This is a genomic window from Clostridium sp. Marseille-P7770, from assembly GCF_902143525.1.
Taxonomy (GTDB): domain Bacteria; phylum Bacillota; class Clostridia; order Lachnospirales; family Lachnospiraceae; genus Pilosibacter.
In genome coordinates this window covers 1-57,671 of the sequence record NZ_CABFVC010000006.1, presented here as the reverse complement: position 1 = coordinate 57,671, position 57,671 = coordinate 1, and the positions used below count along the sequence as shown (strand labels likewise).

Annotated in this window: 58 protein-coding genes and 1 CRISPR repeat array (1 of these 59 running past the window's edge); of the genes, 6 read left to right on the top strand and 52 right to left on the bottom strand. The window is 47.4% G+C overall.

From position 1 onward, the window contains the following. The 9 genes from FN001_RS14970 to mtaB form a co-directional block, all read right to left on the bottom strand. Positions 1-651 carry the 5' portion of a peptidase U32 family protein gene (locus FN001_RS14970; protein ID WP_118321136.1) on the bottom strand. Its footprint begins 579 nt before the window's first position, so 651 of the gene's 1,230 nt are visible here — the first part of the coding sequence; it begins with the start codon at positions 649-651; its stop codon lies beyond the left edge, outside the window. Positions 652-653: 2 nt separating this feature from the next. Further along, positions 654-1,310: an O-methyltransferase gene (locus tag FN001_RS14965; protein WP_118532889.1), complete on the bottom strand. Its 657-nt coding sequence runs from the start codon at positions 1,308-1,310 to the stop codon at positions 654-656. Next, positions 1,307-1,711, bottom strand: a complete 405-nt coding sequence (locus FN001_RS14960; protein ID WP_118297088.1) for an endolytic transglycosylase MltG — start codon at positions 1,709-1,711, stop codon at positions 1,307-1,309. The genes FN001_RS14965 and FN001_RS14960 overlap by 4 nt, the downstream gene beginning before the upstream one ends. 169 nt (positions 1,712-1,880) lie before the next feature. Further along, on the bottom strand, positions 1,881-3,548 hold the full coding sequence (locus tag FN001_RS14955) for a ribonuclease J (protein WP_118297144.1): 1,668 nt from the start codon (positions 3,546-3,548) through the stop codon (positions 1,881-1,883). Beyond that, entirely contained in the window at positions 3,538-4,023 is a 486-nt protein-coding gene (locus FN001_RS14950) for a Fur family transcriptional regulator (protein WP_118297089.1), read from the bottom strand. Before FN001_RS14950 ends, FN001_RS14955 begins: the two co-directional genes overlap by 11 nt. A 101-nt stretch (positions 4,024-4,124) precedes the next feature. Next, positions 4,125-4,394 carry a DUF1292 domain-containing protein gene (locus FN001_RS14945; RefSeq protein ID WP_118297090.1) on the bottom strand — a complete coding sequence of 90 codons (270 nt, stop codon included), beginning with the start codon at positions 4,392-4,394 and terminating at the stop codon, positions 4,125-4,127. Positions 4,395-4,474: 80 nt separating this feature from the next. Continuing rightward, a complete protein-coding gene (gene ruvX, locus FN001_RS14940) occupies positions 4,475-4,918 on the bottom strand; it encodes a Holliday junction resolvase RuvX (RefSeq protein ID WP_118297091.1) in 444 nt (147 codons plus the stop codon). Between the two features lie 118 nt (positions 4,919-5,036). Further along, positions 5,037-5,300 carry an IreB family regulatory phosphoprotein gene (locus tag FN001_RS14935; protein WP_118297092.1) on the bottom strand — a complete coding sequence of 88 codons (264 nt, stop codon included), beginning with the start codon at positions 5,298-5,300 and terminating at the stop codon, positions 5,037-5,039. Between the two features lie 283 nt (positions 5,301-5,583). After that, positions 5,584-6,903: a tRNA (N(6)-L-threonylcarbamoyladenosine(37)-C(2))-methylthiotransferase MtaB gene (gene mtaB, locus FN001_RS14930; protein ID WP_142412375.1), complete on the bottom strand. Its 1,320-nt coding sequence runs from the start codon at positions 6,901-6,903 to the stop codon at positions 5,584-5,586. A gap of 271 nt (positions 6,904-7,174) precedes the next feature. Between mtaB and FN001_RS14925 the strand changes: the two genes are divergently transcribed. Then, positions 7,175-7,411, top strand: coding sequence for an HPr family phosphocarrier protein (locus FN001_RS14925; RefSeq protein WP_015555013.1), 237 nt, complete (start codon positions 7,175-7,177; stop codon positions 7,409-7,411). Between the two features lie 91 nt (positions 7,412-7,502). Here the strand turns inward: FN001_RS14925 and thiI are convergent, their stop codons facing one another. From thiI to FN001_RS14895, 6 genes are all read right to left on the bottom strand, one after another. Beyond that, a complete protein-coding gene (gene thiI / locus FN001_RS14920) occupies positions 7,503-8,684 on the bottom strand; it encodes a tRNA uracil 4-sulfurtransferase ThiI (RefSeq protein ID WP_118297094.1) in 1,182 nt (393 codons plus the stop codon). Between the two features lie 27 nt (positions 8,685-8,711). Next, a complete protein-coding gene (locus tag FN001_RS14915; protein ID WP_118603274.1) occupies positions 8,712-9,875 on the bottom strand; it encodes a cysteine desulfurase family protein in 1,164 nt (387 codons plus the stop codon). 109 nt (positions 9,876-9,984) lie between these two features. Beyond that, on the bottom strand, positions 9,985-10,740 hold the full coding sequence (locus FN001_RS14910) for a 16S rRNA (uracil(1498)-N(3))-methyltransferase (protein WP_118530814.1): 756 nt from the start codon (positions 10,738-10,740) through the stop codon (positions 9,985-9,987). Continuing rightward, the gene (gene prmA / locus FN001_RS14905; protein ID WP_118297097.1) at positions 10,740-11,696 is read right to left on the bottom strand and encodes a 50S ribosomal protein L11 methyltransferase; all 957 of its coding nucleotides are present in this window, start codon (positions 11,694-11,696) and stop codon (positions 10,740-10,742) included. Before prmA ends, FN001_RS14910 begins: the two co-directional genes overlap by 1 nt. 263 nt (positions 11,697-11,959) lie before the next feature. Further along, complete coding sequence (locus FN001_RS14900) at positions 11,960-13,282, bottom strand: sodium/glutamate symporter family protein (protein WP_142412374.1); 1,323 nt, start codon at positions 13,280-13,282, stop codon at positions 11,960-11,962. Between the two features lie 589 nt (positions 13,283-13,871). Next, the gene (locus FN001_RS14895) at positions 13,872-14,573 is read right to left on the bottom strand and encodes an RraA family protein (protein WP_117484176.1); all 702 of its coding nucleotides are present in this window, start codon (positions 14,571-14,573) and stop codon (positions 13,872-13,874) included. Between the two features lie 226 nt (positions 14,574-14,799). Between FN001_RS14895 and FN001_RS14890 the strand changes: the two genes are divergently transcribed. Continuing rightward, complete coding sequence (locus FN001_RS14890) at positions 14,800-15,750, top strand: LysR family transcriptional regulator (protein ID WP_142412373.1); 951 nt, start codon at positions 14,800-14,802, stop codon at positions 15,748-15,750. A 77-nt stretch (positions 15,751-15,827) separates the two neighbouring features. On the opposite strand, the gene FN001_RS14885 is transcribed toward FN001_RS14890, so the two are convergent. The 6 genes from FN001_RS14885 to FN001_RS14860 form a co-directional block, all read right to left on the bottom strand. Beyond that, a complete protein-coding gene (locus tag FN001_RS14885) occupies positions 15,828-17,339 on the bottom strand; it encodes a tripartite tricarboxylate transporter permease (RefSeq protein WP_142412372.1) in 1,512 nt (503 codons plus the stop codon). 16 nt (positions 17,340-17,355) lie between these two features. Next, a complete protein-coding gene (locus FN001_RS14880) occupies positions 17,356-17,808 on the bottom strand; it encodes a tripartite tricarboxylate transporter TctB family protein (protein ID WP_142412371.1) in 453 nt (150 codons plus the stop codon). 25 nt (positions 17,809-17,833) lie between these two features. Then, positions 17,834-18,874, bottom strand: coding sequence for a tripartite tricarboxylate transporter substrate binding protein (locus FN001_RS14875; protein ID WP_142412370.1), 1,041 nt, complete (start codon positions 18,872-18,874; stop codon positions 17,834-17,836). A 54-nt stretch (positions 18,875-18,928) separates the two neighbouring features. Continuing rightward, on the bottom strand, positions 18,929-19,489 hold the full coding sequence (locus tag FN001_RS14870; RefSeq protein ID WP_142412369.1) for an HD domain-containing protein: 561 nt from the start codon (positions 19,487-19,489) through the stop codon (positions 18,929-18,931). A gap of 157 nt (positions 19,490-19,646) precedes the next feature. Continuing rightward, positions 19,647-20,609, bottom strand: a complete 963-nt coding sequence (locus FN001_RS14865; RefSeq protein WP_243122047.1) for a 2-hydroxyacid dehydrogenase — start codon at positions 20,607-20,609, stop codon at positions 19,647-19,649. 15 nt (positions 20,610-20,624) lie between these two features. Then, on the bottom strand, positions 20,625-21,623 hold the full coding sequence (locus tag FN001_RS14860; RefSeq protein ID WP_118297106.1) for a beta/alpha barrel domain-containing protein: 999 nt from the start codon (positions 21,621-21,623) through the stop codon (positions 20,625-20,627). A gap of 166 nt (positions 21,624-21,789) precedes the next feature. Here FN001_RS14860 and FN001_RS14855 point away from each other — a divergent pair, with 166 nt between their 5' ends. The 3 genes from FN001_RS14855 (at position 21,790) to cptIN (ending at position 24,625) form a co-directional block, all read left to right on the top strand. Beyond that, positions 21,790-22,755, top strand: a complete 966-nt coding sequence (locus FN001_RS14855) for a LysR family transcriptional regulator (protein WP_185911958.1) — start codon at positions 21,790-21,792, stop codon at positions 22,753-22,755. A gap of 122 nt (positions 22,756-22,877) precedes the next feature. Next, complete coding sequence (locus FN001_RS14850; protein ID WP_142412366.1) at positions 22,878-23,906, top strand: hydroxyacid dehydrogenase; 1,029 nt, start codon at positions 22,878-22,880, stop codon at positions 23,904-23,906. A gap of 320 nt (positions 23,907-24,226) precedes the next feature. After that, positions 24,227-24,625 (top strand): type III toxin-antitoxin system CptIN family toxin, encoded by a 399-nt coding sequence (gene cptIN, locus FN001_RS18785; RefSeq protein ID WP_486463527.1) that lies wholly within the window; start codon positions 24,227-24,229, stop codon positions 24,623-24,625. A 184-nt stretch (positions 24,626-24,809) separates the two neighbouring features. Here cptIN and FN001_RS14845 read toward each other — a convergent pair whose 3' ends face one another. The 17 genes from FN001_RS14845 to FN001_RS14770 all read right to left on the bottom strand — a co-directional run bounded on the left by FN001_RS14845 (position 24,810) and on the right by FN001_RS14770 (position 46,609). Continuing rightward, the gene (locus tag FN001_RS14845; protein ID WP_243122046.1) at positions 24,810-25,952 is read right to left on the bottom strand and encodes an amidohydrolase family protein; all 1,143 of its coding nucleotides are present in this window, start codon (positions 25,950-25,952) and stop codon (positions 24,810-24,812) included. Positions 25,953-25,976: 24 nt separating this feature from the next. Further along, on the bottom strand, positions 25,977-27,248 hold the full coding sequence (locus tag FN001_RS14840; RefSeq protein ID WP_142412365.1) for an SLC13 family permease: 1,272 nt from the start codon (positions 27,246-27,248) through the stop codon (positions 25,977-25,979). A 360-nt stretch (positions 27,249-27,608) separates the two neighbouring features. Continuing rightward, positions 27,609-27,776, bottom strand: a complete 168-nt coding sequence (locus FN001_RS18210) for a hypothetical protein (RefSeq protein WP_185911957.1) — start codon at positions 27,774-27,776, stop codon at positions 27,609-27,611. A gap of 252 nt (positions 27,777-28,028) precedes the next feature. Beyond that, the gene (locus FN001_RS14830) at positions 28,029-28,889 is read right to left on the bottom strand and encodes a KilA-N domain-containing protein (protein ID WP_142412411.1); all 861 of its coding nucleotides are present in this window, start codon (positions 28,887-28,889) and stop codon (positions 28,029-28,031) included. Positions 28,890-29,412: 523 nt separating this feature from the next. After that, positions 29,413-29,888: direct repeats of the CRISPR family, unit length 38 nt; unit sequence TGTGTCAATGCCCTGAAAGGGGCGACCTTCATTTCTAC. Positions 29,889-30,536: 648 nt separating this feature from the next. Then, positions 30,537-31,274: a lysozyme gene (locus FN001_RS14825; protein ID WP_142412364.1), complete on the bottom strand. Its 738-nt coding sequence runs from the start codon at positions 31,272-31,274 to the stop codon at positions 30,537-30,539. A 13-nt stretch (positions 31,275-31,287) separates the two neighbouring features. Further along, entirely contained in the window at positions 31,288-31,461 is a 174-nt protein-coding gene (locus FN001_RS18205; RefSeq protein WP_185911956.1) for a hypothetical protein, read from the bottom strand. A 10-nt stretch (positions 31,462-31,471) separates the two neighbouring features. Continuing rightward, entirely contained in the window at positions 31,472-31,858 is a 387-nt protein-coding gene (locus FN001_RS14820) for a hypothetical protein (RefSeq protein ID WP_243122044.1), read from the bottom strand. A 4-nt stretch (positions 31,859-31,862) separates the two neighbouring features. Further along, the gene (locus tag FN001_RS14815) at positions 31,863-40,433 is read right to left on the bottom strand and encodes a hypothetical protein (RefSeq protein WP_142412362.1); all 8,571 of its coding nucleotides are present in this window, start codon (positions 40,431-40,433) and stop codon (positions 31,863-31,865) included. A gap of 9 nt (positions 40,434-40,442) precedes the next feature. Then, positions 40,443-41,888 carry a DUF3597 domain-containing protein gene (locus tag FN001_RS14810; protein WP_142412361.1) on the bottom strand — a complete coding sequence of 482 codons (1,446 nt, stop codon included), beginning with the start codon at positions 41,886-41,888 and terminating at the stop codon, positions 40,443-40,445. Then, positions 41,866-42,069 (bottom strand): hypothetical protein, encoded by a 204-nt coding sequence (locus FN001_RS14805; RefSeq protein WP_142412360.1) that lies wholly within the window; start codon positions 42,067-42,069, stop codon positions 41,866-41,868. The genes FN001_RS14810 and FN001_RS14805 overlap by 23 nt, the downstream gene beginning before the upstream one ends. Further along, positions 42,059-43,183 carry a tail fiber domain-containing protein gene (locus tag FN001_RS14800; RefSeq protein ID WP_142412359.1) on the bottom strand — a complete coding sequence of 375 codons (1,125 nt, stop codon included), beginning with the start codon at positions 43,181-43,183 and terminating at the stop codon, positions 42,059-42,061. The genes FN001_RS14805 and FN001_RS14800 overlap by 11 nt, the downstream gene beginning before the upstream one ends. A 3-nt stretch (positions 43,184-43,186) precedes the next feature. After that, the gene (locus FN001_RS14795; RefSeq protein ID WP_142412358.1) at positions 43,187-44,734 is read right to left on the bottom strand and encodes a hypothetical protein; all 1,548 of its coding nucleotides are present in this window, start codon (positions 44,732-44,734) and stop codon (positions 43,187-43,189) included. After that, complete coding sequence (locus tag FN001_RS14790) at positions 44,709-45,134, bottom strand: hypothetical protein (protein WP_142412357.1); 426 nt, start codon at positions 45,132-45,134, stop codon at positions 44,709-44,711. The genes FN001_RS14795 and FN001_RS14790 overlap by 26 nt, the downstream gene beginning before the upstream one ends. Before the next feature lie 113 nt (positions 45,135-45,247). After that, complete coding sequence (locus FN001_RS14785; RefSeq protein WP_142412356.1) at positions 45,248-45,517, bottom strand: DUF6275 family protein; 270 nt, start codon at positions 45,515-45,517, stop codon at positions 45,248-45,250. A gap of 23 nt (positions 45,518-45,540) precedes the next feature. After that, complete coding sequence (locus FN001_RS14780) at positions 45,541-46,059, bottom strand: DUF2829 domain-containing protein (RefSeq protein WP_142412355.1); 519 nt, start codon at positions 46,057-46,059, stop codon at positions 45,541-45,543. Between the two features lie 14 nt (positions 46,060-46,073). Continuing rightward, the gene (locus tag FN001_RS14775) at positions 46,074-46,205 is read right to left on the bottom strand and encodes an XkdX family protein (protein ID WP_142412354.1); all 132 of its coding nucleotides are present in this window, start codon (positions 46,203-46,205) and stop codon (positions 46,074-46,076) included. Continuing rightward, on the bottom strand, positions 46,202-46,609 hold the full coding sequence (locus FN001_RS14770) for a hypothetical protein (RefSeq protein ID WP_142412353.1): 408 nt from the start codon (positions 46,607-46,609) through the stop codon (positions 46,202-46,204). The genes FN001_RS14775 and FN001_RS14770 overlap by 4 nt, the downstream gene beginning before the upstream one ends. Before the next feature lie 144 nt (positions 46,610-46,753). Here FN001_RS14770 and FN001_RS14765 point away from each other — a divergent pair, with 144 nt between their 5' ends. After that, positions 46,754-47,302: a hypothetical protein gene (locus tag FN001_RS14765; RefSeq protein WP_142412189.1), complete on the top strand. Its 549-nt coding sequence runs from the start codon at positions 46,754-46,756 to the stop codon at positions 47,300-47,302. On the opposite strand, the gene FN001_RS14760 is transcribed toward FN001_RS14765, so the two are convergent. The 14 genes from FN001_RS14760 to FN001_RS14695 all read right to left on the bottom strand — a co-directional run bounded on the left by FN001_RS14760 (position 47,303) and on the right by FN001_RS14695 (position 57,530). Next, positions 47,303-48,169 (bottom strand): collagen-like triple helix repeat-containing protein, encoded by an 867-nt coding sequence (locus FN001_RS14760; RefSeq protein WP_142412352.1) that lies wholly within the window; start codon positions 48,167-48,169, stop codon positions 47,303-47,305. Between the two features lie 12 nt (positions 48,170-48,181). Further along, a complete protein-coding gene (locus FN001_RS14755) occupies positions 48,182-49,147 on the bottom strand; it encodes a hypothetical protein (protein ID WP_142412351.1) in 966 nt (321 codons plus the stop codon). Between the two features lie 49 nt (positions 49,148-49,196). Continuing rightward, positions 49,197-49,502 (bottom strand): hypothetical protein, encoded by a 306-nt coding sequence (locus FN001_RS14750; protein WP_243122043.1) that lies wholly within the window; start codon positions 49,500-49,502, stop codon positions 49,197-49,199. Between the two features lie 9 nt (positions 49,503-49,511). Continuing rightward, the gene (locus tag FN001_RS14745; protein ID WP_243122041.1) at positions 49,512-50,498 is read right to left on the bottom strand and encodes a N4-gp56 family major capsid protein; all 987 of its coding nucleotides are present in this window, start codon (positions 50,496-50,498) and stop codon (positions 49,512-49,514) included. A gap of 5 nt (positions 50,499-50,503) precedes the next feature. Next, positions 50,504-51,409, bottom strand: a complete 906-nt coding sequence (locus tag FN001_RS14740; protein ID WP_142412350.1) for a hypothetical protein — start codon at positions 51,407-51,409, stop codon at positions 50,504-50,506. A 59-nt stretch (positions 51,410-51,468) separates the two neighbouring features. Beyond that, on the bottom strand, positions 51,469-51,807 hold the full coding sequence (locus FN001_RS14735) for a ribosomal-processing cysteine protease Prp (protein WP_142412349.1): 339 nt from the start codon (positions 51,805-51,807) through the stop codon (positions 51,469-51,471). A 3-nt stretch (positions 51,808-51,810) separates the two neighbouring features. Beyond that, positions 51,811-53,778: a portal protein gene (locus FN001_RS14730; RefSeq protein ID WP_142412348.1), complete on the bottom strand. Its 1,968-nt coding sequence runs from the start codon at positions 53,776-53,778 to the stop codon at positions 51,811-51,813. A gap of 13 nt (positions 53,779-53,791) precedes the next feature. Continuing rightward, on the bottom strand, positions 53,792-55,186 hold the full coding sequence (locus FN001_RS14725; RefSeq protein WP_243122051.1) for a phage terminase large subunit: 1,395 nt from the start codon (positions 55,184-55,186) through the stop codon (positions 53,792-53,794). Positions 55,187-55,250: 64 nt separating this feature from the next. Further along, complete coding sequence (locus FN001_RS14720) at positions 55,251-55,772, bottom strand: transposase (RefSeq protein WP_142412346.1); 522 nt, start codon at positions 55,770-55,772, stop codon at positions 55,251-55,253. Positions 55,773-55,870: 98 nt separating this feature from the next. Further along, positions 55,871-56,179: a hypothetical protein gene (locus FN001_RS14715; RefSeq protein WP_142412345.1), complete on the bottom strand. Its 309-nt coding sequence runs from the start codon at positions 56,177-56,179 to the stop codon at positions 55,871-55,873. A gap of 1 nt (position 56,180) precedes the next feature. Beyond that, on the bottom strand, positions 56,181-56,432 hold the full coding sequence (locus FN001_RS14710; RefSeq protein WP_142412344.1) for a hypothetical protein: 252 nt from the start codon (positions 56,430-56,432) through the stop codon (positions 56,181-56,183). 11 nt (positions 56,433-56,443) lie between these two features. Continuing rightward, positions 56,444-56,608 (bottom strand): hypothetical protein, encoded by a 165-nt coding sequence (locus FN001_RS18200; protein ID WP_185911955.1) that lies wholly within the window; start codon positions 56,606-56,608, stop codon positions 56,444-56,446. Positions 56,609-56,852: 244 nt separating this feature from the next. Further along, positions 56,853-57,056 (bottom strand): aldo-keto reductase family protein, encoded by a 204-nt coding sequence (locus FN001_RS14700; RefSeq protein WP_142412342.1) that lies wholly within the window; start codon positions 57,054-57,056, stop codon positions 56,853-56,855. Between the two features lie 18 nt (positions 57,057-57,074). Next, positions 57,075-57,530 carry a hypothetical protein gene (locus FN001_RS14695; protein ID WP_142412341.1) on the bottom strand — a complete coding sequence of 152 codons (456 nt, stop codon included), beginning with the start codon at positions 57,528-57,530 and terminating at the stop codon, positions 57,075-57,077. Between the last annotated feature and the right edge of the window lie 141 nt (positions 57,531-57,671).

Genomic DNA, 57,671 nt, shown 5'->3' with positions numbered 1-57,671 from the left:
ATAGACCGGCATGTACTCGCCCGGTCTTGTCTCCTCGACAACGGAATATTTCCAGCGGCACGGATGGGTACAGGCACCCTGGTTCGCGTCGCGCCCCGTAAAGAAGTTGCTGAGCAGACATCTTCCGGAATAGGAGATGCACATGGCGCCGTGGATAAAGCTCTCGATCTCCATGTCCTCCGGGATGTGCGCGCGGATCTCTTTGATCTCCTTTAAAGATAACTCTCTGGCGGATACGACGCGCTTTGCGCCGAGTTCATGCCAGAAAAGGTAAGTTCCATAGTTTGTATTGTTCGCCTGTGTGCTGATATGGATCTCCATATCCGGGAGAACTCTCTTAGCGATCGTAAAGACACCCGGATCCGAGATGATCAGCGCGTCCGGACGGATCGTCTTTAATTCCTCAAAATATGCCTCCACGCCCGGGAGGTCATCGTTGTGTGCGAGGATATTCGCCGTGATATATACCTTTACGCCGTGGTCATGGGCAAATTTGATCCCTTCCATGATCTCTTCGTTCGTAAAGTTTTTCGCTTTGGCGCGGAGTCCGAATGCCTCACCGCCGAGATATACGGCATCGGCGCCGTAGATCACGGCCGTCTTTAAAACATCAAGGCTTCCTGCCGGAATCAGAAGTTCTGTTTTTCTCATAACTAATCCTTTCCTGACCTGTTTTTTACACTGAGCGCGACCCCATCGCCCACCGGCAGGATCGAAGTCTCAAATTCATCCATATGTTTCAATGTGTACAAATACTCTCTCATTCTCTCATGGATCGTGCGGTCCCGACGCTCCACCGCGTAGCGGGATTCCATGATCGTCCCGTCCTGCAGGACATTGTCAGACATTAAGAGTCCGCCGTCTCTCAGCAGGCGCAGGATATCCGGCAGCCAGTTGATATACTGCCCCTTTGCCGCGTCCATGAAGATAAAATCAAAGGAGCCGGAAAGCCCCGCGAGGATCTCCCCGGCGTCGCCCTCCAGCAGCGTGATCTTTTCTTCCATCCCTGCGAGGCGGAAATTTTCCTTCGCCTCCGGGATCCTTTTTTCATATTTTTCGATTGTCGTGATCCGGCAGTTTTCCGGCATTACAGACGCCATCAAAAGCGCTGAATACCCCACCGCTGTTCCGACTTCCAGGATCCTGGCAGGGGAAACAAGCGTCACCATTGTCTTTAAAAGTGCCGCCGTCTCCCTGCGGATGATCGGAACTCTGTTTTTTACCGCAGTCTCCGCGATCTGTTCAATGAGCTCCCCATCCCCCTGATCCAAGGAATTTATATAAGCCGTAAGTCTGTTTTCCGTGATCATGATTTCGTATCTTCCTTCGCAGCATCTTCCGGACTTTCCTTTAAAATATCGATCAGCTCTTTGGAGTCCTTCGATGTATTTAACTCATAGGTTCCGGCCTTCACCTCGTATCCATAGCATTTTGCCTGGATCGTAAAGGTACGCGGATCACGGATCAGGCCGGCTTTCTTTAAGATCTTTCCGACCTCTTCCACCGACTCGTTTCCGGTGAGCTTCACGCTCTTCTCTGTTCCCGGCTCCGCCTCCATCGCCGGCGCATAGAAGATCCCGTGGCCAAAGGAGTAGGCACTTCTCGCCCCGGTGACGATCAGGATGGCAGCAAGTCCATACAGGATGATCCGTCCGGATGTGCTGATGACAAACAGGCTGATCTTGTTGATTTCTCGTGTTATCTTGCTCATATCATTCCCCTTGCATGTAGCTCCGCCGTGTATCTTCTTGTTTTCATGTGCATGAAAACAAGAAGACGGGGGCGTTCCCCCTATACTGAGCTGTGCCAAAAATTGCTTATGCAAGCAAGCTTGCAACACAATTTTCAGCCCAGCTCAGTGCACGGCTAACTGGGTTCATTTAAACTTCCATGATGATCGGAAGGATCATCGGGTTTCTCTTGATGCGCTTCCATAAGAAGTCGCTTAAGCTGTCGCGGATAATGTTCTTGATCTTGCCCCAGTCGGATACGTGGCGCTCTAAGCAGTCTGCAACAGCCTGATCCACGATCGCCTGTGCCTCCTCCATCAGATCCTCAGACTCACGCACGTAGACAAATCCGCGGGACACGATATCCGGTCCGGAGAGCAGGAGGTTGGAGTGTTTCTCAAGTGTCAGGACAACGATAATGATACCGTTCTGGGCAAGGTTCTGGCGGTCACGGAGAACGATATTTCCGACATCTCCGACACCGAGTCCGTCAACGAGAACGCCGCCGGCCTGTACATGATCGATCACATCTGCGCCGCTCTCACCGATCTCGAGCACATCTCCTGTGTGAAGCATCACAACGTTCTCTTTCGGGATGCCGAGAGAAATCGCAAGCTCCTTCTGTGCCATTCTGTGGCGGTACTCACCGTGGATCGGGATCGCATATTTCGGACGTACCAGAGAATAAACGAGTTTGATCTCCTCCTGGCATGCATGCCCGGATACATGGGTATCCTGGGAAATTACGGTCGCGCCCTTCATGGAGAGTTCGTTGATGACTCTCGATACGGCTTTCTCATTTCCCGGGATCGGGGTAGAACTTAAAACGACAACATCGCGCGGGGTAATGGATACTTTTCTGTGCATGGAGGACGCCATTCTGGAGAGAGCCGCCATGGACTCACCCTGGCTTCCTGTCGTGATGAGGACGGTATCCTCCTCCTTATAGTTCTTTAACTGCTCGATATCGATCAGGGTTCCGTCCGGGATGTTGATATATCCGAGTTCCTGTGCGGTTCCGATGACATTGACCATGCTGCGGCCTTCCACAACGACTTTTCTTCCGTACTTGCAGGCGGAGTTGATGACCTGCTGCACGCGGTCCACGTTGGAAGCGAATGTCGCAACGATGATCCTGTTCTGCTGGTGCTCAGCGAAGATCGCATCGAACGTCTTTCCGACCGTCTTCTCGGACATCGTAAAGCCAGGACGGATCGCGTTCGTGGAATCACATAAAAGTGCGAGCACGCCTTTCTTTCCGAGCTCCGCAAGTCTCTGGAGATCAGTCACGTCACCGAATACCGGCGTGTAGTCGATCTTGAAGTCACCGGTATTTAAGATGATTCCCGCCGGTGTAAATACAGCAAGAGCAGCCGCGTCCTCGATCGAGTGGTTCATCTTGATAAATTCCACGCGGAAGCAGCCGAGATTGATGGACTGTCCGTGTTTTACAACCTTGCGCTTTACGCTGCGCAGCATGTTGTTCTCTTCGAGTTTATGGTCGATCAGTCCCATAGTCAGCTTGGTCGCATAGACCGGCGCGTTCACCATTTTTAACACGTACGGAAGCGCACCGATATGGTCCTCATGGCCGTGGGTGATGACAAATCCTTTTACCTTCTCATAGTTATCTTTTAAGTAGGTTACATCCGGAATGACAAGGTCGATTCCAAGCATATCGTCGCTCGGAAATGCGAGTCCGCAGTCCATCACGATAATACTGTCGCCGTACTCGATGGCTGTCATGTTCATTCCGATCTGTTCCAGTCCCCCGAGAGGGATAATTTTGACTTTACAGTTTTCTGTATCATTTTTCACGTTCTTCACGATTCATAACCTCTTTCTTTTTTTCTTCATTTTTCCTGCACTCACTGCAAAGTCCGTAGAGCTTTACCTCGTGGTTCATCACGAGAAAGCCCAGTTTCTCCATCACTTCCGCCTCCAGGCTGTCTAAAAGGTCCGATTCCAGGGAATACACCTTTCCGCAGCCTGTGCAGATGGCATGGTGATGGCGGTGTCCCGATGCGCTTTCTTCACCGTTCAGCTCATACCGGGTAAAACCGTCATCAAATGTGACTTTGTCGATTACATGCAGATCTAAAAGGACCTGGACAGTCCTGTATATCGTAGCCAGTCCGATCTCCGGGCTGTTTACTTTCGCCAGATCATAGATTTCTTCCGCAGTCAGATGTTCCGCCGGGTGCGACGCAATAATATCCAGCACGATCATACGCTGATTTGTCACTTTTAATCCTGCCTTGCGAAGCAGTCCTTTTACTGTCTCATCGTTCATTTTCTCGTCTCCCAACATCTATCCCGCAAAAATTTACTCAGTCTTATCTCCGTCAGATAAGACCGGGTCAAACGCCCGTTGTGGGCGCGCATTGTCTTATTTTACTGTTTTTCCAGATCCACGTCGTCAAGAAGCTCTGCGAAGATCTTCATGAGTCCTTCCAGCTCGTCCTCATCTTCCACGAACTCATAGAGGGCATCCGCCTCCTCGGCGCCGGACATATCCTTTAAAATATAGCAGTCGCCTTCCTCATCGTCATCTTCCGCATCTGTGACGAGAAGATAGTTCGCTCCGTTTAATTTTGTCTCTTCCACAACGTAAAATTCGAGTGTCTGGTCATCGTCGACCAGTGTGATCTTTCTCTCTTCCATACATATTCTCCTGTTTGCTGCAGCCCACAGCCGGGCCATCTGCCGAGTGTTTCCTGTTTTCGTAGTTACACGTTTCGTTCTCAGTCTTCCTGACGATCTTCTTTCGTCTTTAAGCAGTCCAGATATCCCTGTAAGATCAGGCCCGCGGCAACTTTATCGATCACCGCTTTTCTGTTCTCGCGGCGCACTCCACTCTCCATCAGGATCTGTTCCGCAGCAACGGTCGTGAGACGCTCATCCCAGTAATGCACCGGAAGTCCGGTACGGCGCTCTAACATTTCTCCGAAGGCTTTCGTTTTCTCAACGCGCTCGCCCTCTGTATTGTTCATATTTTTCGGGAGTCCCAGAACGATCTCCGTGATCTCATACTCCCTGATCAGCTCCTCGATCCGGGCACACGTCTTGCGCAGTTTGTTCTCATCCTTGCGCTCGATCGTCTCCACGCCCTGGGCTGTCAGAAGAAGTCCGTCACTGACCGCGACTCCCACAGTCTTTGAACCAAAATCCAGTCCGAGTATTCTCATAAACTCTGTCCTCTGTTATTTTTCCTCATACCAAAACCAGCCGGATATGTTCCTTCCCGGCTGTCTGTTCTGGCGTCGTATCTGTTCAGTACCTGACATCTCATCCTTTGCGGAAAGACTAGCGGAGTCTCGTCTCAATATAGTTCTCCATCAGCTCTTCCAGGATCTCGTCACGTTCTACTTTCATGATAAGGCTTCGCGCGCTCTTATAGCTCGTAATATAGGTCGGATCGCCGGACATGATATAGCCGACGATCTGGTTGATCGGGTTATACCCTTTTTCGGTCAGTGCTTCGTAGACTTCACGAAGGACCTCGCCGACCTCAAGCTTCTTATCTTCCTGTACCGCTTTAAAATATTGTGTATTACTGATATCGCCCATAAATATCCTCACGTCCTCTTGTGCTGATATAAATCAGATTTATATCAACCCTTTTGTTGCTATTCTTTATTCTACTCTAATTTTATCGTTTCTGCAATACAAACTTGCCCGGCTGACCATCGGCGGCGCTGCGTTACGGTACACGAGCATTCCATGCCCGCGCACTGTAACGTGATTTTGCCGATGCTTCGCATTCCGAATCGGCAAAATCTGCGACCACAACGGTATCATACGGAATTTTCAGTTCAGAAAATTCCTATCCGTGAAAAGCAACTCCGCCGCTCTATGAGAGCAGCATGATCTCCTCCGTCAGGAATTCCTTCAAGGTTCCCCTGACAAATGTATTTTTCAGCATCTTCGGATCGCGCCCGTCAAGTCGGACAGCTGCCTTCACATATTCCTTCGTATATCCGGTCATGAAGACCTCGCTGTCGATCGTCACCGGCTCTTCGAGGAGGATCTCCTGCTCCGTCCCGAGGAATGATTCCCGGTATTCCCCGGACATTTTTTTCTCGAGTTTTAAGAGAACGGCACTCCGCTCTTTCTTCACCGGCTCCGGCACCTGGTCAGGCATCCGGTCCGCGCGGGTTCCGGCACGTCTGGAGTACGGGAACACATGCATCTCATAGAAGTGGACCTTCTCAAGGAATTCCCTTGTCGTCTCAAAATCCGCATCCGTCTCACCCGGGAATCCCACGATGACGTCCGTCGTGATCGCCGGATTCTCAAAATATTTTCTGAGGATCGCGCAGCGCTCCGCGTACTCCTCACAGGTGTAATGGCGGTTCATGCGCTTTAAGGTATCATCGCATCCGCTCTGTAAAGAGAGGTGGAAATGTGGGCAGATCTTCGGAAGCTTTGAAAGCTCCTCCGCGAACGTTTCCGTGATCACACGCGGTTCCAGGGAGCCGAAGCGGATCCGCTCGATCCCATCGATCGCATGCAGCCGTTTGATCAGTGTCAGGAAGTCGATCCCCTCATCCTTGAAGTCGATACCGTAGGAAGTCAGATGGATGCCTGTGAGGACAATCTCCTTGTAACCTTCCTCCGCCAGGATCTTTACTTCCTCCTCCACGTCCTCCGGCCGGCGGCTTCTGACGCGGCCTCTCGTGTAAGGGATGATGCAATAGCTGCAGAACTGGTTGCATCCGTCCTGGACTTTGATGAACGCACGGGTGTGTTCCGCCTGCTTTTTAATGTGAAGCTTCTCGTACTCATTGGATCCTGCGAGGTCCGTGATGGACTCTTTGATCTCTTTTCCGGCAAACCAGGCGTCTAAAAGCGGAACGAGATCCGCCTTGCGGTTATTTCCGATGATCAGATCGACAGCGGCGTCCTCTCGCAGTTTGTCCGCTGCCGCCTGCACATAACAGCCTGCCGCGACAACGACCGCGTCCGGATTTTTCGCCTTCGCGCGGTGCAGCATCTGGCGTGATTTCTTGTCTGCCACATTCGTCACGGAGCAGGTGTTGATGACATAGACGTCCGCTTTCTCCTCAAATCCCACGATCTCATATCCAGCGGCCTCCAGAAGCTGTTCCATCGCCTCCGTTTCATACGCATTTACCTTGCAGCCAAGATTGTGAAGCGCTGCTTTTCTCATATTCTATCTCCTCATATTATATAATCAGTTTCTGTCACTATACCCGGATTTTGCCGATGCTTCGCATTCCGAATCGGCAAAATCTGCTGCCAAAACTGTATTGTACGGAATTTTCAGTTCAGAAAATTTCTACCGTGTACAGTACATACAGTAACACTTAAACATTATTCAAGATACCTCTTGACTTTTCATGCATGTCCATTTAGTATGAAAGTAGGTTTTTCTATTTTATCAGAATAACAAATATTCGAGTATTGGGAGGAACACTGACATGAAAACCGTTAAAATTTCTTTAAACTCCATCGATAAAGTGAAGTCTTTTGTAAACGACCTTACAAAGTTTGATACCGATTTCGACCTTGTTTCCGGCAGATACGTCATCGACGCAAAATCCATCATGGGAATCTTCAGCCTGGATCTTTCCAAGCCGATCGATCTGAATATCCACGATGGCGGAAACACAGAAGAGATCCTTACCGTACTTGCTCCGTATATTATTGAAGCATAAGAAAAAAGGGTGTAACTGTAAAGGTACTGAACAGTTACAAGGTTTTAAAAACTGCCGGAATCTTACTTCCGGCAGTTTTTTTGCACCTTTTTTAGATGCAGCGGATCACTTCTCTCGTCTCAAGTGCCGTCTTCATCAGTTCATCAATCTTCTCATCCAGCTTCTTCTCGGAATTTTTGATCTTCTTTAAGCTCGGCTTTGTGACCGGATGCTTTGCAACGAAGATCGTGCAGCAGTCCTCATACGGAAGAACGGATGTCTCATAAGTTCCGATCTTTAAGGAAATATCCACGATATCCTGCTTGTCGAATGCGATGAGTGGTCTCATGACCGGAAGCTCGCAGACTTCATTTGTAACGGCAAGGGACTGCATCGTCTGGGATGCAACCTGACCGATGCTCTCGCCGGTGACGAGTGCCAGACAGTCATTCTCCTTCGCGATCGTCTCCGCGATCTTCATCATATAGCGGCGCATGATAATTGTAAGCTCGTCATGCGGGCACTGATCATAGATGTAGAGCTGGATATCGGTAAAGTTGATGATATTTAAGCGGATCGGACCTGTGTACTTTGCGACAAGTTTTGCGAGATCAACGACCTTCTGCTTCGCGCGCTCACTTGTATACGGCGGAGCATGGAAATAAGTCGCATCGATCGTAACGCCGCGCTTCGCGATCATCCAGCCTGCAACCGGGCTGTCGATACCGCCGGATAAGAGCAACATTGCACGTCCTGCGGTTCCGATCGGCATTCCGCCCGGTCCCGGGATCGTCTCGGAGAAGATGTTGATCTTGTGGCGGACTTCCACACGGAGTAATACGTCCGGTGTGTGGACATTTACTTTTGTCTCCGGGAATGCGTTTAAGATCACCTCGCCGAGGTCGCGGTTGATCTGGTCGGAAACGACTGGATACTGCTTATTCGCACGTCTCGCGACAACTTTGAACGTAAAGTGTTTATCTTCATATGCGTCATCGATATACTTGACCACCTGGGCCTTTAAGTCCTCGTAGCCGTTGTCCTCGATCTGAACCATCGGGCAGATCCCGACGATACCGAATACATGCTGGAGAGCGTCGATCACTTCATCGTAATCGAAATCTTCAGATGCCTCCGCATAGATTCTTCCGGCTTCCTTTGTAACCTCGAACTTTCCTTCCAGGTTCTTTAAACGGTGATGGATCTGTTTTACAAGGGCGTCCTCAAAGAGGTAACGGTTCTTTCCCTTTACGCCGATCTCCGCGTATTTAATTAAAAATGATCTGTATTTCACGGAATTTCCTCCATTGGTTTTCTGTATTTATGCTCTGCGGTATCTCCGCAGCATCGGAACAAGCTCTTTTAACACGTCCAGGCAGTAGTCCACCTCTTCCTCCGTATTGAATGCGCCGAAGGAGAAGCGGAGTGTGGAATCGAGCAGGGAATCCTTCACGCCGATCCCCTTTAAGGTTCCGGACACACCCGGATGGTTGGATGAACATGCGGAACCGGAAGAAACGTAGATCCCTTTATCTTCCAATGCGTGTAAAAGCACTTCCGCTCTCACGCCCTCAAATCCTGCCGCCACGATCTGCGGTGCACTGTCACGTCCGGTAAGTCCGTGGACCGTAACGCCGTCCATCGCCTGCAGGCCTTTCACCATGCGGTCCTTGATCGCGTAGAGCTTATCGATCTTCGCGTCATGGTCTGTATAGACCATCTTTGCCGCAAGACCAAGTCCTGCACAGCCCGGAACGTTCTCGGTTCCGGAGCGCATGCCTTTCTGCTGACCGCCTCCGTAGATGATCGGTTTGATCTTCACGCGCTCATCGATATAGAGGAAGCCGGTTCCCTTCGGTCCGTGGATCTTGTGGCCGCTGGCAGATAACAGATCGATCCCCTGTTTTTTCGGGCGGATCACATATTTTCCGTAAGCCTGAATCGCGTCAACATGGAAGTAGACGGACGGCTTTTTCTCCTTGATGATCTTCGCGATCTCCTCGATCGGCTCCACAGCGCCGATCTCGTTGTTCACATACATGATGGACACCAGGATCGTATCGTCGCAGATCGCCTCGCGGAGTGCATCCAGGGAGACATGTCCGTTGTGGTCGACCGGAAGGTAGGTCACGCGGAAACCAAGCTCTTCAAGAAATGCTGTCGTATTGTAGATGGACGCATGTTCCACGCAGGAGGTAATGATGTGGTTTCCGGCGCGCTTGTTTGCAAGCGCCGTGCCGATCAGAGCCATGTTGTTGGACTCCGTTCCGCCGGAGGTAAAGAGGATCTCCTTGTCCTTTACCTTTAACGTTTTCGCGATCTCCTCGCGGGCAGTCTTAATGTAGTTTTCCGCCTCCACACCTTTCATATGTCTGGAGGACGTATTTCCATAATCCACGGTCATTGTCTCAGCGACGATATCGCGCACCTCATCGAACGCGCGGGTAGTCGCGGAGTTGTCAAAATAAACTTCTCTCTTATCCATGAGTTTTATTACTCCCAGTTTGTCAGCAATAACTCCATGCACACAGTTTTCCTGCTGTCATTTTTCCGTTATCCTGACCATTCTCCTTATTCTCGTATTCCACGTTTCTTCATGATTCCAGCAATAATCCGACCGCCGCCATCACGAACATTCCGGCCGTCTCGGTTCTCAGGATCCGCTTTCCGAGTGTCACCGGTCTCACGCCGGAGTTCATCGCAATCTCCACTTCCCCGTCCGAAAATCCGCCTTCCGGTCCGATAAAGATGGACAGTTTCTGTCCCGGCTTTAAGCTTCCGATCAGCTCTCTCGTGAGCGCCATTCCGCCCGCACCCGGGAGACTTTCCGAATCCTCATAAGGAATGATCGCCAGGTCATCCGTTTTCGCCGCCTCGATCGCCGCCTTGAATTTCATCACATTTCCGATCTCCGGCACGATCATGCGCTTCGACTGTTTCGCCGCGCTCTCGGAGATCCCGTACCAGCGTTTTCTCTTCGCTTCTTCCTTCTTTGCGTCGAGCTTCACCACCGCGCGGTCGGTATCCACCGGAACGATCTTTGTGACGCCGAGTTCTACACATTTCTGGATGATAAATTCCATTTTATCTGCTTTCGGAAGTCCCTGGTACAGAGTCACCTGTACCGGAAGCTCCGTATCGTCCACCTCTTCCGGCAGGATCTTCGCGAGAACCTTGTCCGGAAAAAGCTCCGTGATCTCGCAGAGGCAGTTCGTTCCCTTTCCGTCGCTGAGCAGGATCTTCTCACCCGGCTTCATCCGCAGCACGTTTTTAATATGATTCACATCCGGGCCGGTGATCACGGCCTCCGTCCCTGTAAAAAATTCTGTTTCCGTAAAAAAATGGTACACTATTTCTTCCTCGCTGTAAAGGATACCCACTCGCCCTGTCTTGTCACCTCAAGGATCTCGAACGCTTCGTTTGCCTCGAGAGCTTCGCGGACCGCCTGTTCCTTCATATCAATGATACCGGAGCTGATGAAGATCCCGCCTTTCTTTAAGTGGAACGGAACCTGTTTCTGGATCAGGATGATAATGTCGGCGAGAATGTTTGCCACAACGATATCGTAGCACTCGTATCCAGCTGCGTCCTGGGTTGCCTTGTCGTCGATGATGTTTCCCTGGATCACGCCGAACTTCTCCTCCGGGATCTCGTTCGCAGCCAGGTTTTCATGGACAGCCGTGATCGCATTCTCATCAAGATCAGTTCCGAATACATAATCAGCGCCCAGTTTTAAAGCCGCGATCCCGAGAATTCCGCTTCCCGTTCCGAGGTCAAGGACCTTTACGCCCGGCTTTACATACTTTTCAAGCTGGCGGATACAGAGCTGCGTTGTCTCATGTTTTCCGGTTCCGAAGGCGGTTCCCGGGTCGATCTGGATCAGGAGCTTGTCCTTATGTTCTTCCGGGATCTCCTCCCAGGTCGGCTTGATCAGGATATGGTCCACGGTAAACGGTTTGAAATACTGTTTCCAGTTGTTGATCCAGTCCTTATCATCCGTCTCGGACTCTGTGATCTTTGCGGTTCCGATATTTACGAACTGGCTGATCTCCTCAAGTCCCTCGCGGACTGCTTTTAACTTTTCTTCCGTATCTTCATCCTCATCGAGGTAGAAGCTTACGCGGGCAGTACCGTCGTCCGGCGGGAGTTCCGGGAGAATATCGATAAACATTCCCTTTGTTTCGCTCTCTGTGAGCGGCACGTTGTCCTCGATCTCCATTCCTTCGATCCCGATATCATCGAACATACTTCCGAGATAGTCCACTGCGTCCGTGGTCGTCTCAAGAGTGAATTTCTTCCATTTCATATGCTGTTTCTCCTTTTTTATGATCGCCGGTCAGGACCAATCGTTTTATTCCGTTCTGTCATATCCGGCTTTCCGCACATATGCCTGTATCCTATATGGATGCAGACGAAATCACATGATATCATAACATAGTTTCACAGGCTTTGCAAGGTGGGACTTTACTGCGTCATATGCAAAGCGGGACAGAGCTTTCTGCCCTGTCCCGCGAAGTGAATGCTATGAAATTTTGTAAATGTTCAGGCCTGCTGAATCGATACGAAATTTTATGCCGTCTTTTTGTTCGGACGGACGAATAAGATGCATCCCACGATGATGCAGATCGCAAACATCGCTCCGCCGACGCCCATCGTCATTCCGACGCCTGTCATCGTCCACATCGGAACGAGACCTGCGAATGCTTCCTTCCAGCACATAACTGCGCTGTACACACCGTGGTTATCCGGTGCACTGGAGTTGGAATCCGGGTCAACCGCACGGACAAGTGCAAGACCTGTCGCTGTGTTTCCGGTACCTACGCCGAATGCCATGATCGCTTTCTCGAACCACTCATCTTTACAAAAGAGTTTGCAGAAGCCGAGGGCGATCGCAAGTGTCATTGCACAGCAGATCGCTGTGTAGACAACGATCGGTACGATATATGTACTGATCAAGTCGATATCGAGAGTTGCCATCGCCGTGAGGACAACGACCTCAAGTAAAAATCCGCTGACATGTTTGATCGTCTTTACATCGATGTAACGGTCAAGTTTTACTGCCTTTGCAACGTTCCATACGATCGCGCCGCCGAGGATACCCTGGATAACGCTCGGGAGAACGCTGACGCCCGGCCATACAAGACCGACTGCCTTGATGAGAAGACGTCCTACATAAACAGAACCGAGGAGCCAGCCGCCCTGAAGAGCGAGATGGTTGATACCGATGGAGCTTGTAACCGTGTTTCCGATGGAAGTTTTCTTGTCATCCGGAAGAACACCGCCGTAGTACCAGTCAGGCTGTTTCTGAGCATCTTTTACGAACTTTGTCCAGCCTTTTCTGACACCGATGTTTACAACGATCATACCGACTAACATAGCCATGATCAGACCGAAGGTCGCAAGTACCATACCGATGGACATGTTTCCTGGAATACCAAGGTTCTCATATGTCTGTCCTGCTGCACCGGCATTTCCGTGGCCGCCCTGGAATGCGAACACGCCCATGGTTCCCCATCCTTTCGGGAGACCCGGCCAGATCACTGCGAGCAGAGCACCGAGACCGGCGCCGACACACATCTGCATTCCGTAGATTCCCTGCTCAACGCAGATGTAATCCATGTATCCGACAACTTTCTTTTTGTTGATCGTAACGCCGAATAACAGTGCCGCCATGATCGGAGCGATCAGGACGTTGGAGAACTTGGAGAAAGACTCCGGAATCTCAACAAGGCCAAGCATCTGCTGACCAAGGATCAGTGCCAGAAGTCCTCCGATCAGGGACGCCGGAAGGAACAGCTTCTGGATTGGTTTCACGATTTCTCTTACAAAGAATCCCGCGAGCATGAATACGCCAATGAGGATCATGTCGCTGAATAGTGACGCAACTGTCATATTGTACCCCCGTAAATCATTTGCAGCCGTTCAGGTTTTCACAGCTGCAGGTTTTCTTTTGATAATGGATAGTCAGGGTCAGGTGAGGTTTTGACCCATCTGAAAGCATATTTTTTTGATCTATGGTATTGATCTGATTGGCCCAATCACTTTCTGCGGATATTGTATCTTTGTTCCTTCAAAAACACAAACAATGTATTTCGTTTATTTTAACAAAAATTCTTTGTTATGTAACTATAATTTATAAATATTCTAAATAAAGTTTTCAGTGTTTTCCGCTTTTCAGAACATATCCCGACACATTTTCCGCTCCGGGTACAGCCGCCTACGGCGATCTTCCATCGAAATTTCCTGTTGCGCAAAAAGCGAACAAAGGACAGAATGGGTGTTCTGTCCCTTGCTCGCTTTTCGCAAAATAAGGTTTGGGGTATAACAAACATAAAGTATAGGGGTCTTCATTATGAAATGAACGGAGCTAAATCCTCTCCAGACATTTGACCGCCCGGAAAGGCATGTTCAAGTCAGGCTCACGTGAGAACTGGCGCAATTTTGCCCAGCTCCCAGTGCAGGCTGACAATTATTCTAAGGATTACGGCTCGTAAACGTCGTCGATGATCTCGAACTCTTTTGCTGCGAGAGTCTTCTCGACCCATTCTCTCTTTGCTGTGCCGTTCTTTGCAGCTGCAAGCTTGCTCTCGTCTGCTGCCTGGAACTTCTTCGCATCCTCTAAGATCTGCGGAGCGTCTTTTCTCGGGATAACGATAACGCCATCCGGATCAGCCAGGATGATATCTCCCGGGTTTACGCTGACTCCACCGCAGGATACCGGTACATTTACTTCGCCCGGACCCTCTTTGTACGGACCACCCGGTGTTGTGCCTGTACAGTATACCGGGAAATCCCATTTTCCAATCTCATCGATGTCACGGATCGGTCCATCAAGAACGATACCGGCGATCTTTCTGTCGTAACGAAGGTAAGCCATCATGATCTCGCCCATCAGGGAACGTGTATCATCCTCTTCGTTGGATACAACGATGAAGTCACCTTCCTGAGCGATGTTTAATGCTGCATGAAGCGCCAGGTTGTCGCCGCCTCTTGCCTTAACAGTGAGTGCCGGTCCGACTGCCATCTGCTCTTTCGGCTGACTTACAAGGCGGATTCTAGGATTCATCGCTGCGTTTCTTCCCATTACATCACAGGTATTGGATGCCGGAATGTTCTTAAACTGCATCATAACCTCTTTGTCCGGCATGTGTCTCTTTAAATAGATTCTCTTACCTACTGCCATTTTATAATCTCCTTTTCCTTGGATTTTTATGTGGTTGAGATCGCTTCTTTTGCTCTCTCATCTCTTTCTGACCATATTGTATCGCAGGGCTATGACAATTACAAACAATGTATTTGTTTGCTTTTTACAACATTTTTTTGTTGAGTGCTTTACATCTGATTTCTGCTTTTATATAATGAAAGCGGCGGGCTCATCCTGCCGGATTTTCTTACAAAGGAGTCTTTTTATGAACCTGTTGAGCCTCTATTATTTCGTAGAACTTGCAAAAGAGCTTCATGTCACGAACACCGCCCAGAAGCTCTACATCTCCCAGCAGAACCTAAGCCAGCACATCCAGCGTCTGGAACAATACTACGGCGTCCCGCTCTTTCACCGGAAGCCAAAGCTCGCGCTCACCTACGCAGGTGAACAGCTCTACGCAGTCGCAGTCCGGATCCTCGCCGAGGAACACGAATTCCAGAACCGTCTCGCCGACATCTCAGAAAAAAGCATCGGCAACCTGAAGCTCGGGATCCCGTCCTACCGGGGACAGATCTGTCTCCCAGAGATCCTGCCGCGCTTCTATGAAAAATGGCCGAATATCAAGATCGAGCTCTGCAACGAATCTTCCAGCAAGATGGAGGAACGTCTCTACGACGGCGAACTTGATATTTTCATCGGGATCATGTACCAGGATAATCCCAAACTGGAATCATATCCGCTTTTGACAGACCACATCTATCTGGTCTGTTCCGACGAGCTTCTGCAGAAATATTATCCGGATTCCTGGCAAAGTCTGAAGGAGGAATCCGCCGGCGGAGTCGAACTGGCACGGTTTTCAAAAATCCCGTTTCTGCTCCCGGCTCCTTCCATGAAGCTTCGAAAGACTCTGGACCAGTGTTTCCTGGATGTCAAAGTAAAACCAAATATTTTCCTGGAATCCCAGACCACGGAGCTTTTTGTATCCCTCTATCCTTATAACTACGGAGCATTCTTCTGCACCCAGATGCGTCTCCCGACGCTTTTAGCCGCAAACCCGAACGCAAACGCATTCCCTGTCGCCCTGAAGAAATCGCTCATCAACCACCGCCTCGTCCTCGCCTACCACAAAGAGCGCTTCCTGCCGGACTACGCACATGATTTTATCGAGATCACGAAGGATGTGTTTGGTGAGATCGCGAAGGTGCGGCCGAATTAGATCAACATGCAGAGCACAAAAATCCCCTGAAACTCACCTTTTCATGAGTCCAGGGGGTTTTTTCAAGCTGCCTGATTTTACGCAGTCTTTCTGCTCTTTACTGCCTTCATTGCCATACTGATGATCGGTACAACAACTGTCAGGAAAATCAGTACTAAAAGTACAAGGCTTGCCGGTCTCTGTAAATAATATAAGATTACCGGCTGTCCTTTAGACATCAGGATCGCATTTTTAAATCCTGATTCTCCGGTTGCCTCCAGAAGCATTCCAAGGATGATCGGAGCGGTCGGGAGATCGAGTTTTCTGCAAAGATAACCGATCAGACCAAAGATCAGCATCAGATATACGTCACTGAAGCGATTGTTGATGGAGTAAGAACCAATTGTAGATAAAACAACGATAACCGGGATCAGGATCGCATCTGATACTTTTGTGATCTTTACGACCTGTCTGCAGATCACGATACCGATCAGTCCCATCATGATATTCGCGAGAATAAATCCAATGATGATCGTATATGTCGTTGTAATATTCTTTGTGAACATGGACTGTCCCGGAGTTAATCCATGGAGGATCAAAGCTCCTAAAAGAACTGCTGCCACTGTTGATCCAGGAATACCTAATGTGATGAGCGGAATGATACTTCCGCCTGTAACTGCGTTATTCGCTGTCTCAGACGCGCAGATTGCTTCCAATGATCCATCTCCGAACTCTTCCGGATGTTTTGATGCTTTTTTCGCCTGGCTGTAAGCAAACCATGCACCGATGTCTCCGCCGGCACCCGGCAGGATTCCGACAACCACACCAATGATCGCAGAGCGAATAAAGTTTGGTCCTAACCGGAGCATTTCTTTAAATGATGGAAGGAATTTTCCTTTCATGCTGTTGTCATCCAGTGTTCTGTGGATCCCATTTTTGAAATCCAGATATTTTTCACTTAAAATAAGCGCCTGGGAAATGGAGAACAGACCGATCAGCGCCGGTACTGTAGAAATTCCTGCATAAAGTCCATCAATTCCAAATGTAAAACGAAGCTGTCCAGTCAGTCCATCTGTTCCGATCGTTCCAAGGAACAAGCCAAAGCAGCCCATTAAAAATCCCTTGATCATGGATCCGCCGCCAAGTCCTCCGATAATGGAAAGTCCAAGGATTACGATTAGGAAATATTCCGGAGCACTGAACATCAGGGAGATCTTTCCAAGAAGCGGAGCCAGTGTCAGTAAAGCAACACCGCTGACTGCGCCGCCGAACATGGATGCCACTGTAGACATTCCCATTGCTTCCAGACCGCGTCCCTTTTTCGTCAGTGCATAACCATCACCTGCTGTTGCAGCGGAGGAAGGAGTACCTGGTGTATGGATCAGGATCGCCGTCAATGATCCGCCGTAAAAAGCTGATGTATAAACCGCCATCATCATAATGAACGCGGCATGTGGTGCCATAGAGTATGTGATCGGGATCAAAAGCGAGATTGCCATAGTAGCATTTAAGCCAGGCAGGGCTCCGATAATCATTCCTCCAACAACACCAAGCACGAGAGCCATAAGGCTCTCAATGCTGATTAAATTTGTCAATACCTGCTGCCACATACGATTCCCTCCTGTTTTACGGTAAGCGAGATGCCAGGATAAAGGTAAAGAGTACGTATAAGAATCCTACCAGACCAACCGGCACCAGAATGCACACCACTTTATTGCGGATATGATTAAACCACATCAGCCCTACTGTAAAAACAAGTGAAGGAACAATAAAACCAATCATATCAACTAAAACGATGTAAACTGCTATAAATGCAAACACGACAAGCGGCATCTTGATCTCTGAGAACTTGATCTGTCCTTTTAACTCTGTTCCCTCTTTCTCCGCATTCTGCGTATCACGGATTCCTTTGATCAAAAGACCAATGGATAACGCGATAAATACGATAAGGATAAGGATCGGGAACTGTGCCGCATCAGAACTCATTTTTGTCAGTGCATCAAAGATCATATACACACTGATCGCCAGTAATACCAGTGCGATGTAAACATCCTGACTGCATTTTTTCAGAAAATTCATGAATCCATCTGCCTTTCTTTCAATCTTACTTCCAACCAAGTTCCGGTTTTAAAGCGATGATATCCTGCTCCTGGGATTTTAACATGGTTAAATAATCTTCTCCGCCTACATAATTAACAATAAGACCAAGGTTTGCCATATCAGCCTGATGATCCTCGTTTTCGATCGCTTTCTCGAATACTTCTTCGATCTTTGCTTTTGTTGCCGCATCTACACCCTTCGGAAGCATGTATCCACGGGACGGCTCTGAAATGACACTGCCAAATCCAGCTTCTTCACATGTCGGAACATCCGGAAGTACATCAAGACGCTCTTTTGCGAATACACAAAGGACCTGCACATCTCCATCTGCAAGTACAGATGCAACATCGCCGTATGTAGCGCTTACTGCGTCAACAGAATCGCCAAGAACTGCTGCGTAGTTATCGCTCCAACCAGACTGATGGACCGGAGTCAGAGTAGAACCTTCATTTGCAGACTGAAGCTGAAGTGTTGCAATGTGCTTATTACCATTCGCTCCAACATCACCGACCGTAACGCCACCATCCGATTCAGCAGCCTTCATAAATGCTGCCATATCAGCATATTTTCCTGTTTTCGCTACGAGAAGTCCCGTATCAGTAACATGGTTGCAGATAAAATCAAAGTCATCCATCGTCTCTTTATGTCCCTGCTGCGGATCCAGATAATCGGTAAATAATGCCGGTGTATTTACAAGAGCGATCGTATAACCATCCGGTTTGGAATGAAGCAGCTGTGACCATGCCATCCAGCCATTTGCTCCTGTAACATTCTGCACAACGCAGGAAACACCTGTCTGTTTTTCAATGGAAGAAGCCAGCGATCTGACACCAAGGTCTGAACTTCCGCCTGCACCGAATCCACAGATCATTGTGATCGTCTGTTTCGGCCAGTCAGAAGTGGTATTGGCATCTGCTGCCGCTGTTGTATCTGTTCCCGCTGCTGCTGTTGTCTGCGCTGTATCTGCAGATTTGCTTCCACATGCGGTTAATGATAATGCCATTGCTGCTGCTAACATTGTTGCGACTACTGATCTTCTTTTCATAAAGTAACCTCCTGTGCTTATATAATATCGTATAATTTATCCCAAAAACATTTTCTATTCCGGATTGAAGGCAAGCAGATATGCAAATGCGATGTTGTCTGCGGCACACACGATCTGAGCTGCCAACGTTTTATAAGATGCATTTCCCTCAAATGAATGAGTTGCGATAATATGAACGATCTCATCCCCCAGTCCATGTCTGTCTGCAAGGATCGCACCGCTTAACGGGTGTCTCATGATCTTTGCTCCCGGAGCATATCCAAAACTTCCATCCTCATTCATCATAAATTCCATTGGTTTCCCAAGGTCATGGAGAAGGGCACCTGCAATAACAAGGTCTCTCGGACATCCGTTCATCCCATACATAGATTCCAGATCATCATAGATGGATGCGGCGATTTTTGTCACTACCCGGATATGCTCCACTGCGTGATTCAATTTCGGAACTTTTACTTTTGTTACGGAAACAGGAAGAGAGTCTTTCGTTTCTGCTGTCCATCCGCCATCCTGGTAGGCTTCACACATCGCTTCCGCACATTTTTTACGTAGCCCTTCATCCTGGATCCAGGCAAGTTCCGGATACATATCCCGAATCATTGATTCGTCAATTTGCATATTATTTTCCCCCTTGTCGTTTTCTGTCAGTTGTGTAAATTACTTTTTGTTTGCGTTTTTTTGACGAATTATTGGTAAATATTTACAATAGAATCATATCAAATTGATCGGGCAATATCCAACAGCAAAATTTTCTTTTTTCCACAACATTTTGTTGTTACAGATACTGCTTATTCACCACATACTTTAACTCTTTTCCCTCTGCCAGAAGCTCGATATTCTCCGTGATCATCGGGAACATAACATCAGAGATGTCCGCAGAACCGCCTCCGACATGCGGTGTCACAATGATATTCGGATTTTCAAGGATCGGGCTGCCCGGCTTTGCAGGTTCATCCTCCACACAGTCAATCCCGGCACCGGAAAGTTTTCCGCTGTTCACAGCCTTCACAACTGCCTCATCGTCCATAAGTCCGCCTCTTGCGACGTTGATCAGGATTGCACCATCCTTCATTGTCTCGATCTCCTTCTCCCCGATCATATGGCGCGTGGAATCCATAAGCGGAACATGAAGTGTGACCACATCGCTGGTGCGGATCAGTTCCTCAAGTTCCACATATTTCATCTGAAGTTCTTTTTCTCTCTCCTCCGGCATGCGGAACGGATCATAATACTGCACACGTGCCCCGAATGCCTGAACTCTTGAAGCGACCTGACGTCCGATGTTTCCTCCGCCGACAATTCCGACTACCTTATTATTTAAGGTTCTTGTCCGATTCAGGAAGGTATTTTTGCTCCATTCTCCCTGATGGATCGACCTGTCATGACAGATCAGCTTTCTTCCGACTGCGAGCATCAGTGCAACGGTAAGTTCTGCGACCGCATAAGCGTTTGCTCCCGGTGTGTTGCAGACACGGATCCCGCGTTTTCCTGCTTCCTCCACATCAACCGAGTCAAAACCGGCTCCCCAGCGCATGATCATCTTTAAACCTTTGATCCTTGCGACAACTTCCTTCGGCATCTTGAAAATACGAAGAATGATCGCGTCCGCCTCTGTCAGAGCGTCAAATTTTTCCTGTGTGTCGATCTCCACGACTTCGATTTCCGGATTTCCTGCAAAATGTTCCTCAAATTTTTTATATGTTTCTGCCGGATATGTTCCAACAATTGCTACTTTCATGATATTTTCCTCTTATTATTTAATTTTTTCCGCAACTTCACGCATCAGATCTTCGCTCGGATTTTTCCGGTTGATCTTGCTGACTTCCACGATCAGCTTATAAAGGTCAGCTCCAGTGTCTTTTGCAACCGCTTTGAATGTCTTTCCAAAGCTGGAATGTGCTCCGGATACACCGAGGATCAGGTCATACGGCGGGATCGCATCATGATAGGAATGCTTTTCCATCGCCGGGAGAAGTCTCTGGTCGATTCCGTTTAACATTGCGTAGAGATCGATGTCCTGGAATTCTCCATATTTCTGCATAAACGCAACAGCTGCTTCCGTCGGCAGATTTCCTGCGCTTCTTGCCATTCCCATCAGGCCGCAATCAAGGATATCAGCTCCGCTCTCATAGGCCGCGATCGCATTTGCGGCGGAAAGTCCTAGATTGTTGTGGCAGTGGAATGCTACCGGGATCTTAACTGCGTTCTTGCAGCACTCTGTCGCTCTCTTTACATCGTCCGGCATCATCGTTCCGGCGGAGTCCATGATCGTAAATTCATCGAGACCGATGGATTCGAGAAATTTTGCCTCCTCTGCCAGCTCCTCCGGTGTCAGGAGATATGCCTTCATTGCAGAGTAAAATGCCTTCATTCCACATTTTTTGATTGCTTTCACAGGTTCCTCCGAAATTTTTCTCGCATCACCCGCATCAGCGCCGCAGCGTAAAAACTTCATTCCTTTTGAAGCTGCCAGCTCTACATTCGGCTCACGGAAACGCTTTGCGTTTAAGAACATACCTATCTCGGCTTTATCCAGATACGGCTGGACCAGATCAAGATATTCCATATCAGTCAGAGCGTTTGTAAATCCTGCAACCTCGTAAGCTCCGATTCCGCCTGCATTTCCAAACTCAATGATCGGAACCTTGCTCTCTGTTAAAATATCAAGGACGATCTTTGTGATCTCCTCATCAAATCCTTTACCTACAACATTTGCACCGTCTCTTAAAGTGCAGTCCATCAATCTAACCATATCGAATACTCCTTTTTCATCATTTTTACTATGAAATGTACTGGATTTCTTGTTGGTTTTATACTATCATACAGATGTAACAGTTTTCCAACAGTTATAATATCTTTTTTTAACAGTATTTTGCTGTGTATCTTTTCACACATATCATACGTTTATGGAGGTATTTATGAATTTAAAAACATGCCAGTATTTTATAGCACTTGCAGAAGAAATGAATTTTACGAAGGCGTCCGAAGCTCTGCATATCACACAACAATCCCTCTCAGGTTCAATCAAACGTCTGGAAGAAGAATATGGGATCGAGCTGTTTCAGCGGAAACCTTTCCTGAAACTTACGCCTGCCGGAGAAACCATTCTCTTTTATGCAAAACAGATCGAACGCAACGAATCCCAGATGATGGCCTCCTTGGCGGATCTTTCCGCCGAATGTTCCGGGCATCTCGTGCTCGGCATGTCCAGACAGCGGATTCAGGTGTTTTTCCCCGGGATCTGGGAACGGTATCATGCTGACTATCCCAATGTTTCTCTGAATCTTCGCCAGTCTTATACTTTGAAAATGGCAGACGAGATCCAGGCAGGAAAGCTTGATCTTTTTGTCGGCGTCGATGTCCCGGCTGCTTCCAATCTGACAGCTGTTCCTCTCGCATCAGAATATATCTTCTGCCTGATCCATGATCAGCTGTTGAAGACGTACTGTCCGGATCACTGGGAAGAACTTCTGAACAAGAGCAGCGCAACCGGTCTCGATGTATCTGACCTGAAGGATTTTCCGATCCTGCTCCTCGCATCCGACAACCGGATCCGTTCCGTCCTTGACCGCGCATATGACCGCTGCGGGATCATGCCAAAGACATCGCTGGAAGCCTCTGACCAGAACATCATCTACCAACTTGCCTGCTCCGCGCAAGGTGCAGCCTTTCTCCCTCCGATGATCCTATTTGATCACAAAAAAGGGATCATCTCATGGCCGGAAGACTGCCACTGTCTTCGGATGAATCATTCTTTCTCAAAAATAGATATTTCCCTGATCTATCGAAATGATTTGATTCTTCCGCACTATGCGGACGGTATGAAAAAAGCCATCATGCAGGAATTTCAATCCTACGCGATGGCCATGCAGCAGATTGCTTAACAACATTTCCTTTTCACCTCGACAAGAACAGATTGTTTTATTTTGTGAACAATACCGACTATAATAAAGACAGTCCAAAAACACTGAACAAAACAGATATTTTATCATAGGAGGTATTATCAATGGGTTGGAAAATTTTACTCCCGCAGGAAATTATGTCCGAGGGTCGCAAGCTTCTTGAGGATTCAGGTCACACAGTTATCGACGGACGCGGCTTTGAGACAGAAGACGTTCTCGCTGATTTCAAGGAATATCAGCCGGATGCGATGATCGTTCGTATCACACCGATCACTCGCGAAGTAATCGAGTCGAATCCGAACTTAAAAGTAATCGTTCGTCACGGCGCTGGTTTCGACGCTCTTGACGTAAAGGCTTGCCATGACAACAATGTTCAGGCTCTCTACGCACCGGTTGCAAACAGCACATCCGTTGCAGAGACTGCAATGTTACTCATCCTCGAGTGCAGCCGTAACGTAACGGTTCTTCACAAGACATGGGTTGACGATTTCTACAAAGCAAAATTAAAAGTTCGCAAGAATACATTAAACGGTAAGACGATCGGCATCATCGGCTGCGGCAACATCGGAAGCCGCGTTGCAAAACGCTGCCTCGCTTTCGAGATGAACGTTCTCGCATACGATCCGTACAAACCGGCATCTGAGTTCCCGGACGGCGTTGAGGTTGTCCGCGACCTTGACCGCATCTTCAAAGAGTGCGACTATGTTTCCCTTCACTGCCCGAACACTCCGGTTACCAAGAACATGGTAAATAAAGAGCGTCTCGCAATGATGAAACCGACAGCATTCCTGATCAACACCGCACGCGGCGGCTGTGTGGACGAGGATGCTCTCTACGAGGCATGCAAGAACGGCATGATCGCAGGCGCAGGTCTTGACGCGATCAAGAAAGAACCGGTTGATCCGGCGAACCCGCTCCTCACACTTGACAACGTGATCATCTACCCGCATATCGGCGGCAACACAGTAGAGGCTGCTCACCGCGCTTCCTACTTCGCTGCTATGGGCGTTCAGGAAGTTTACGAAGGCAAGAAACCAACATGGCCGATCAACGATGTAGACTACGCAACAGCAAAGACCTACACAGATACAAAGAAACCGGATACAAAACCGGCTGGAATGTTCGATTTCTAATTTCTTACAACATTTTCTTTTCTCATAAAACTATAAAGGCAGGCAGGACTTATCGGATGATAGGTTCTGTCTGTTTTTGTTATACTGTTCCAGATACAGTTAAAAGATTTTCGGGATTGTTTACAAATTTTGTTTACGAAATTTGTCATCTTTCCAGTTGACATACATGCAGGAATTGAATATACTTCTACATACAGATTGCGTATTTGTATTCAAGGTTGTTCGCTGCCGGTCATGCGAATCATAAATAGACCGTGGAAACGTTGTTCGCTGCCAGCCATGCGAATCACAAATAGGCCGTGTAAAAGTATTTAAGCCTTCTGAGAATCTTCAGAAGGCTTTACTCATATCATGGAGGTGATCTTATCGTCCCAGACTCTGGTTCTCTATATTTCATTTCTGATGAATTTTTCTCATTTATCCAGGATCCTTATCTGAAGATCAATCATTCAGATTCCAAACGACCACATTATTTCGCTTTCAGGGATCCTGATACAGGACTTTACTGGATGGTCCCCTGCAGTTCAAAAATCGAAAAATTTGAACAGCTAATCATAAATAAGCGGTTAAAACACAAGCCCACTGATTCTATCTGCATTGTCAAAATCTTTGGGCACAAATCCGCTCTCCTTTTTCAGGAATTCTTAATCTATTACATCATGGTGTATTTTTCACACCAACTCAGCCAGATATCAATCGAATCGAAAGTATTCTTTTAACAGCTTTGAATGACACTGACTTATTATAGCAATATGAATTTTCCTTTTTTACAGATACGCACCTCTATTGCCATATATTTCTGCTGAATCTACATTACACAAGTTTGTAATGAGAGCAGCAAAAAAGTCACCATCAACCCTGTTCCGATTGTTGGTGACTTTTTATACACTTCATTGATCAAACTCAGTCATTTGCGTGAAAAACAATTTCTCCGCTTCGGATCGTCGTCTGAACTTTCAGCTGCCGATCCCCCATCCGGCGGTTTCCATCCGAATCTTCGAACGGAACAGCGCCTTCTTCCATCCGGCAGAGTACGAGGTCTGCATCATAACCCGGAGCGATCTTTCCAATCCGTTCTTCCATGCCAAGACACTTCGCCGGTGTCTCCGTCACTGCGCGGATCACTTTATGGAGCGGCATTCCCAGGAAAAGGAATTTTGACATTACAAACGGCAGATCCCACATCGCCGGAGACTTATGGAATGTTGCAGGAGTCGAGTCACTGCTGATGATATCCGGCCACAGACCAGCGGCAACGGCCTTTTCAGCAACCAGGAAGTTAAAGTTCACTTTCCCGTTTCCCACTTCCATGAGAACGCCCCGCTTCTGTGCCTCCAGAATTCCTTCCTGAACACTTCCGCCTGCATTGAGAATGGTGTTTCCCTTTCCATGGTAGGTATGGCTGTAAATGTCGCCTGGGCGGAGAATTGCAGCTGCCTCCGAAGCTTCCTCAGGCGGATTCGTCGTATGGACGCACACCGGGATTCCCAGTGCTTCCCCGGCTTCTACTGCTCTGCGCAAAGGCTGCAGCCCCAGCTCCCCTACAATGGGACGGCTGATCCGGACCTTAACACCGGCGATCTCTCCCGGATACTGTTCCATCATTTCCTGCATCTTTTCGATGCTGAGGACATCATCTCCAAGCGGTTCATTGATCCCTTTTCCAGGCTGTCCGATCGGAGACAGATTCAGAAAGCTTTTCAGACGAAGCTTCTTTCCTGCAAGATCACACTGATGCATGGCAGCAAAGTTCGCATAACCTGCGCTGCCCATATCTACCGCAGTCGTCACACCTGCACTCAGCAGACGGTCTGCGTCCATTCCAAAACCACTCCCGTGCTGAAACAGGTGAACATGCGCATCGATCAGTCCCGGAAACAGATAGGATCCCGCAGCATCCAGTTCCTTCCGCGCATCCGACTGCGCCGTTCCGGCGGGCTGAACAAACACGATACGTCCTCTCTGAATTCCAACATCCGAGCACATCTCCACACCAGTTTCAAGGTCCAGCAATGCTGCATTCCGGATCAATAAATCCATCTTCATAACAGATATCCTCCTTTTCGAAACTTAACCGTACAGCGGCCAGAGCATCGGGATCAGCATGATGCAGGCAACAAGGAAGAGAAGTACCAGCCCAATGTTGCTCTTGAGATAATCCGAGAATTTGTAACCGCCGTAAGAATAAATAAGGTTCGCAGGCGGGCAGGCAATCGGGCTCAGGATACTCATGGTAGAAGCAATACCAAGAACCATAATCATCGCAGACGGCACAACGCCGATTTCATTTGCAACAGAGATAACGATCGGCATCAGCAGGGTAACGGTAACTACATTCGACATGAACTGTGTCATAACAGTTGTCAGTACAAAGATCACGATTGTAATGAAATAAACATTGGTAGAATTGCCAATAATCTTAAGCAGCAGGCCTGCAATCATATCCGCTGCACCGGTGCTCTTTAACGCAGTCGCCAACGGAGTCATACCTCCGAGGAGGATGATCGTCTTGATGCTGACAAGCTTATAAGCCTGCTCTTCTGTAAAGATACCTAAAAGAACGTCTACCACAGCACCGATGATTGCAACAATATAAGAAGGAATTCCCGTCTCATTTTCGAAGATCATACCGATGAAGACCGCAAACAGGACAACTACAGAAGCAATCTGTTTCCACTGCGGAACATCCTTAGGTGCTTTCTTTTCAAACAAAGCATCGTCAGCATTGCTGATCTTAATGTCCGGAAGGAACTTATAACCGATTAGGTAGATATACAGAGCCATGATGATAGTCAGCGGCACACCGATCTTACTGATCTCGAAAAATCCAAACGGATATCCCAGCTCTTTGATCTGGTCACCGATGAGAACGTTGATGGCAGCATCGCCCACCAGGGTGAGTCGGCCGCCGGCCATGGAACCAAGAAAAGCAGCCATCAGAAGTTTTGAGCGGCTGAAGTTCGTGGAAGCACAGATCCCCATGATGATCGGGATGAAAACAGCAACCGTACCAGAGTTGCTCAAGCCCGCAGACATGATGCTGGCCAGGATCAGGATCGCAGTGATCATCTGTCTCTCTGTCTCGGCAAAACGAGTAACCTGAGCAGCTACCTTGTCACAGACACCCGTTTCAAACAGGGCACTTCCGACAATGACAACGCCGATAAGCATGATGATCGTAGTGCTCGCGAATCCGGAAATCGCTGCTTTCGGCTCTACGAGACCGGTAACGACTAACACCAGCATTGTCAGCATAACCGTCATATTGACCGGGATTTTTTCCAACAGGAACGAAATCACGGCACAGATCAGGATGATGATTGTAAGTATTGCAGGATTCATATAGAGTCTCCCCTTCTTTTTGTAAATTGGATATAGTTTTTGTTTAATCTGTACAGAACCGTTTTCTTAAAACTATTACTTTTTGTTAACAAGTTCATTCTATCATGGATTGTTTCCAAAATAAAACAATGTAATTTTCTATTGTTGACAAATTTTCGTTGTTGACTCTATCAAAATATCTTTTGCTGATTTTCCATCCGACGGAAACTCCTTATTTCTTCCTTCACCTGTAACTATTCCCGGATTTTTATATAAAAAACGCATGTCCTGCCGCAGTTCCTGACTGGGCGCAAAACATTCGTTTTCTAATGTTAATTTCAAATTTTCATACAAATTTTATCAGGTGCGTTCGCTCTTCGGTCACTTTTTCGACTTTAATTCTTCCCAGATTTTCTCTACATCATAATCCGGCGCAGCTTTCACGACTGCATCATATACCTCTTTCAGCTGATCTTCCGGTTTTTCGAGGGCATCTGCAATCTGTTCCAGCGACTGACCTTTCCGAACCTTTTTAATGACCAATTCCATTTGTTCTCGTATACGTATACGTCCCTCTTCATATCCACATTCCCTTACATTCTTCAGATGCAGTTCTTCGTTATATTCCGTCAATACCACACGTTTCACCTCCGCCCTGTTTTTCCTTAAAAGATTTTTCTATTCTGCCTATATAAGCTAATGTTATCATTTTATTATCGCTGTTGATAAAACTTGCTTAAGCAACTGTGGATAATAGCAATATGTTCCGATGCAAATTAAAAGCAACTTTGCCCCAAAAAATCAACTGTTTGTTTCCGTATCTTCAATAAGATTTTTCTTCAATGCTTCCATCGTATCTTGATTCTTCCTCAAAAGTTCTAATTGTCTGTATGCCTTTTCCCTCAATATCTTCAATCGCTCGATTTTAGGAACTTCCTGTCGTATCAGATCGGCGTTTGTATCTTCCAGATTGATAAGCACGACCAATTCTTCCGCAGAAGCAACATCTCTGATATTGGGAGTCTTCCCTTTTATCCCTTTTTCGCTTCTCCATTGGGATGCTGTTTTTCCAAACAAAGCCATATTTAAAATATCCGCCTCAGAAGCATATGTATATGCCATTTCCTGTGGAGATAGCGTTGGTGTAATCAAAAACTCCTTCACCGCATCCGTATGAATACGATAGTTTATTTTTGAAAGTTCTCTCTTTGCATCCCATCCAATCGCTAAACGGTTTGCTTCATCTTTCTTTAGACGCTGATAATCCTTGATAATATACAACTTAAATTCCGGTGAAATCCAAGATGCAAATTCAAAAGCAATGTCCGTATGAGCATAAGTACCACCATATCGACCTGATTTTGATATGATACCGATTGCATCTGTTGATTTTATCCACTGCTGCGGTGTCAGTGTAAAGGCATTATCTCCTGACTCTGCTTTAAACCTATCGAATTCGATAGGTTTGAAATTTGGATTATGGATTTGTTCCCACAAGCCCAAAAACGAAATCGTTGAATGATTACGCATCCAGTTTGCTACCACGATAAAAGCATTGTCTGGATTTTTATACTTTGCAATATCTGTGAGCGAAATATAAGCATCTTCATTAACAACATCGCCCATTACCCTTATCTCCGTTCCATTGGCGTCTATTTTCATGTTTTTCAATCTTGCATTTCCCCCTTCTACAATGTGAATACTCTTTTTCCTTTATTTATAATCGTCCAGCTCTAGGGCGTTTACACACCACATAAGCAAGAAAGAACAGAACATTCCATTTCAGTAATTCCTCCTTCCCATGAAACACCATTCGAAAAAGACTGTCCTTAAAGTTTCTGTTGACTCTTGTCATAGTTTTCTCCTTTCATTGTACACGATATGAAGTTTTTTTTGCAATTTCGTGGGAATGATTTCAGAACTGAAGTCAGATACCACAGACACCCGGATTCACGGGCAATGATCTCCAGGAAAGAGACCGTTTGATGTGTTTATATTAGCATATTTATTTTATAAAGGGAAGCTCTTTCTATACAACCTTTAAAGTGTGCCATTACACTGAAACATTTCTACACAGGTAACGCATTGAAGAATCTGTATGTAGTAGGTTTTGCATCAGCGCCTTGATAGGGACAACCTTCATTTCTACCTGAGAACATCACTTCTGAAAACAAGGATTCTTTCATGTGTCAATGCCCTGAAAGGGGCGACCTCCATTTCTACGAAAGCCTGTTTTCGAAAAGTGAAAAGGATCAGTCAATGTGTCAATGCCCTGAAAGGGGCGACCTTCATTTCTACGCTACTCTCAAACCGGGAGTTTCTTGTCCGGATTCTGTGTCAATGCCCTGAAAGGGGCGACCTTCATTTCTACCAGATAATGTGGTTGCAATGGTGGTTGTTGGAGGATGTGTCAATGCCCTGAAAGGGGCGACCTTCATTTCTACGAAATAAACACATCTTCTTAGGAACTATTAACTAAATGTGTCAATGCCCTGAAAGGGGCGACCTTCATTTCTACAAATTACTATGACCCGAAAAGGGAGAAATGGAGATTGTGTCAATGCCCTGAAAGGGGCGACCTTCATTTCTACAATTTTATATGATCCGCAAAGCGGAGAAGGAGTGTGTCAATGCCCTGAAAGGGGCGACCTTCATTTCTACCCTTGCCTCCGGAAACCCGCATAAATAAAGGCTTTGCGGACCCGTTTTTGCAAGTATTTTCCAGAATATTCTGAAAAAGGCTTTTTTGAAGGTGATTTTTGGCATGTTCACAGTTTGTTCATATTTGTCGCAGAAATGAAGGTAATTTCTCGCTTTCAGCTGCCCCCATTATAACAGACTTCTTCAGGTTCCACAAGCAGATTATTTCCCATTATTGTGACCCATTATTGTGACCATTATTTGTGATCCCGCCATCTCCCAGCGGTGAGCTTCCGGACAGGAGTGCATGATCCGGGGAGCTGGCTTCCTCTTAGCTCGCGGGTGACTGCGTTGGAGAACAGCGGACACTTGTTTGAGCGAAACGAGTTGTGTCCCAGTACACAGGCTTTCTTGCCTGCGCACTGGGACAGGATTTTGCCGATGCTCCGCATTCCAAATCGGCAAAATCCGCAGCCTCAACTGTATCATACGGAATTTTCAGTTCAGAAAATTCCTATATGCCCATAGCAGCTGTCTCCACGTTCTCCGCCCTTAGCAGCCGCCCGGGAGGTTAGCTAACCACTTAATTTACTCATATTTCTTTGCCTGCAGAAACAATCTACGTCAACAACAATTTTAGGTGGTCCTGTTCTTCAGGTGCCACCTTTTTTATAAATAAAGGGCTCCTCTGCTATTTGTTTTAAGTTTAATCTCGCCCTCAAGCATAGCTCCATCTGGTCCGAACGCAAATGCTTCCTTACCAATCAGCATCACGCAGGATTTTACCATAGCTCCATCTGCCCCGAGATAATACCACTTTCCATTTTTCTCTCGCCAATCATCTGCAACCATGTATCCCGCCGCATTGAAGTAATACCATGATTTTTTCCCGTTCCACTCCAGTTCTTTCCAGCATCCGACTGGATAACTGCCGTCCTTCTGCTGATACCACCATCCGTATGAATCCTGCTGCCATCCTTCCGGAGCTGATACTGGGGTCAGAAATAATGCTCTTTCAGCTTCTCTCCTGCGGCTAAGGCCGGCAAGAACTTTCCCGCCGCCCTTATTGTACTGAAGAATTTTCTCTGCAATCGTGGCGCGATCACGTGTTCCTTTCGCCGTCAGCTGATCGATGTTCCCCACGTTATACGCAAAGCTCGTGAGCGCGTCAAATTCATTCTGATTCCATCCATAACGAGATTCATATCTGGATACAATCGCCTCGTATGCCGTCAGATCCGAAAGCAACAGCTGATCTGCCTGTACCTGTGAGATTGTCTGACCCGCTTTTACATTTCCAGTATGTCCCCATCCAATGGTCCAGACCCCTGCAGGGCACTTGTACGCCTGCAAGCGGCAGCCTTCAAAGCTTTTGATAAGATTTAATCCATTGTTGCTTATCTTCATCTAATACCTCTTCCTACTCTTTCTTCTGCGCCTGTGTTCCAAAATAAAACCCTACGATCATGATAAATACGGAAAGATACTGATCTCCAGGAATCTCTCCCGCACATGTCAGACCGATAAATCCTCCTGTTAATACGAGAGTCATAATACTTTTTACATCGATCAGCTTTGCAAGTTTCTCTTTCATCTTCTCCACCTCACTTTACATACTGTGACATCATATTGATCAGCCCTATTGCAAGTGCTCCGGCCCCGGCCCCTACCAGAGTATCGAGTACTTTGTGTTTGACTCTTCCCCACGTTTCTCCAGGTTCGGCCTCCAGCTTTGCCAGGCGTTCTCCCTGATTCTTCTGTTCCTCAATCATAGATTTCATGGAGATTGCAAGCTCCTGTACGGAAAGTGCCAGGCTATTCAGAGTTTTTCCCTGCTCCTCCTGACGATCCATACGATGCTTTAATGATTTGATCTCATGGTCATGTCCTCCCAGTGTTACCGCAACTTCTTCATCTGTCACCGACTGGCACCTCCCCTCTTTTCCCACATTATAGAAAATGCCGTGATGGGATTGCTCCCACCACAGCATGATCTCATTTCTTCTTTTTTGAATTTTTGATCCAGTTCTTAAAATCCTCATCCGAATACAGCTGTTTTCCATTGATCCGGACTTTATACAAGGTGGTACGAATCTTCTGGCGTTCTGCTTGACTTCCATTTACATATGATTCCTTATATGTTGATGTCAATTTGGATTTAAGACTGCTCGTTACATTCTTTTCATCAAAGATCTTTCCTTCCTTTTTTGCCTCCTCCTTTTTCTCCTCCACGATCTTCTTATATACTCTCGTATAATCCTTTCCATTCTGGATCGCAGTTACCATATCATTCATACTGTATGTACTTCCGCTCTGAAGATGGGCATCCTCCTGCTGGTTGCCTACTCCAACAATCGCTTTCTGCACATACTCGCTGTCATAGCCTGCCTTTTCAAGTTCTGCAATGAGCTTTTCATATGTTGCATAATCGCCTTTCAGACGCGCGTCTGCTGCCAGCTGAACTCGTTCGTCTTCTTTGAGGATTTTTACATACTTATTCTTAATCTTCTCATCGATCTTATCCATCTGGGTGTCTTTGAGATCCTGGATGATCTGGTTGCCAAGTTCCTCGTTTCCTTCCGCGTACTGTTTCATTGCAAGTGCTACATAGTTTGATACGTTGCTCTCGTTTTTGATATCACGGTAAAAACGATTCTTTGCATAATTCATATCAGAGGATCCCACCGACTGAATGATCGTATTGGTAAGCGCTTTCAGGTCTTTCATCGCATTCCCGACCGGAATACCTGTTAAAGTGCTCAACGGCTTTGCTGTGTCAATCAGAAGTGCCGGATATGTGAGATCCGACTCCCCATCCATCTTGCTTTTCCATTTTGAAACTGCATAATACAGTTCCTGAAATGCCGACAGATCTGTACGTTCCACAGAGTATCCGCTGAAAATTCCCTCGATATCTTTGATAACCGGCAGGATACCTATCGGATCAATATTATCCGTAAGGTTCTCCGCCAGAGCATCCTCGTATTTTTCCAGGAATTTCTTATCTTCCTCATCATTTCTCATTGCGTCGACCACTGCGGCCGCCAGAGATGTCGCCGCTGCATTCGCTACATACACGGCCAGCACCCGCCCAAGTTTCTTTTTAGAATCTTTTGACGGATTCACAGCTACATCTCCGATTGCACGGTAAAGCATATTGTATGTTTTCGTCGGTTCAGACATAAATGAGGTATACATCTGCTTCAGACCATCTTTTGACTTCATGAGTTTACTTCTATGGAGAACAGAATCTACCACCTGGGTTTTATCGATCAGCTCTGAAAAACGTTTTCCGCACTGATTATAGTATTCTTCGCTTCCTTCCTTCAACTCCGGATGCAGATCCTGTGTCTCCTCCTGTACAGCCATCCACAGCCGTTTCCACGCAACTTCATCTCCTTTTCCTGCCAGCCACATAGAGTCTTCCACAAGCTTTTCCTTAAAGCTATCCGCACCCATAAGGATATTCTTCATGGATCTTCCTGTGTTGATATCAAAATACCCCCAGTCTTTCCACTGTGCGATCGGTGCATACTTCTTACAGTTTTCCCATTCCGCATCGCTCACATGCAGCTTCAATCCCTTCATCAGATATTTCGGACTGATTTCTGCAGCGGCACGAACATAAGCCGTAGGCTGCTGAATTGCCGTTCTGAGGTTTGCACCAACCGCGGCCGCCTTCATGTTTCTGGTTAAACCTGCAACAAAATTTTTCTCTCCGGATGATGTTCCGTTCAGATCAATCATAAGACTCTTGATATAGTTCAGTCCATCAGATCCGAATGTCCTCTCAATGGATTCCTTTACGCTTCCGACTCCCAGTTCCTTATAGTTCAGAACTTTCTGAAGATCCGCAAGCGGCCGCACGAATGCGTGATAGCTGCTCATCTGATCCGCCTGTCTGGTGTACACGTCAAAAATATCCTCGATGATGATCGGATTATTGGCATGAGGAACTGTGTGCTTGGTAGACCCCATATTCCGGAGTGTTGTCAATGTGGATCCGATTTCTGATTCTCTGGTTGCAATATAGTTCTTGTCTGACACAATCGGGAAATAATTCTTTGCATTGAATTTCTTATATCCATACATATCCATGGATACCTCATTTCCCCACTGGCTGGTCACTGTCGTAAAGAATTTGACTACCGAATCCGCGATTTCCTTCTGCTGAGGAGTTAATGTATCGGTAATCTTCTGCACATCCAAAGGACTGATCGATACCGGCTCCGTTGTTTTCTTAACAATGTAGGCACGCTTACTTTTATCGTATTCCACTGTCGGAGCACTCTTAATTCCTCCCAACTTGTTGTAGATATGCTCTTTTGCCGCCCCACGTTTATTCAGTTCATACAGGCTCATGATCTGCGCAGTCGTAAGTTCTAGTTCCCCGCCCTGAACATTAAATGTATGCTTTTCCGCATTCTTTCCAGTCCAGGTCTGCAGGTCCTTTGACGAGATTCCCTTATCATTCAGGACTCCCTCCATAAAATCCTGTGCGGTTTTTGTATCACGCACTTTCACGTCGAAGCCATCTCGCTGTTCCCGGTATACCGTTTCCATGGCCGGTCCCATGCGGTTGAACATCGTTCCCGCATCCAGCATGTCCGACCGGAACATGCTATCCATGGATCCCGCTGCTCCTGTATAGATGGTCTTTGTTTCCCTCTGTTTATTCTCTTTAAGAAATTCCCGAGCGACCTGATCCACACGTTCATAGGATTTATTGGCAAAGACTTTATTGGCATCCTGAATGCTATGTTTCATGGAAGCGACCACATCACGCAAGGTTCTAAGAGACTTCAAGTCAAGATTCTCAAGCTTATCAAAATCCTTCACCTGGTCTTCCAATGCTATCATTTTCTCTGCAAGATCCGGATCTACATCCATATACAGGCTCTCACCATCGTCTGTACTAACACCCTCTTTCGCAATCTGATCAAACTGTCTCGTAAGTTTTGTCCACTCTTTTGTTCTCGCTGTTTCTTCTCCCTGTGAATTTGTTCGGTTGGAACTGTAATCAATTCCGGAAAGGAACTCTGCCAATGGTTTCCGGAGAGATTCCGGTACATGTTTCTGATCGGTCGGGGTTGTAAGCCATTTGGCCATCTCATCCACATCTTTCCGGATCTTTTCCCTATGTTTTCTGGATTCTGCTGCATCTCTGCGTCTCTGATACTTTTCTTTTCCGGCCAGGAAATCAAAATCCACCTGGTTATCCAAATCAGTTCTTTCTTTTCGCAAGGATTCCTGCTTACTCCAGTTCTCCTGTTTTAACTTTCTGATCTGCGCCTGTTCCTCCTTTGTTTTTCCTGTCCCATAGGATCGATACTGTTCGGCCAGTTCACTAATCTGCTTAGTGATCTCTGATCTCCGAATCTTTGCTTGCTTCTCCACTTCACTGAAATCAGAATTATACTCACCTTCCAGCTTTTTCTTATAAGCCTCTGTCTTTGCGCGGTACTCTTGCTGCGCGCGGTATACCTGCGCCTGCATCTTATCCGCCATCGTCGGAGGAAGCGCACGGATATTTACCGCTGCATCTTTGATTTCATTTGCAACGATGGTTGTTACCTCGTCCATATCCGCATGATAAGGATTTTTAAGCTGCGGAGAAAATTCATCATAGACCTGCGCAATTCTGAGAATCTGATCGGCCGGATTGATGATCTCCGACGAAAAGAGATTCGGATACAGATTGGACAGTTCTTCATATGCCGTATCCACATCAATTCCATCGTTTCCAAGTCGCAGGCGTCCGAAATACTTTTTCCGGAATGCATCATATCCACCTTCGGAATCAAGTTCCGACCTGTAATTTTCCGGAAGAACCATCTTTGTACTGCGGATCCGCTTCAGAACATTTTTATACTCGTCTGCAACATCATCCTTTAATGTCGCATTTTTTACGATGCTTCCCGCGATTGCCTGTGCCGCCCGGTTGATTTCTCCCATGCTCTGTCCATATCCACCTTCTTCATAGCTATGCATGTAGTTATACAGACTGGACAGATTCTTCACTAAGGTCTCTTTTGAATATTTTGAATGATAATCCCGAAGAAGTTTATTGGCCGTCTTCGTGATATCTTCCATCCGCGGTGTATAATCCTTTGTGAGTGTGAGCTGCTTTTTCAATGCCTCATTAGCCTCTCTCAGCTCCTGATTCTCACGCAAGATCCTGTCAGTTTCCTGATCGGTCTCCACGTTCTGCTCAACATCCTCTAACTGGAACCGGATTCCCTCCAGACTGTTCACCGCTTCCTTTCTGGCATTTTCCTGTGATTCATCATAAGTTACCACCGGAATGCCTTTCTCTTCCAAAGCGCTCAAGATCTGCTGATCGGTATCATTCGGTACCACTGCGGCCGCAATTTCATCATATCCGACAACTCGCTGCGGCTTGGCCTCGAACATATCGACCGGCATTTCCCTGGTTTCATTCACGATGTCTGTGATCTCTTTAATATTAGCATCACTGATTTTCCAGTATGGGAACTCGGAAAAGACTTTTCTGACCGTTTTCTCGGAAAAGTTCTTTTTTCCTGCTGCCTCCTGAATCAGACTTCCCACGTTATCAATAGCTGTGTAGCTTGTAGATCCAGTCCTCTCGACGATGTTGTTTATCACATTCATCAATCGATCATTGAGAATATCCTGTCGCGCAGCAAATTCTTCATCTGTCAGATTCTGAATCTTTCCTTCTTTGGAATGCATCTCATCAATGCTTTTCAGCTCTCCTGATGCTGCCGCACGGAGTGTTTTGATTCCATGGAATCCATCTGTATTTACCTGGTCCCCTTCTCCCTGAGAAAGCATCGATTTTACAATGTTTTCCGCCGTGACATCGTAGTGGGTCTGCTTAAATGTTCGTCTGTTCCCACTCGGTGTATAATACTCTTTTCCGTTATAAACACCCTTTCCTTTTACAACGCCTTTATACAGATCCTTAATCCAGCTTTCATATCCACTTTCATCAACTTGCTCGTTGATTTCCTTGTTGATTCCTGCGGTGTCTCTTTCCGTTTCTGTTGTATACTGGACCCCGTTTTCCTGGAAATCATATGCTTTTAACACATTACTCAAAAGCATCTGCATAATACCTGGGCTACTTTTATATCTTTCTCTGGACATTTCTACATGTTCCGGATTATCCCCTCTTTCCAGTCTTGCATCTGCCCATGCATCTGCAATTTTATCTATATATTTGTCCCTAACGTCTTTGATAGGACTATTTTTAAGCATCCATTTGATATCCGCATTTTCTTCATCTGTCATCCGTTTCAAATAGGATGTATACATTTCTTCCGTCTGTGGATCAATGTCCGGCTTTTGTACCTGCTGAACACGGTCCTTTACCTCGATTCCTTTTGAAGCAAGATAAGCCGCCTTCATTCCCATATTATTCTTGGCCGCCTGAACGATTCCATCTATTCCCTGACGATCTGCGTTCCCGCTTTGTGTCGTGATAAACCGGGTAGCCTCACTGAGAAGATAATTTGGGATCTTCCCCTCCGCTGTATCTTTGACCTGCCTATTTGCCTTATAGTACACGTTCGGATCAACATCATATTCAATCTGCGGGAATGTGGCCGTCCACGCGTCTGCTCCATACACTTTATTCTTTCGGTTCGCTTTCGGATCGATCGTATTCTTTCGGAATACAAGCGAGACATCTCCGAATTTATTCCATCCCTGATCGCCTTTCGTAACTGCAATCGATGGCATGGGAATCCCGTCATATTCCAGTGTCTTTAATAATTTATCTGCGCTGAGGTTATGCACCGCAATCAGAGTCTTTGTCTCATCCACATCCGCTTCTTCCAGCTGGAAACGTCTCAGGATCTTCTCTTTAACATCATTATCAGATTCTTTCAGTGTTTTTCCCGATTTATAGTTATCTGACGCCTGCTCAATACCATGCGCCCACATATCACGGATATTTTCGAAATCCTGAAGGTTTTCATGAAGATATTTCGCCGACTTTGAAATTCCTTCTCCGCTGATGAGAGACTTGATGGAATCGATCATATCAGAAATAAAGTCCATGATCTTCTGGGCCAGCGTTCTGTTTTCCGTTGCAACCTGTTTGATCAGGTTCTCGTCGTTCAACATCATTCCAGTTCCATCGGAAACGATCTCATCCCAGATCTGATCTCTGCTGAGATTCTGTCCTACTGCCTTATAGCGTTCCTCGTAGCTTCTAATAAGCTCATCCGATGTCACTCCATCACGGTTCATTAGGATGTTTGCCGCCATCTGCTTATAGGCCCCGTACTCGGTCGGTGCGTAATCCTGGATAAAGTGAGTCAGCTCATGAGAAGCCGTCTGCAGCATATTTTTGGAATTGATGTTGAGTCGTACCACTCCGCTCTTGGCTTCATAACTTCCGGATGCACGATCGTTCTCAACCAGTTCAAACCTGAGTCCGGTCTTTTTCCCGAGAGCCTGGGCAAGATTCTTCTGTGCTGTGGATGCTTTTCCTGTCAAATCACTCGCAGTACCAACCCTTTCTTTTCCCTGAATATATTCCGGCTGATTTTGCATCGCGCTGTCCCGATCCTGCGCTCCGGCCCGGTATGCTGCAGCTGCCTGCTCTGGAGTCAGGAGTGTGGCCAGTACCGATTTCTCAGCTGTGTCCATCTCAGAGTTATACCGCCCTGCATCATAGTATCTTCCATATGCCGACTGATAATCATCGATGGACAGATTTCCATCGTAATTATTTACAAACGCTTTTCTTCCATTTTCTCCCAGACCTTTTGCATATTCATTGAGTCCTTCATAATCCGTGTCCGGACTCACCTGTTCCATGTTCTGTGTGATCACTCCTGTATCCGGTTGCACCGGTGCAACTCTCTGATTTTCCCGTGCGCCCGCAGCGACTTCATCCGCGAAATCTCTGGCGATTATCTCCTGGATCTGCTCATCTGTCAGATCTGGATTGTACGGATATGCACTCTGATTCTCCTGCTTTTGGGTCTCCTGCGTAATATCCGCCTGATCCTGGATACCTTCATTATCCCGAGTCACCGAAGCTGTCTCTCCACGGATAGGCGCTGTGTCTTCAGAAAAGTCCTTCACGCCACGAATCAGATCATAATAATCCCTCATGAACGCGCCCTGTTGCATAGCCGTTGGCTCTCCTCCGCGTGCTTGAAGAGCTGCATAACTTCTCGCAAGGCTTTCCAGATTCTGTGCTCTCTTTGCATCTTCTTCCGTTTTGTAGCTTGCCGGATCTGTATCAATGCTGTCGGCAATCTCCTGATAGTTATCTAAGGCGTTGGAACGGCCGTAGCGCTGCTGATTGATTCCACTCACCAGCATTCCGCCCCCACCCATGAGTCCACCGGATACCGCGCCCCCAAGACCCGCAAGCCCGATCCGTTCAGCGAGATCCCCTGCTGCCCCCAGCATTGAGCTGTTTTCTTTATCCTGAACCCACTGGGACTTATCTCCCATGATCAGGCGATCTGTCAACGCGTTGGCCGCCTCAGTCGCCATTTCCTCCGATGCTTCCGTTCCCATTTGTTTCGCAATATTTTTTGCGATATCCTTCCAGGAATATACCGGAACAGACTGCATGCTTTTTAAATTTCCCAAGCTGAACTTCTCAAAGAGTCCTTCCGCAATACCCTGTGCAGTACCCTGTGCAAGGGCTTTCTTCGCACTGACGTCCTGATCTAAAGCGTCCTCTTCCGCTCCTGTTGCCGCGGACAAGCCTGCGATTCCCAGTCCGGCATATCCGAATGGGAGTCTCGCTAAGGACTGTGCCATAGAGAGTCCTGTGTCCACCGCAAAATCCATTGCGGGGCTGTCGGCAATATTTTCCCGGGCGGCTTCCTTCAATCCTTCTCTAGTGGCATTCTCGAGTCCTGACAGGCGATGTCCGCCGTTATTCCGATCAATCTCTTTGCCCCGTACTGTATCTGCGACATCCTGCAAATATCCAGCACCGCTTGTCACTGATCCAATAACATTACCGAGGATACCCGTCAGCGGATCATTCTTTCCGACTCTCTTTCCTGTCTCCTCAATGTCTTTTGCGTTCCGCTGTTTTAAGGAGTCGTTGATCTGCTTCAAATAGTTATCGCCAGATTCCAATCCGTATTTTCCCACGAGATAGTAATAATTGTTCTTCTCGTCATCCGTCATGTAGTTGAGATTGTAGTTTTTCCGGTACTTCGCAAGCTTCAGTTCTTCCCCATATCCCTTTAACATTGTGGGAATATCATCCTTTGTCGGATCAAGAACATACGGCGTACTCAGAACACTTTTCTTCTGTTTTCCAGCTTCCACCGCAGATTTCCAGTCCGGCGGTGTATACTGCCCCCTAAACTGATGCTGGTTGCGGAGGGAATTTGCAAACCCTTCCGCAGCCTCCTGCATTGCTGTACGGCGGGATCCGGACGAGCTTGTCCGCCCGAGTCCCGTTGTCATTCCATATTTCTTCGCATAGTCTTCTCTGGAAGCGCCACCACTAGAAGTGTTTTTCTGGGTCTGAACAGTTCCTTCCTGTCCAAGTGTTGTTGCTCCGTATTTCTTTCTATATTCTTCCCTTGTTGCCATGAGTCCTCCTTACCGGCGCCGGAAATACAGATCATTGATATTATTGATCTTCAGATTCTTCTGTACCTCTTCCGCAATCGCCGCATTCTTGTCGATTCCGGCATCCTGAATGATCGCTTCCGCATCATCTACACCAAAGTTGCCCTTTTCCATCTCCTGCATAACCTTTTCCAGAGCATCATAATCGCTAATCTTTCCCTCCGCCAGTTTGGAAGAGAGGTTTGCAGAGAATGGTGTATATCCTTTTTCACTGGTATATCCTGTTCCCTTTGATGTACTTTTCTTTGATGTGCTCTTCTTTGAGGATCCGGATTTCCCTGAAGCTGCAGCCTTTGACTTCTGATATTCAAACTGCTCTCTCTGAAGTGCCATCTCTGCTTCCCATCTTGCCTGCTCCTGCGCTGCCTGATCCTGCTGAAACTGGAACTGTTTTGCCCACTGCTCCGCGGCGACATCGGCCTGACTGCTGTCCCAGTCTTTTCCATACTCCGAGTCATAGCGATTTGCAAGATAGGATAGATCACTGTAATAGTCACTGACTCCGTCCCGGTACTGCCCGTAATCGAAATTACGTTCCGTGTCGTACCGGCCGGACAGGTATGAGAGATTCTTCCAATAATCATCGACTCCATCTCGGTACCGACTGTAATCTGTGTTGTCTAATCCGGTTACCACATTCATCTGGTTGTATCGGTCAGCTTGCTCATTCAGGTACTGTTGGTATGCCTTGTCTCTAAAATCCAGGGCTTTATCATTCAGCTGTGACAAATATTCATCATATGCCTGCTGCCCGGCGGCTGTGGCGTATGTAGATCCATATCCTCCAGTAAGTGCGGCGGCATTCCCCATGGTATCCCGCATGGCTTTATCACCCTGCTTCGTATAGTTCTCCCTGTACATCTGATACAAGTCGTCATTTGCAAGATCATCCGCTGTGTAGCTAAACTTCGGATTGTTCAGAATGGAATCCAGAATGGAGCTGATCTGATCTTCATACCGGCTCTGGAACTCTCCCGGCTTATCTGCTTCTGCCTCCTTCAGGCGGTCATAGTAATCCGTGACTCTGCCTGATTCCTTATAAGGATCCGGCTTGCTGCTCTCCTGTGTCTGAAGCCTTTTATAATAGTTTTCCGTGCTCGGAGATACTTTCATGCTTCCCCGCGCAACGGAAGATCCGGAGGATGAAGCGGATCCAGAAACAGGGCTCTGGGATCCGGATGCTCCAGTTCCAGAAAGAACATTCTGAGACGGCTCCTCCGCCGCCTTTCCTACCCCAGACGCCCCTTCCGGAGATGCCTGGGATCCTTTCTGAAGCTGTGCCAGAAGGTTCATATTCTGCGCCGCCGTGCCCGAGTAATTTGTGATTCCGGCCTGTGCCGCAAGCTGTTTTCTGGCCGCGTAGGAACTGTCCTGCCCCTGCGATTTCAAATAGTCAACGATGCTCGTTATCGCCATTTCCTGTCTCCTCTCCGGAGCTGTCTTTTAAGGCTCCCTTTTTAATTTCCTTACCACTTTCAAGAATCATTTTCACTCCCACAAGATTGCTCATACTCTGCAATCCCGTTACTGTCACGTTATCCAGGAGCTTGAGGATCGCATCGATCTGTTTCTTCTCATACATGATATTAGCTGGCATATGTCTCTCCTTTCATTTCGTTAATCTGCTGCTGAAGGTTCTTTACTGACGATATCAGCAATGGAATATAATTTTTATATTCGATCCGGTACTTTCCACTCCGGCTTTCCAGCCCCACCAATGGATAATAAATCTCCAGCTGATCCTGCAAGGCATCAACTTCCTGGGCGATCATTCCCGCTGACCACTGTCCATCTTTTTTGTATTGAAAAGTGACCGGCCGTGTACCGAGAATAAACTTTAGGGCCTCATCTGGATCAATATCATAGATATTTTCTTTTACAGACTGATCCGATAAATCATCTACTTTTTCCCACAAAGTCTGCACGGTCTCTGTAATTCCGTCCCCGTCCCACCATGACTTACCGAGGTAAACGTCGTAAAAATATGACGATTTTTTCGCAATGTCTCCGTCAAAATAATCTGCGCTAACGCAATATGCTCCCGTAATTTGACCGTTATAAATAGTCATGGTTCCTCGGCTACTCAACCCATTCAGTTCCAATTGAGGATAATATTTTCCATCTCCAGCGTTTTTCTTCATTGTCAGCTTAAAATTTCCATCATTCGAAGCGAATATATTTGAGGCATTAGCCGAAACATAGAAGTCTCCCAGCTGAACGCTTCCGTCCGTATCAACTTCAAAGATTCCATCTCCGATATTGATGGATCCTCCGATGATCGTTGCTCCCCGGATCGTGCCGGAAAACGTAGCATTTCCCGCAGCATCAACGCTAAAGTTCTTGGCTGTAATAAGGAAATGTCCTGTCGTCAGCTTGATCATATTTTCATCTATCAGCAATTCGGAGTTCAGCTGATTTGTAACATCCCCTTTGCTGACCTTCATCTGTATCTGACCATCCATGATCTTAAAGGTCGTCTCAGTCTTGGTCTCCAAATTTCCCAGGCTAATATTCAAGCCATTTACATCAAAAACAAGTTGAGCAATCTTCTTATCTCTCTCAATATATTTCTGTAGTGCATCCGCAGAGTAGTTGTCTTCTGGATCCAGATGAGAGAACATGTACCGCAGCAATTCATTATTCTCAAACAGGTACGATTTGATTTCCTGTAGGGTACCCGTGGGCCCGTTATTGTCTTTATAAACTGCCATTTTCTACCTCCCGGATCCCACAGTATAGGTTTTCCCGAATCCATATAACTTCCCGGGTCCCACGCCAACAAGCTTATACCGATAGTGATTGCAGCGTCTCGGGCGGACAGATATGCGGAATGTCTGCTTTGTCAGCGCCGTGAATGTCTTGAGTCTGGTCCACAGCGGCTCCCCATCGTACTTCAAGTACACCTCGATGTATGATCCTCTCTCCAGATCAAGAAGAAACTGTAACGAGTGCAGTCTCTTCTTATCCAGTGATCCATCTAATAGATCTCCACTCTCTAACACCCACGGGATTTTGCTTTCTTTCTGATCACTGCAAACGGTCCGTATCTGTCCGTCTGCATCCAGGTAATAAAGCTCATTTACCCCAGCGGCCGGCATCTTAAGTACCGTCCCGTCTTCCTTATGCCACAGGCTCTTCTCAGCGTCATACACATACAGGCTGGAGCCTTCCGACCGTTCGAGGGACACATAGTATTTCCCTCTGCACACGCCTCCTGCTGCCCCTGTGTATCCGTTTTTAATGGCCTGTGAAATGAGATATGGCATTCCGCCGTCATACCCGCAGATGCCGTCACAGGACGCATACATCAGCGTTGCGTTTACGATTGCAAGAGATCTCGAACATCCCTTTTTCACTCCTCGTGCCGGGTAGGAATTGATCTGTATGTTACTGGGCTTACTGCCGTAAACCTTATGGATCATGTTCTCTTTAAAGAAAAGGACATATCCCAGATGCGTAGCAGCTCCTGTAAAGTCTCCATCAGATCCTATCGTCGCCGCATACGCATCCGTAGATATGCCTTCGAAGCAGTTCCAGTTACACGGATCCCCCAGTTTGCAGGCGTATACCTCATGGTTTTTACTGCTGCATCCCCACACTCTGTTATCCAGCTCTGTCATAAAATCCATGTCGGGAGCCTTTCGTTTGATCGTCAGCCCGGAATCCTGCATAAATTCTTTTTCAACATCTCCGATCACAACGATGTAATCCGTATCCCTACTCTGGATCACCGCACTCTTATTCATTCCAGAATTTGTGCATCCGGAGATCTCCACACCGTCCCCCTGTGCAAATTCATTTCCTATGCCGGAACACTTGATTTTTATAAAAGTAGAGGCGGAGACCGTCGGCCCGATCGTCGCCTGCGCTGACTGGGTCCAGGATTTCTCCACACTCTTCCATTCTCCCGTTGATGTGTTGTAGATACGCTTATCCGGCCACACGAGTACATATGCTCCCATGCTGCACATCTGCTTTTCTGAGTCTTCCACGGTTCCAACAAGGTTGCCCTTATAGTAAAAATCCGTTCCATCCACCCAGATCAGCCCATTGTTATAATGTGTCCCGTTCGGTTTATTTAACTTCGCTACAACTTCCCCGCGGGCCGGACGCGGACCGATCGCGGGATACAGATCCGATGACATGTTTTTCATCTCCGCGAACTCATTCTCGTTGATCACTTCATTTTCATTGATTCCGCCGAAGGTTCCTATCGTCTTCTTCTGTGTCATCACATCAGTTATCAGCGCTAACCCCGCCACTATCCTCACCTCTCTTCTCCAGTCTCCTACCCCAGATGTCAATGGTCGGGGCTTTCTTCGGCATATGTGTTCTCCTGTACCACGCCGCATACTGCGCATAAGAGGACTGGTGGATTGCTACAGCATTGTTATAGTTTGTTGTTTCATCATCGTAGAGTTCTATCTTTGCCCGGATGTAATGCAGGTAAATATCTGCAAAACGATCCGGAAGCAAGGTCTCTTTTTCCTGATCCGTTTCATAGTCATAGCCTTCAAACTCAATATTATTGCCCTCGGCCCGATTCAGAACTTCGTCCACAATCGTTCCTTCGCACTCTGAAAGCCATTTTGTTTTCATTGACGCGCTGTACTCATTCGGTCTCAGTTCATCAATGGCCGCGATGATTTCTGCTACTTTCATCCAATCACTCCTCTCCATCTGCCTGTATTTTCTCATTTTCCCTGGGCTATATCTCCCGTAACAAACAAAAGAGGAACCGGTCTCCCGATTCCTCTCCGTTATACTTATGTATCTTACTGTTCTACCTTAAGGCAAATATTCTGCCACTTTTTATAGGCATCAAGGTACAGCTCCTGCTTGTCCCCATTGTATGTCAGCTCGTAGTACATGCCATCGGATACTGTGGTACTGAGAAGAGCCTTGTTATTCTGAAGCGTTTTACAGGACCACACTACAAATACATCCTCTTCGGTGATCTGCTTCTGGTCTGTCTTATCAGCATTCTCGTTGAAATATCCTACCACATGCTTCTTACATAAGTTGATGAATTCCTCGTTTCCCACTTCTTAATCCTTCTCGTAGAGTTTTATTTATTTTCCTTTGCAAATACCCAGTCATCGGCAAGCATGTCCGCCTGAGATGCCAACCATCCCATCTGTACGCCGCTGGTGCCAACAAAAGCAATAGCTTTGTTTCCAATGGCTTCATGATCGCAGTTTACAATCTCACCAGATGCGGATTTATAAGAGATTGCTGTTGCTAACTGAATATACTGCTGCTTACCGTTCCAACCCTGTCTTGCAACCTTTAATCCACGCTTCAGATAGCGAATAGCGTCTGCAAATGAAAATGTAGCAATGCCACCCAGTACCGGGCAATTACGCTCATCTGCAATCTCCCAGTCTTCAGACTGCATATTCATGAGTGTATATTCTACACGCTGTGTTTCTCTGATATCCAGGAGATTTCCCTGTCCTGCATCTGACTGCCTGCACTGCATCATAACCGTTTCTTTTTCCGGGTTCCAATACCAGTATCCGTCCCAACCGGGAAGTTTCACCTTTGCCCCAGCTTTCATAGCCTTAAAAGCTTCTGAAAATTTCATATGCACTTTCTCCTTTAATAGTTCTCACCTGTGATCAGTTTATATTCCCCTGCTGTGATCCAGCGGCCAACAGCGGCACGCACACGTTTCTTGTTCCACATCTTGTGATCGTAGTAATACTTTACTTTCTCGTAATTCTCACTCATGCCTGTTCCTCCATCATCAGCAGGTAGTCGATATCCGCCCGGTTCTGCTCTACTTTATTCTCGATTCGCTCCTTACACATCTCAAAGGTAATGATGGTGCCGCGGACCTCTTCGACCTCGGTCGGTGTATTCTCTTCCTCGGCAGCTTCCGGATACTTCACTTCGATGAGGGCATTGGTATCTCGTGTTACCCTACTTCCCATCTGAGTGTATCCTGTCAGCTTCTGTGTGAAGGACTCTCCGATCACTGTCATCGTGGCCGCATTCTCCGCAGTGAACTTTTCATAAATGCTGTCCAAGGAGTCCTCTGTTACCACCTTGATCTGCACCTTCTCACCCAATTCTGCCACGCCATTGATTGCAAGCGTATACTCGGTTCCATCTAAAAGTCTAAGTTTTTCCATGGCCTTCTCCTTTCTTTTATCCTCATTATACTGATCCCGCCGCCGGTATTCTCCCCAAGCCGAGGACATGACCCTCGTTTTGTTGGCGTCAACAAAATCATCACCATGTCCCCGGCCCCGAGAAAATGGTATGTTAATAATAATTTGAGTAAGTGCAATATCGGTTATTCTTATAATGGAACGGATGGAACAAACGCTATCTATACAGCAATTCCGAACGGATCGACTGTGTGGTTTAGCATAAATGGAAATACCAAAGTAGGGCAAGAACTTGGCTTATCACAACAGTATGAAGGCGCAGAAATCATTATATGGAAAAGCTCGGATTGGCGTGGTGGAGCTTTAGCAATAGGTGGAGATGGATCGCCAGTGATGATCGGTCAAAACAATGGTTCGAATTCTATAAAATGGAATCCACTTGCTTTAAAGAGTGATTTGTTTAGCTCAGGGTCTATAACAAATCCAAATACTTGTACTGTTCCATTTTGTCTTGTAAATGGATGGCACTCTGCGATTACTAATGTTCCTGATGCCGCAAAGGGGAAGTATTCAATCTTATTGAACATATGGGAGTACGGACCAAGCAGCACAGGAAATTTAACAAGTAACCATATGCAAGCACTTATTATTGAGAAAGGTGGCGGGATATTTACTCGACTGTACATCAATAGTGCTTGGTCCGACTGGGCATAATTATGACCAGTTTTCGAAGTTACCGTTTTCATACATCCTCGTGTGCACAGTATTATTACCTGTTATAAGAATTTGTAATCTCACTTTTGTCAAATCACCGATATCTGTAGGATAAAGCCAGGTAGTTTGTAAGCTATTCCAAGTGTTTTTTGCGTCATCAGGAACATTTACAAGATCATGACTCCATCCGTTTACAACAGAAAACGGCGTAGTACAAGTATTTGGATTAGTAATCCAGTTGCGTGAAAACAAATCACTCTTTAACGCGTATGGAGATGCTTGCCAGCCCTTCGAGGAATCATTACAGTAAAAATGTTTGCCGCTATAATCAAATGCATGGAGCATTCCCCGTTCGGCAATACCAACAGTATTGTTGGTTGCAGGAGCGATTGGAGATGTGTATGGGATCTCAAACACAAACGACTTACTCCATGCACCAACGTCCATGAGCTGAGACAGCTGAGTGTACCCTTTATCGGAAACATTTATAAATTTGTTACTCAAATTATTATTTACATCTGACATCAGGCTGTACAGAAGCGCCGATGTTGGGACATTCGACGTGCTGTTTACATTCGTGCTACTCATGGCTGATTTCAGCAAGTAGGACGCAAGCTTTTCTGTCAGTGCCTCGTTGCTGACCAGCTTATTTACAATCCGATCCGTGATCGCGTCAAATAGCTTCTGGGCGGTTGTCTTCGCCCCTTTGTCCACGTCTAAGCCCTGTGTGTCTGTGATCTCTGCGTCCGCAATATTTCCAGGCTCCCCCTGCGGCCCGGTCTGTCCGGTTGCTCCGCGTTCTCCGGTATCTCCCTTATCGCCCTTATCTCCTTTTGCATATCCGATAATTACGTCTTTTAATGCCATATTGTACCTCCTTTACTTGCCATCGTCATACTGCCACAGAATCGCACCGTCAGCTTCACGATACTTTATTGGTGGGGCTTCATACAGAGATTCATCATACACGCAGTGAATCGCACAGCTATCCTCCTGATCCGTGTAGATCTGAAGGAGGCTTGATCCCGGGATGTTCACTCCCGAGTCACCCTTCTCTCCTTTGTCACCCTTCGGTCCCTGAGCGCCCGTGTACTCTCCTGCATCCAGCCGTTTGATAAAATCATCTCTGGCGGCTCTCGTCTCTTCTGCTGCCGCTTCTGCGCTTCCCTTCTCGATGTTCGCCAACCTGCAGTATTCTTTCGCGTTGTCACTGTTCTCGCCTGCACGCGTCCCGGTTCCGCCGACAGCATAGCTCTTTGCCGCTGTTGCATAGTTCTTCGCCTGTTCGATATTCTCCTCGAATGTCGAGATCACCTCGTCGGTCTTCCGAGTCCTCTCCTCGTCGGCCGCGACGCGTTCCTTTTCCGCCTGTTCCCGCTCCTGCTCTGCTTTTGCGCGTCCCTGCTCCGCAGAATCTACCGGGTTAAGCTTCTGATCGATATGTCTTTCTAACTCTTCAATCTCCGACAGTCCACCTGCGGACGGCTGAGAAGTAGTCCCTTCCACATACACCGGTGCCTTGAATGACGCCCACTTCACAGTTCCATTATCATCATGGGCCCGCAGGTTGATAAAGCATGTTCCGGGCTGTGCCGTCATCGTTGCCGATATGGTCCAGGTCAGAAGGATCTCATCGTCACGAATCTCTTTTTCCAGGAATGAGGAGTCCGGAGATCCGTCCGGCAACTCCGCATTCAGGCGGAACGACAGGTCAGCCAGGTCCACACCGTCAACGGTGACTCTCTGCAGGCAAAAGGTCCTGCATGCTGCGTTGGTATCTCCCGCCGCGGCGATATACTGCTCTCTATTAGCAAACAGCATCTCTTTATGTTTGATCAGTATCATGCGTTTCTCCTTTTACCAAAAAAGGCCGCTTACTCGGCGGCCCTTTGTACTACTTGTATTTTTCTGATTTCTCCTGGAAATCGCTCTCCATTTCCTCTGTCATCAGCGCTGTCTGCTGGTCCTGCTCACGGGAATGGTCTAAGATTTCCTTGATAGCTCTCGGTACTCTGACGCGGACGCCTCTCTTAATCACGTATACCTTGCCATTTAACGCTACTACTACGTCGTCTTTGTAACGGTCGCTGTCCTTAAAGATCTCGATCTCAACCATATCATCAGTTGCACCGGTGCAACTCTCTGTGGTTTCTGTAGTTTCAGTAGCTTCTACTGCTACGGTTTCTTTCTTTGCTGGCATATGTACCTCCTAGTTTTCTACTCCGTCAGAGAAGCTTGATCCGGTCTCGATCCTGACCATAAACTGTTCAACCAAACGGACTGCTGTCTTTGTTGCCTTCCATCCGGCCGTCCCGCGCTGGTTTAACGGATCCTCTGTTCCACCGGATCCGAGCTGCTTCACGATGGTCTCCAGACCTCCACCTTCGATGTTTGTGGTTCCATAAGCATTTGCGCCTAAAACCAGTGTTGCATAGACATCCTGGTTCGATGCTCCTGCCTTCGCAAAGATCTTCGCCTCTGTCGTTTCCACGAAGCGCACATTTGCAATCTTTCCGATTTCACCCTGGAACATCTTGTCAGAGGTCGTGTATTTGTTCCATTCTTTCCAATCCGGATCATCCTGGATGTCATAAGCGATATCCGGATGGATGATTGCCACATATCCGCCATCGATCTTCGGGGCATTCTGTTTCTTGAGGAAACGTGCAGCGAGGCGGACCGCCTTTACGGTAAGCTTATGCTCTGCTGTTAATGTCGCACGGCTGGAAACCTGTCCCTCCGCATACTGCACGCTTGTACCGCCCATGAGAACCTCACGGGTCACAGTGTCAAGGGTTGCTCCTGCCTGCGCTCCTAAGAGGTCCAATGCCTGTACAAGGTTGTTGTCGATTGCGGTAAGTAACAGCATATCGGTTAACGGTACGAAGTCGCCGTACTGCTTTACAGTTGCGGTAACAGTGGATACCGTTAATGCTTTACCTGCCGGAGTAACGCCCTCTGTCAGTGGAGTCGTTGCCTTCGGAAGCGGCGAATACTTTCTGAATTCGATGGTCTTACCGCCATTCTTCGGAATATTATGCTTCTGTCCAAACTGGTCGTAAACTAATGCTGGCTTTGCATTTTCGATCAGATATTTGGAGTAAAAGGTCTTCATCTCCGCGGTCATTCCCGCAGATCCTGTTGTGTTTAACGGTGTGTCAAACAGTTTTAAGTTCATCATGATTTCCATGCTCATATCTCCTATACGTGACTGAGATCGATGGTCTCTCCGGCCAGGGAGCGGCGGGCAAGTTCTTTGATCTGGTCACCCGTCATGTTCTCGATCGTCTTCACTCCCGGGAAACTGGTGCTTCCTCCTGCTGCTCCTTCAGACGGGCGGTTCTGCCCTGTTTTGATCGCATCGATCTGTTTCTTTGCTACCTGCTTTGCGGTATATGCCATCGCGCCTGACAGGATCTCATCGTGATGCAGTGTCTCAAAAATAGTTCTCATCGGGATTCCAGCTCCGAGGAGCTTCACGAAATCCGGATTCTGTACTTCTGTATTCAGGTTAAAGCCCTTATAAAGTTTTGACAGTTCCTGGGCTTCCTTGTTCCATTTTTCATACATCTGATCCCGCTGCTGCAGGCGCTCCGCATTTTCCTTTGCTTCCCGGAACTGTGCGTTCTCAGCCTCCAGCTTTTTCATGTGCTTATACTGTTCTGTGCTGAGACCTTCCTTGGCCGCTGCCTCTTCCCAGTAAGCATCATCTGCCTCTACAGCCTTCTGGATGGCATCAATATTTCCGTCGATGATTCCGTACCGGTTTCCAAGAATATTGATAAATCCCATCGCTTTGTCCAGCTTTTCCTTGGACTCGCGGCTGCCTTTTAAGCGGCGGTCAATGATACCCTGAACATCTTCCTGATAAAGGTCCTTGTACTGCTCGATTGCATTCCGGTACGCCTGGCGGCGTACTTCGGGATCTTCTGCTGGCTGGTTCGGATCGGCGATTTCCTCCCCTTCTGCCCCCTCAGCGGCGCCCTGAGAGCCCTCTTTAACGCCCGAGTTTGTGCTTTCCGCCGGTGCGGTGCCTGCGCTTCCTGCGGCTCCTGTTGCCGCTCCTGCACCTGCTCCGCCATCAAATAGTTTAAGATTCAGTTTCATGGTAGTCTCCTTTTCCATGGTCTTTCCCACGCGTCTTTCTGCTTTCTGTGCACATCCTATCATTCTGTGCGCATAGATTCTCCCCCCACTATCTGAATCCGTCCTGGATTGCTCTTTTCAAGCATCCGTAAGCCTGTTTCCGTCAGAGCGAATGCGCCGGAAATTTCCGGGTCCGGCTTTGTGGTGCATGCACGAATAAATACGTCTGCGTCTCCGATCCGATCATTGTACTGTGCTATCCGGTTTGATCGGTCCCGGCAGAACTGTACTAAGGCCTGCGTAAGCGCGGACACCGCCGCGCACACCAGGTTTCCTTCTTCTCCCTCTACACGTCCCGCATGCCCAAGGGCAACTAGCTTGTAGTGCCCGGGATCATTTTCGATCTGAATGATTGTCATATCTTATACCTTCGGCGTGGATGCGGACGCCGCCCTTTCTCTTGCCTTTCCCGCCGTGCTGTTCTTACTCTCACGGGCCACATTTCCAAAATCATCCGTCTCCGCTGCCGTTTGGCTTGTCGATGTCGCTGACGGGGTAACAGCCGCTGTCTGCCCATTCTGCATTTCCATTGCATCCATGATCCTTGTGTCTCCTGTGCTGTCTGCAATCAACGCCGCCATCTGCTGCATGGACGCCTGCATCTGCTGTACCTGCTGATACAGGGTTCCATTCTCCGCGATTCTGCGAACGACCTCTTCCTTGCCGTCGAAGTCCATCATGTTGATACATGCCAGTGCCTGATCTGCTAACTGAGGATTGAAAAATCCAAGGTTATACATTTCTTTTGCCAGTTCATTTTGAGCAATCTTCGTGAATGGACTTGACTTCTGCGGTACGATCTTGATATCAAAGTACGGCTTCCGGCCGCCAAGATAGAGCCCAAAGTCCTCTTCAATCGGTTCCGCCTTCAGCATCTGATTGTCAAAAGAAACGTACTGATCCTGTCCATTGTCTCCAGTAATACGGAATACCCTGGAGGTGGTATAGAACTGCCGAACTAACTCAATCACCTGGAATACAACTGCTTTATGTGCCCGATAGGATGTCTTGATCATGTCTCTGGATAATTTGCTTCCCGCCTCCTGAAGGGCAGCAATCGCAGAAGCGGCCGTTACACCGCTCGTCGTCGTGCCCTGTGCAAAGTCTCCATTTCCTGAAGTTTCTTTCAGCTCATCGACCTTATTTGCGTGTACCGTCACATACACTCCATCCAGCGGATAGTGTTCCGCCGGTTTGAGGTCATCCGGGCTCCCTGTATAATGCACAATCTCCCGGTTCGGATCCGTGTACTCTTCCTCATTGATTCCGCCGCCGTCCTTCGAGAAATAGCGCGGTTTTGCCCCTAAGATTGCATTCTTAAGGATTCCCTGGCTCATTTTATCGATATACATCTGGCAGTCTTTCATGATGTCGATATAGCCCCTGCCCGCCGGTGTATTCTTATCCGGGAACAGGGTGTCAAGCACGAACGGATACAATCCATGCTCATACAATCCGCTTCCCATTTCGGGGTCGTTTTCTGTTGCATACAGGACTTTTCCCTGGCAGATCTTACATAGATGGACTGTTGTGATCTGATGCTGGATTCCGTCAGCATCCGTGGTAATGTTCGTGCGCTTATAATACCAATCCGTTACAAGGCTCTTTCCCTCCGTAAACTTCTTATTGTCTCCCTGATAGTCCTGGATTTCTGATAAGATTCCATCTCCGAGCTGCCCCTGCATCTGCGGATACTCGGCTTCCAGGATCTTATTATCTACATAGCTCTGGTAAAAAAGGTTCGGAGATTCCTGAAGGTCCTCTGTCCCCGGCTCCCACGCCATCTGTAAGATGTCGCACCTCTTAATCGTGATATCCCCGATCCCGTTTTTGAACCTGTCCCAGAATATTCCATACAGTCCGCTTCCGGACTTAATCTTATCCCAGCATGTATCGCTGTATGTATCCTCATACTCGCATTGATCAAGAATGCACGGAACAACCTCACTCAGGATCTTTGCAGCGTCCTTATCTGACTCCTCACGCGCCAGGATATTAGGGGCCGGAAAGTTGTCCATGAAGTCCGCGTGCTTATTGATGATGCTGTTGAACATCCAGGCAGATGTCGGCTCCGGATCCACTCGTTCTGCTTCCGTCTTCCCTCTGTTTACAAGATCCCACTCGTGAAATTGCCACCATTCTTCATTTTCAATCAGTCGGTTATCCAGCTTCTTCTTCTGCTCTTTATATTTCTGGAGCAGTGTCATGGCCTTTCCGGCATCATCATTTGTAATCTTTATAGTTCCTCTTGCCACACCCGGCATGATTCCGGTCTGTGCTGGCGCAGTCTCCTGGTTTGCCGTTGGTGTCGGCATATCTCTTACATCCATAGTCTCATTCTCCTTAGATTCTATAATAGTTTCCCTTTGTGATCGGGTGTTGGTACATATTTAGCGGGTCTTCCTGCGGTATATGTTCTTTCATGTTCTTCCGTGGGGATATCGGACGTTCCATCAGTACATACCGGCATTCATCATAGATATGGTCTTCCTGTGTCGTATCAATGTCCTCTACCCGCTTTTCATCGTAGGTCAGTGATGGAATTGTGCGGATAAAGTCCTTGCAGGTATTGAACACATAAAACATCGCCCTTCCGTTCGCATCGAACGCGAGGCGGTAATGGTACTGCATCTTTCCCGCAATTCGTGTGTTGTCACCCGGCGACCAGTAGATCCGGCACCGCTCCATGATTGCGGCCACGGACTCTCCACGGGACTCATCAAAGATAGACGGGTCAGCAATTCCGATGATCTTGCGCCCGCGAAGGTTCGGATCTGCATCCTCCACCTCATGGATTTGTCTTGCAATCTCTGAAGGCTCGATCTTGACACCTGTATTCGGTGTCCCAGTGCACCCGTACAGCTCCTTGATCCGGTAAATGCATCCTTCATGATCCACGGCATGCCAGCCAACAGAAAACGGCTTTGCGTATCCAAAATCAAAGCCCCTGTAGATCAGCCAGTCATCGGGAATCCGGAACGGCTCAATCACGTGTGTGTTGCGCTGTGACAGGTATCCATCCGGATCATCGATAAACTCCGTAAAGACCTGTCCCTCGAAGGAGTCCCAGTCTCCATACAGCAGTGCATCCCGGTCCTGCTTAGGCAACAATGCCAGAGAAGCAAGATAATTCGGGTTCTGGTCCAATAGGATTTTGTTATCAAAAACGCTGGACGGAATGAAAATCTTCGTCCGTCGCTTCTTGATTTTCTCGCCTTTCGGCGATAAGATCTCAACCTCTGTTGTGATCGGTGTCCCTGGTTTGGATGCCTTGACGAAATACTGTTTTACCCATCCATGGCCGACGCCTCCGGGGTTTGCGGTCGCTCTCATGTACACACGGGTTCCTGGGCCTGACGGACGGTTTCGGGAGTACATATAGCTGTACTCGTCGTATGTAAAGTGAGTCAGCTCATCAAAGCCAATAAAGTCAAAGTGCTTACCTTGATATTTCTTACGGTCTCGCGTATACTGCATCGCTCCAAACGCAATCTTCGCACCCGAGGGAAAGCTCCATCTATGCTTTGAGTCGTTATACTTCGCACTCGGATACGCCGCCCGATAAAGTTCATCGGACCGGTCGATCAGATCCTGTAACTCCGGGTAAGTCTTTCGGAATATGATTCCTCGATAATTCTTAATATTAACCTGACGTAGCGCTTCCACCAGCAGATAATCGCTTTTCCCTCCACCCGCAGCTCCACCGTATAGTGCCTCATATTCCGGGCGGGACATCATGAGCGCCTGCTTTGGCTGTGGCCGCCAGATGATATTGACGTTCTTCGGCGGAGATACTGTCGCTTTAGGTTTCCTGGTTGCCACTTCCCGCCTCCTCATCAATGTCTGCCATCAGGATCACGCCGGTCTGCATCGCGTCATCTGCATCCGCAAGATCCGACACGGCGAAGCGCTTATCCTTCCACTTCTCAGGCAAACGGTTTTTGAGCCAGAAGATCATGGCAGTCACATCAGCCGGAATATGGACTTCATCTTCCCCCACTTCCAGAACTTCTTCCTCCTTCACTTTCTTTCCGGTCTTGTCGTACTCAATTTTCTTAAGTTTGAAGGTCTTTTTTACTTTAGCGGTATATCCCTTCGCTCGCTTGAGCAGGGAGTTCTCAACTTCTGTATCTACAATTTCCTTCCCCTTTTTTAGGGTGTCCGAAATGTCCGGATACTTTTTCTTCCACTCAGCCAGCGTGGACCGCGAAATTCCTATCTTTTTCGCTATTTCTTCATCGGTCAGCCCATCCCTCGCCCATCCGGACAATAAAAGTTTCTTGTCCGGATCGTTACACCACTTCTCATACTTCCCTTTTGCCATGATCTCACCTGCCTCTCTACCTGCTATTTTGCCTAAAAAAAGGCGGGATTTCTCCCGCCATATGAAAAGGACCCGGGCATAAGCTCCGAGTCCTCGTTTCAATTTTCTCCTGCTGCCTGTCTCTCCTCACTGTCTGATCGGGCATGATAGAAATACACTCTCCCCTCCTCGGTATCTTCGAATCTTCCATCCAGGTGATGCTCTGCAGCGGTCTTAATATCTTTCTCCTCCACTTTGATATCCCCGCCGTTCTTCAGTACCATGGCGGTCATAATCAATTCTTCCATATCTGCCCTCGCTTTCTGCTCTCGGGCTTTTTTCTTCCAGAGCTCCATGATCCGCTCCGCTGCTGCAATCTTCCTCTTTCCCTTCTCAACTTCTTTTCTAAGATCATTTACGATTCCCATCTCAGCACTCCTTATACTTGTTTTTATAAATCACTTCATAGTACGGGCAATGTTCACACATTTTTATGTCCATGCAGAACAGCTCCATGTAGTCCAACCTCTGCTTCTCATTCACGAATGATAACCGGTTCTTGACGTTGAACCCCATATTGGTCTTTATGTTCTCGCAGGTAATTGTAATAGAGTTTCCTGCGCCGCGATTATGTGCCACATAAAAAGGGCATTTTATACGAGCTGTAATGTTATCATTCATGACTGTATCCTCTACTTCTTCGTACTTTTCTTCGAACTCACATCGGTCCCTTCATAGGCCGGGTGTGCAGCACTCCAGCTCTTAGGTCTGGGATCTGCAATCATAGCTTCATACTCTCCTTCACGCTTTCGATGCACGAGATTCTTAAGCGCTTTATGTTCATTCTTCGTTCTCATGCTCCCACTCCCTTCTTAAGTGCACACATCGTACACAATCCTTTAGCACCCTGCTCTTCTACGAGCTCTGCCAACGGCGTCCGCCAGCATTTCGCCCCACACTCCGGGCACTGTGTGATTCTCCAGCCAGGCTTCCCATGCTGGATATTGGTGTACAATAGCATGCAGTAGTAGCCGCCTCGATCAGTAGCCTTTCTCGGCTCAATCTTCACTTTCATCCCGTTCTCCTTAATCAAATTTCAGTTTAACTAATTTGTGTCCCCTGTCTTCTGTTCCATTCTTCCATTACTTTATTTGGACTTTTCCCTTTCGGATACCCTTCTGCCGGAACAGGGCAGTCCGGGTTATTGCACTTGACCATGTACATCATTCCTCCACTCAACCACGTTTCTACTTTTATATTTGTTCCTTTACAGAAACGGCAAGGTAATAATTTGATTTTGCTCATTTTATCCTCCACTAAATCTTAATCTTTTTTCACGTACTTCATTAGATCCCAAATAGACTGCTGATAGACTTCATAATTATCTATGATATTTTCATCATCTGCTGTGGATTTCCACACATTCAGTCCCATTCGCGCATACTGTTCCGGCGCGATTCCTGTATCCTCATACTCCTTCAGATGCTCCCTAAGTTCAGCCATCGCCACCCCCATCCTGTAAAACAGAGCAAGTCTTCCTTCTGGTTCTTCCAGCCCATAGTAAAGCATCTCATAAATCACATCATCAAAAGCATCATCGTCTACTTCCGGCAGTTCGATATTCATGGACACCGCCATATTATGGACCAACTGCCGAAGCGGAATATCCGTATCATGATCCCGATACCATGCTTCTTGATTTTTCACATACATACAGTTATGAGCCAATTCGATTATGCTCATAGCATTGACAGGGTTATTAGTCGTAATCCTATTCATCCTTCACTCCTCCAAATCTTAATTTGCATCACTCTGTATCTCGTAGCGAATTCCACATGTTTCATACACTTTATCTGCATATGTGCGTATGTCTTCCTGTTCGTCCGCCAGGATCCTGTTCACCTCCCCAAGAACTGCATC

Bases quoted from the DNA above. Each gene is read 5' to 3' on its own strand.
- FN001_RS14825 (WP_142412364.1), bottom strand. From the start codon at position 31,274: ATGAAGATAAGCAACAATGGATTAAATCTTATCAAAAGCTTTGAAGGC.
- FN001_RS14915 (WP_118603274.1), bottom strand. From the start codon at position 9,875: ATGGATAAGAGAGAAGTTTATTTTGACAACTCCGCGACTACCCGCGCG.
- FN001_RS14840 (WP_142412365.1), bottom strand. From the start codon at position 27,248: ATGAATCCTGCAATACTTACAATCATCATCCTGATCTGTGCCGTGATT.
- FN001_RS14800 (WP_142412359.1), bottom strand. From the start codon at position 43,183: ATGGCAGTTTATAAAGACAATAACGGGCCCACGGGTACCCTACAGGAA.
- FN001_RS14780 (WP_142412355.1), bottom strand. From the start codon at position 46,059: ATGAAATTTTCAGAAGCTTTTAAGGCTATGAAAGCTGGGGCAAAGGTG.
- FN001_RS14755 (WP_142412351.1), bottom strand. From the start codon at position 49,147: ATGATACTGATCAAACATAAAGAGATGCTGTTTGCTAATAGAGAGCAG.
- FN001_RS14775 (WP_142412354.1), bottom strand. From the start codon at position 46,205: ATGAGTGAGAATTACGAGAAAGTAAAGTATTACTACGATCACAAGATG.
- FN001_RS14720 (WP_142412346.1), bottom strand. From the start codon at position 55,772: ATGGCAAAAGGGAAGTATGAGAAGTGGTGTAACGATCCGGACAAGAAA.
- FN001_RS14875 (WP_142412370.1), bottom strand. From the start codon at position 18,874: ATGAAAAGAAGATCAGTAGTCGCAACAATGTTAGCAGCAGCAATGGCA.
- FN001_RS14740 (WP_142412350.1), bottom strand. From the start codon at position 51,409: ATGAAACTGAATCTTAAACTATTTGATGGCGGAGCAGGTGCAGGAGCG.
- FN001_RS18210 (WP_185911957.1), bottom strand. From the start codon at position 27,776: ATGGAATTGGTCATTAAAAAGGTTCGGAAAGGTCAGTCGCTGGAACAG.
- FN001_RS14900 (WP_142412374.1), bottom strand. From the start codon at position 13,282: ATGACAGTTGCGTCACTATTCAGCGACATGATCCTCATTGGCGTATTC.
- FN001_RS14860 (WP_118297106.1), bottom strand. From the start codon at position 21,623: ATGGTTAGATTGATGGACTGCACTTTAAGAGACGGTGCAAATGTTGTA.
- ruvX (WP_118297091.1), bottom strand. From the start codon at position 4,918: ATGAGAATACTCGGACTGGATTTTGGTTCAAAGACTGTGGGAGTCGCG.
- FN001_RS18205 (WP_185911956.1), bottom strand. From the start codon at position 31,461: ATGAAAGAGAAACTTGCAAAGCTGATCGATGTAAAAAGTATTATGACT.
- FN001_RS14820 (WP_243122044.1), bottom strand. From the start codon at position 31,858: ATGCTGTGGTGGGAGCAATCCCATCACGGCATTTTCTATAATGTGGGA.
- FN001_RS14815 (WP_142412362.1), bottom strand. From the start codon at position 40,433: ATGGCAACAAGGGAAGAATATAGAAAGAAATACGGAGCAACAACACTT.
- FN001_RS14865 (WP_243122047.1), bottom strand. From the start codon at position 20,609: ATGAAAGTAGCAATTGTTGGAACATATCCGGCAGAAACATATAAAAAA.
- FN001_RS14960 (WP_118297088.1), bottom strand. From the start codon at position 1,711: ATGAGCAAGATAACACGAGAAATCAACAAGATCAGCCTGTTTGTCATC.
- FN001_RS14725 (WP_243122051.1), bottom strand. From the start codon at position 55,186: ATGATGTCCCGCCCGGAATATGAGGCACTATACGGTGGAGCTGCGGGT.
- prmA (WP_118297097.1), bottom strand. From the start codon at position 11,696: ATGAAATGGAAGAAATTCACTCTTGAGACGACCACGGACGCAGTGGAC.
- FN001_RS14950 (WP_118297089.1), bottom strand. From the start codon at position 4,023: ATGAACGATGAGACAGTAAAAGGACTGCTTCGCAAGGCAGGATTAAAA.
- FN001_RS14830 (WP_142412411.1), bottom strand. From the start codon at position 28,889: ATGAAAATAGACGCCAATGGAACGGAGATAAGGGTAATGGGCGATGTT.
- FN001_RS14965 (WP_118532889.1), bottom strand. From the start codon at position 1,310: ATGATCACGGAAAACAGACTTACGGCTTATATAAATTCCTTGGATCAG.
- FN001_RS14730 (WP_142412348.1), bottom strand. From the start codon at position 53,778: ATGGATGTAAGAGATATGCCGACACCAACGGCAAACCAGGAGACTGCG.
- FN001_RS18200 (WP_185911955.1), bottom strand. From the start codon at position 56,608: ATGAGAACGAAGAATGAACATAAAGCGCTTAAGAATCTCGTGCATCGA.
- FN001_RS14890 (WP_142412373.1), top strand. From the start codon at position 14,800: ATGAACCTGTTGAGCCTCTATTATTTCGTAGAACTTGCAAAAGAGCTT.
- FN001_RS14750 (WP_243122043.1), bottom strand. From the start codon at position 49,502: ATGCCAGCAAAGAAAGAAACCGTAGCAGTAGAAGCTACTGAAACTACA.
- FN001_RS14845 (WP_243122046.1), bottom strand. From the start codon at position 25,952: ATGAAGATGGATTTATTGATCCGGAATGCAGCATTGCTGGACCTTGAA.
- FN001_RS14790 (WP_142412357.1), bottom strand. From the start codon at position 45,134: ATGAAAGTAGCAGAAATCATCGCGGCCATTGATGAACTGAGACCGAAT.
- FN001_RS14710 (WP_142412344.1), bottom strand. From the start codon at position 56,432: ATGAATGATAACATTACAGCTCGTATAAAATGCCCTTTTTATGTGGCA.
- FN001_RS14695 (WP_142412341.1), bottom strand. From the start codon at position 57,530: ATGAATAGGATTACGACTAATAACCCTGTCAATGCTATGAGCATAATC.
- FN001_RS14885 (WP_142412372.1), bottom strand. From the start codon at position 17,339: ATGTGGCAGCAGGTATTGACAAATTTAATCAGCATTGAGAGCCTTATG.
- FN001_RS14805 (WP_142412360.1), bottom strand. From the start codon at position 42,069: ATGCCAGCTAATATCATGTATGAGAAGAAACAGATCGATGCGATCCTC.
- FN001_RS14855 (WP_185911958.1), top strand. From the start codon at position 21,790: ATGAATTTAAAAACATGCCAGTATTTTATAGCACTTGCAGAAGAAATG.
- FN001_RS14880 (WP_142412371.1), bottom strand. From the start codon at position 17,808: ATGAATTTTCTGAAAAAATGCAGTCAGGATGTTTACATCGCACTGGTA.
- FN001_RS14850 (WP_142412366.1), top strand. From the start codon at position 22,878: ATGGGTTGGAAAATTTTACTCCCGCAGGAAATTATGTCCGAGGGTCGC.
- FN001_RS14760 (WP_142412352.1), bottom strand. From the start codon at position 48,169: ATGGCATTAAAAGACGTAATTATCGGATATGCAAAAGGAGATAAGGGC.
- FN001_RS14735 (WP_142412349.1), bottom strand. From the start codon at position 51,807: ATGACAATCATTCAGATCGAAAATGATCCCGGGCACTACAAGCTAGTT.
- mtaB (WP_142412375.1), bottom strand. From the start codon at position 6,903: ATGAGAAAAGCAGCGCTTCACAATCTTGGCTGCAAGGTAAATGCGTAT.
- FN001_RS14715 (WP_142412345.1), bottom strand. From the start codon at position 56,179: ATGGGAATCGTAAATGATCTTAGAAAAGAAGTTGAGAAGGGAAAGAGG.
- FN001_RS14935 (WP_118297092.1), bottom strand. From the start codon at position 5,300: ATGGGCGATATCAGTAATACACAATATTTTAAAGCGGTACAGGAAGAT.
- FN001_RS14925 (WP_015555013.1), top strand. From the start codon at position 7,175: ATGAAAACCGTTAAAATTTCTTTAAACTCCATCGATAAAGTGAAGTCT.
- FN001_RS14810 (WP_142412361.1), bottom strand. From the start codon at position 41,888: ATGGCGATAACGAGCATCGTTGACTATTTGAAATCGCAGGGGCAGGAC.
- FN001_RS14700 (WP_142412342.1), bottom strand. From the start codon at position 57,056: ATGAGCAAAATCAAATTATTACCTTGCCGTTTCTGTAAAGGAACAAAT.
- FN001_RS14870 (WP_142412369.1), bottom strand. From the start codon at position 19,489: ATGCAAATTGACGAATCAATGATTCGGGATATGTATCCGGAACTTGCC.
- FN001_RS14945 (WP_118297090.1), bottom strand. From the start codon at position 4,394: ATGGAAGAGAGAAAGATCACACTGGTCGACGATGACCAGACACTCGAA.
- FN001_RS14745 (WP_243122041.1), bottom strand. From the start codon at position 50,498: ATGAGCATGGAAATCATGATGAACTTAAAACTGTTTGACACACCGTTA.
- FN001_RS14770 (WP_142412353.1), bottom strand. From the start codon at position 46,609: ATGGAAAAACTTAGACTTTTAGATGGAACCGAGTATACGCTTGCAATC.
- FN001_RS14895 (WP_117484176.1), bottom strand. From the start codon at position 14,573: ATGGCAGTAGGTAAGAGAATCTATTTAAAGAGACACATGCCGGACAAA.